The 57,671-nt window shown below is 44.1% G+C and carries 42 protein-coding genes (1 of these 42 running past the window's edge); 6 read left to right on the top strand and 36 right to left on the bottom strand.

Annotated elements, in window-relative coordinates:
- The 10 genes from cbiQ to OKX56_RS14330 form a co-directional block, all read right to left on the bottom strand.
- On the bottom strand, positions 1 to 711 hold the 5' portion of the coding sequence (gene cbiQ, locus OKX56_RS14375; RefSeq protein ID WP_025206195.1) for a cobalt ECF transporter T component CbiQ. It extends 99 nt beyond the left edge of the window; 711 of the gene's 810 nt are visible here — the first part of the coding sequence; its start codon is at positions 709 to 711; its stop codon lies off the left edge, out of view.
- A gap of 72 nt (positions 712 to 783) precedes the next feature.
- Positions 784 to 1,842: an energy-coupling factor ABC transporter permease gene (locus tag OKX56_RS14370; RefSeq protein ID WP_019224634.1), complete on the bottom strand. Its 1,059-nt coding sequence runs from the start codon at positions 1,840 to 1,842 to the stop codon at positions 784 to 786.
- 365 nt (positions 1,843 to 2,207) lie between these two features.
- Positions 2,208 to 3,248, bottom strand: coding sequence for a bifunctional glycosyltransferase family 2/GtrA family protein (locus tag OKX56_RS14365; RefSeq protein ID WP_019224633.1), 1,041 nt, complete (start codon positions 3,246 to 3,248; stop codon positions 2,208 to 2,210).
- Positions 3,249 to 3,410: 162 nt separating this feature from the next.
- Positions 3,411 to 4,913: an HD domain-containing phosphohydrolase gene (locus OKX56_RS14360; protein ID WP_025206196.1), complete on the bottom strand. Its 1,503-nt coding sequence runs from the start codon at positions 4,911 to 4,913 to the stop codon at positions 3,411 to 3,413.
- Positions 4,897 to 6,942 carry a sensor histidine kinase gene (locus tag OKX56_RS14355; protein WP_287896961.1) on the bottom strand — a complete coding sequence of 682 codons (2,046 nt, stop codon included), beginning with the start codon at positions 6,940 to 6,942 and terminating at the stop codon, positions 4,897 to 4,899. The genes OKX56_RS14360 and OKX56_RS14355 overlap by 17 nt, the downstream gene beginning before the upstream one ends.
- Complete coding sequence (locus OKX56_RS14350) at positions 6,936 to 11,246, bottom strand: non-ribosomal peptide synthetase family protein (protein ID WP_025206197.1); 4,311 nt, start codon at positions 11,244 to 11,246, stop codon at positions 6,936 to 6,938. Before OKX56_RS14350 ends, OKX56_RS14355 begins: the two co-directional genes overlap by 7 nt.
- Before the next feature lie 82 nt (positions 11,247 to 11,328).
- Positions 11,329 to 11,994, bottom strand: a complete 666-nt coding sequence (locus tag OKX56_RS14345; protein ID WP_025206198.1) for a 4'-phosphopantetheinyl transferase family protein — start codon at positions 11,992 to 11,994, stop codon at positions 11,329 to 11,331.
- Positions 11,995 to 12,794: 800 nt separating this feature from the next.
- Positions 12,795 to 14,189, bottom strand: coding sequence for a sensor histidine kinase (locus tag OKX56_RS14340; protein ID WP_242871537.1), 1,395 nt, complete (start codon positions 14,187 to 14,189; stop codon positions 12,795 to 12,797).
- 13 nt (positions 14,190 to 14,202) lie between these two features.
- Complete coding sequence (locus OKX56_RS14335; RefSeq protein ID WP_025206200.1) at positions 14,203 to 14,892, bottom strand: response regulator transcription factor; 690 nt, start codon at positions 14,890 to 14,892, stop codon at positions 14,203 to 14,205.
- Positions 14,893 to 15,020: 128 nt separating this feature from the next.
- Positions 15,021 to 15,587, bottom strand: a complete 567-nt coding sequence (locus OKX56_RS14330; RefSeq protein WP_242836973.1) for a DUF4342 domain-containing protein — start codon at positions 15,585 to 15,587, stop codon at positions 15,021 to 15,023.
- A 307-nt stretch (positions 15,588 to 15,894) separates the two neighbouring features.
- Here OKX56_RS14330 and OKX56_RS14325 point away from each other — a divergent pair, with 307 nt between their 5' ends.
- The 3 genes from OKX56_RS14325 to OKX56_RS14315 all read left to right on the top strand — a co-directional run bounded on the left by OKX56_RS14325 (position 15,895) and on the right by OKX56_RS14315 (position 20,531).
- Positions 15,895 to 16,326, top strand: a complete 432-nt coding sequence (locus OKX56_RS14325) for a MarR family winged helix-turn-helix transcriptional regulator (protein ID WP_025206202.1) — start codon at positions 15,895 to 15,897, stop codon at positions 16,324 to 16,326.
- 63 nt (positions 16,327 to 16,389) lie between these two features.
- Positions 16,390 to 18,117 carry an ABC transporter ATP-binding protein gene (locus tag OKX56_RS14320; RefSeq protein ID WP_025206203.1) on the top strand — a complete coding sequence of 576 codons (1,728 nt, stop codon included), beginning with the start codon at positions 16,390 to 16,392 and terminating at the stop codon, positions 18,115 to 18,117.
- On the top strand, positions 18,114 to 20,531 hold the full coding sequence (locus OKX56_RS14315) for an ABC transporter ATP-binding protein (protein ID WP_025206204.1): 2,418 nt from the start codon (positions 18,114 to 18,116) through the stop codon (positions 20,529 to 20,531). Before OKX56_RS14320 ends, OKX56_RS14315 begins: the two co-directional genes overlap by 4 nt.
- 6 nt (positions 20,532 to 20,537) lie before the next feature.
- Here OKX56_RS14315 and OKX56_RS14310 read toward each other — a convergent pair whose 3' ends face one another.
- The 11 genes from OKX56_RS14310 to queD form a co-directional block, all read right to left on the bottom strand.
- A complete protein-coding gene (locus tag OKX56_RS14310) occupies positions 20,538 to 20,813 on the bottom strand; it encodes a histidine kinase (protein ID WP_025206205.1) in 276 nt (91 codons plus the stop codon).
- Positions 20,814 to 20,930: 117 nt separating this feature from the next.
- Positions 20,931 to 22,124: an HDOD domain-containing protein gene (locus OKX56_RS14305; protein WP_025206206.1), complete on the bottom strand. Its 1,194-nt coding sequence runs from the start codon at positions 22,122 to 22,124 to the stop codon at positions 20,931 to 20,933.
- The gene (locus OKX56_RS14300; RefSeq protein ID WP_025206207.1) at positions 22,117 to 23,682 is read right to left on the bottom strand and encodes a sensor histidine kinase; all 1,566 of its coding nucleotides are present in this window, start codon (positions 23,680 to 23,682) and stop codon (positions 22,117 to 22,119) included. The genes OKX56_RS14305 and OKX56_RS14300 overlap by 8 nt, the downstream gene beginning before the upstream one ends.
- Before the next feature lie 23 nt (positions 23,683 to 23,705).
- Complete coding sequence (locus OKX56_RS14295) at positions 23,706 to 24,437, bottom strand: LytTR family transcriptional regulator DNA-binding domain-containing protein (protein WP_025206208.1); 732 nt, start codon at positions 24,435 to 24,437, stop codon at positions 23,706 to 23,708.
- A 212-nt stretch (positions 24,438 to 24,649) separates the two neighbouring features.
- Positions 24,650 to 25,543, bottom strand: a complete 894-nt coding sequence (locus OKX56_RS14290) for a GGDEF domain-containing protein (RefSeq protein ID WP_025206209.1) — start codon at positions 25,541 to 25,543, stop codon at positions 24,650 to 24,652.
- Between the two features lie 193 nt (positions 25,544 to 25,736).
- Positions 25,737 to 26,666, bottom strand: a complete 930-nt coding sequence (locus OKX56_RS14285) for a magnesium transporter CorA family protein (protein WP_019224628.1) — start codon at positions 26,664 to 26,666, stop codon at positions 25,737 to 25,739.
- Between the two features lie 94 nt (positions 26,667 to 26,760).
- Positions 26,761 to 28,509: a phospho-sugar mutase gene (locus tag OKX56_RS14280; RefSeq protein ID WP_019224627.1), complete on the bottom strand. Its 1,749-nt coding sequence runs from the start codon at positions 28,507 to 28,509 to the stop codon at positions 26,761 to 26,763.
- 13 nt (positions 28,510 to 28,522) lie between these two features.
- Complete coding sequence (locus tag OKX56_RS14275) at positions 28,523 to 30,127, bottom strand: glucose-6-phosphate isomerase (protein WP_019224626.1); 1,605 nt, start codon at positions 30,125 to 30,127, stop codon at positions 28,523 to 28,525.
- 143 nt (positions 30,128 to 30,270) lie between these two features.
- Positions 30,271 to 30,930, bottom strand: coding sequence for a 7-cyano-7-deazaguanine synthase QueC (gene queC / locus OKX56_RS14270; RefSeq protein ID WP_019224625.1), 660 nt, complete (start codon positions 30,928 to 30,930; stop codon positions 30,271 to 30,273).
- Positions 30,931 to 30,933: 3 nt separating this feature from the next.
- Complete coding sequence (gene queE / locus OKX56_RS14265; protein WP_019224624.1) at positions 30,934 to 31,602, bottom strand: putative 7-carboxy-7-deazaguanine synthase QueE; 669 nt, start codon at positions 31,600 to 31,602, stop codon at positions 30,934 to 30,936.
- Positions 31,603 to 31,608: 6 nt separating this feature from the next.
- Positions 31,609 to 32,034 (bottom strand): 6-carboxytetrahydropterin synthase QueD, encoded by a 426-nt coding sequence (gene queD / locus OKX56_RS14260; RefSeq protein ID WP_019224623.1) that lies wholly within the window; start codon positions 32,032 to 32,034, stop codon positions 31,609 to 31,611.
- Positions 32,035 to 32,337: 303 nt separating this feature from the next.
- Here queD and OKX56_RS14255 point away from each other — a divergent pair, with 303 nt between their 5' ends.
- A complete protein-coding gene (locus tag OKX56_RS14255) occupies positions 32,338 to 33,975 on the top strand; it encodes a putative manganese-dependent inorganic diphosphatase (RefSeq protein ID WP_019224622.1) in 1,638 nt (545 codons plus the stop codon).
- A 1-nt stretch (position 33,976) separates the two neighbouring features.
- On the opposite strand, the gene OKX56_RS14250 is transcribed toward OKX56_RS14255, so the two are convergent.
- Positions 33,977 to 34,876: a DUF445 domain-containing protein gene (locus tag OKX56_RS14250; RefSeq protein ID WP_019224621.1), complete on the bottom strand. Its 900-nt coding sequence runs from the start codon at positions 34,874 to 34,876 to the stop codon at positions 33,977 to 33,979.
- Between the two features lie 207 nt (positions 34,877 to 35,083).
- Here OKX56_RS14250 and OKX56_RS14245 point away from each other — a divergent pair, with 207 nt between their 5' ends.
- Positions 35,084 to 36,979 carry an ASKHA domain-containing protein gene (locus OKX56_RS14245; RefSeq protein ID WP_019224620.1) on the top strand — a complete coding sequence of 632 codons (1,896 nt, stop codon included), beginning with the start codon at positions 35,084 to 35,086 and terminating at the stop codon, positions 36,977 to 36,979.
- 123 nt (positions 36,980 to 37,102) lie between these two features.
- On the opposite strand, the gene phoU is transcribed toward OKX56_RS14245, so the two are convergent.
- The 13 genes from phoU to fba all read right to left on the bottom strand — a co-directional run bounded on the left by phoU (position 37,103) and on the right by fba (position 52,691).
- Positions 37,103 to 37,780, bottom strand: coding sequence for a phosphate signaling complex protein PhoU (gene phoU / locus OKX56_RS14240; RefSeq protein ID WP_019224619.1), 678 nt, complete (start codon positions 37,778 to 37,780; stop codon positions 37,103 to 37,105).
- 14 nt (positions 37,781 to 37,794) lie between these two features.
- Complete coding sequence (gene pstB / locus OKX56_RS14235) at positions 37,795 to 38,571, bottom strand: phosphate ABC transporter ATP-binding protein PstB (RefSeq protein WP_019224618.1); 777 nt, start codon at positions 38,569 to 38,571, stop codon at positions 37,795 to 37,797.
- A 19-nt stretch (positions 38,572 to 38,590) separates the two neighbouring features.
- Positions 38,591 to 39,436: a phosphate ABC transporter permease PstA gene (gene pstA, locus OKX56_RS14230; RefSeq protein WP_019224617.1), complete on the bottom strand. Its 846-nt coding sequence runs from the start codon at positions 39,434 to 39,436 to the stop codon at positions 38,591 to 38,593.
- Positions 39,436 to 40,302 (bottom strand): phosphate ABC transporter permease subunit PstC, encoded by an 867-nt coding sequence (pstC, locus tag OKX56_RS14225; RefSeq protein WP_019224616.1) that lies wholly within the window; start codon positions 40,300 to 40,302, stop codon positions 39,436 to 39,438. Before pstC ends, pstA begins: the two co-directional genes overlap by 1 nt.
- A 188-nt stretch (positions 40,303 to 40,490) precedes the next feature.
- Positions 40,491 to 42,260 carry a two-component system histidine kinase PnpS gene (gene pnpS / locus OKX56_RS14220; protein WP_019224615.1) on the bottom strand — a complete coding sequence of 590 codons (1,770 nt, stop codon included), beginning with the start codon at positions 42,258 to 42,260 and terminating at the stop codon, positions 40,491 to 40,493.
- Positions 42,260 to 42,955 (bottom strand): response regulator transcription factor, encoded by a 696-nt coding sequence (locus OKX56_RS14215; protein ID WP_019224614.1) that lies wholly within the window; start codon positions 42,953 to 42,955, stop codon positions 42,260 to 42,262. Before OKX56_RS14215 ends, pnpS begins: the two co-directional genes overlap by 1 nt.
- Positions 42,956 to 43,147: 192 nt before the next feature.
- Entirely contained in the window at positions 43,148 to 43,984 is an 837-nt protein-coding gene (locus OKX56_RS14210; protein WP_019224613.1) for a phosphate ABC transporter substrate-binding protein, read from the bottom strand.
- 219 nt (positions 43,985 to 44,203) lie between these two features.
- Positions 44,204 to 46,561: an ATP-dependent DNA helicase gene (locus OKX56_RS14205; protein WP_019224612.1), complete on the bottom strand. Its 2,358-nt coding sequence runs from the start codon at positions 46,559 to 46,561 to the stop codon at positions 44,204 to 44,206.
- A gap of 49 nt (positions 46,562 to 46,610) precedes the next feature.
- Entirely contained in the window at positions 46,611 to 47,246 is a 636-nt protein-coding gene (gene trmB, locus OKX56_RS14200) for a tRNA (guanosine(46)-N7)-methyltransferase TrmB (RefSeq protein WP_019224611.1), read from the bottom strand.
- Between the two features lie 44 nt (positions 47,247 to 47,290).
- Positions 47,291 to 48,655, bottom strand: coding sequence for a citrate/2-methylcitrate synthase (locus OKX56_RS14195; RefSeq protein ID WP_019224610.1), 1,365 nt, complete (start codon positions 48,653 to 48,655; stop codon positions 47,291 to 47,293).
- A 214-nt stretch (positions 48,656 to 48,869) separates the two neighbouring features.
- Entirely contained in the window at positions 48,870 to 49,235 is a 366-nt protein-coding gene (locus OKX56_RS14190) for a response regulator (protein ID WP_019224609.1), read from the bottom strand.
- A 243-nt stretch (positions 49,236 to 49,478) separates the two neighbouring features.
- Positions 49,479 to 51,590 carry an ATP-binding protein gene (locus OKX56_RS14185; protein WP_019224608.1) on the bottom strand — a complete coding sequence of 704 codons (2,112 nt, stop codon included), beginning with the start codon at positions 51,588 to 51,590 and terminating at the stop codon, positions 49,479 to 49,481.
- 174 nt (positions 51,591 to 51,764) lie between these two features.
- Complete coding sequence (gene fba / locus OKX56_RS14180) at positions 51,765 to 52,691, bottom strand: class II fructose-1,6-bisphosphate aldolase (RefSeq protein WP_019224607.1); 927 nt, start codon at positions 52,689 to 52,691, stop codon at positions 51,765 to 51,767.
- A gap of 332 nt (positions 52,692 to 53,023) precedes the next feature.
- Between fba and OKX56_RS14175 the strand changes: the two genes are divergently transcribed.
- Complete coding sequence (locus OKX56_RS14175) at positions 53,024 to 53,374, top strand: NusG domain II-containing protein (protein WP_019224606.1); 351 nt, start codon at positions 53,024 to 53,026, stop codon at positions 53,372 to 53,374.
- Between the two features lie 90 nt (positions 53,375 to 53,464).
- Here OKX56_RS14175 and OKX56_RS14170 read toward each other — a convergent pair whose 3' ends face one another.
- Entirely contained in the window at positions 53,465 to 57,253 is a 3,789-nt protein-coding gene (locus OKX56_RS14170; protein ID WP_019224605.1) for a phosphoribosylformylglycinamidine synthase, read from the bottom strand.
- Positions 57,254 to 57,671: the final 418 nt, after the last annotated feature.

Here is a 57,671-nt window from a genome sequence, read left to right as displayed (position 1 = left end):
GTCCCTTACAGTTATCCTGGTGTCGGCTCCTGCATAGTATTCTCCTGTAAAACCACGTACACACATTGCCTGATACACTCTCTCCGCCCTGTCAATGGTCCGCAGGAGCAGCTGACCAACGAGCGTTCCCCAAGCACTGGGGTGAATGCCTTTTTGTTGGGGGGCCCGAAGCTTATATGCCCTTATGCTTCTGGATACTTCTTCGATTAATACGGAAATATACCTGTATGTCAGCAGAAGCTGCAAAACAAAAAGCCGCGGAACTTTCAGCATACGCAAACCTGCAGCAAGTTTATCCATTCCTGTCGTACAAATAAGAATCAGGGCAGCTGTGATCGTTAAGAGACTCTTCAGCAGGATTGAAGCAAAAGTAATCCACCCTCTGGACAATGCAAGTCCGCCCACTGTAATGACTTGAGAATCAAAAAACGGGTTTAAAATACCGATTGCAATAATAAACGGTTCGATCAGGAGTAATCTTGCCAGCACCTGTTTGACCGGCAGCTCTGCAAGAAAAAATACTACCACCGGATAGAAAATCAAGGGCAGCAAACCGATAATTTCGTGCCTGTCATATGAGACCACGACGAATAAGTAGGCGATAGTCGTCAATATCTTAATCAGCGGATGAAGCTTATGGACAAACGTGTCCTTATAGGCCAGCTCATCCATAAGCCTCATGTTGTACAACGAACTTGTAAAGTCAGCCATTATTGCTTTTCAATCCTACTTCCGGAACAGAGTAATTCAAGGCAAGGATATCGTTCCCCGCCTCAAGATGGTTCATGCAGTAACTTTCTTCTTCCTTCTCTTCACGGAACGGATAAAGAACCCTATCATGACTGCCAATACGAGTGTCATCGCGCCGCCCACCAATCCGGATACGGTTGTTCCTGCATCTACAGCTGGCCATGCGACCTCAGCGCTTGTCTCTGAGACCTGTTCTTCGCTCACGCTGCTATCATTTTTAAAACTGTAATCCGGCAAAAATGCTGTTTTACTTTGAATATCGGCCAATATGCCATAAATTCCGCCAGACTCTGCCAGTTCCGTGATCCCGGCGGTCTTTTCCATAGACCATTCCAAGCCGTCCGGATTTGACGATGCAAACCAGGAAAGTCCTCCACCGATAATGACTGCTGCAATAGCAAGTCCGTATATAATCCTTTTTATGGAAGTATTGCCTGAGATTTTTCCCGATACCTGCTTCTCAATAAGTTCAGGCCTCGCTTTCCATACAAAAGTGAGCACTGCGGCGGTAACCAACCCTTCTACAATCCCGATTGCAAGATGAATAGGCTGCATCATAAGTACAAAAGTTGAAAACGGAAGCTCAGTCTTTCCAGAAAAAAACGTCTCCAAGACAACGCTGAAAGCTCCCAACTGAAGCCCGACAACCGCTGCAATCATCGAGCCAGCCATAATGCGTTTAGCCGAAATCCCTTTCTTAATAAACCACTTGGATATCAGCGGATAAGCAATAAAACAGGTATAGAATCCCAGGTTGAATACATTGCAGCCGTAGGCCAAAAGTCCGCCATCGCCAAAAAACAAGGCCTGTATCAACAATATTGATGCCATGGCCAGGAACCCGGCGTACGGCCCAAGCATAGCAGCTAGAATCAGCCCTCCTCCAAGATGTCCGCTGGAACCCGTTCCTGGAATCGAAAAATTAATCATCTGGGCTGCAAAAACAAAAGCTCCCATAACTCCCATCAAAGGAACCTTTTTTTCCTCCATATCGTCTTGAATTTTTTTTATCGAATAAGCCGCTACCCCTGCGGTAGCAACCCACATGGTTCCACCAATAACCGGCGAAATCAAAGCATCTGCCATATGCATTCCCCAACACCTCTATATTTCTGTATATTTTTCACAGACTTTTCAACAAGGCATCAATTTCTGCTTTGTAATCGCAAAGCAATCTTGCTTAGATCAATTATAAATCACTCTTCAATTTTTACAATCCTGGTAGGGGGGATACATCGCATATCTTCTTCACCATTTATTCTATTTGTGCGTTGAACTAAGAATAGACCCTATGTCCAGCTGTTCAATTAATTACGGCAGGAGGTCCTATGTTCAAACCAATGCCCATTAAGGTATCAAACCTTGCACAAAACAAAAAACCGGGCGTGGCCACGGACTTCAAAGCAAATCTTCTTTTTCCTTTTTATGAACATTCGTCAGTGGGTCAGTGTTATTTTTTATTTACCGTGATCAGGTTTTTTTCCCGAACTAAACACAAAGTTGCGCTGAGACCAGTAACTGAATAAGAAAAGTGTTAATTCGGTGATAATTTTGGCAAAGACTAACGGTGCGCCGATCAGAATGTGGAAGAGATACATCAGCCCGTAATTGCAGGCCATGATAAATACGACGAGTGAAAAATATTTCGGGGCGGATTTATGATGTTCCGTGCTTTTGTTTCGGGAAAAGACAAAGTAATGATTCATACTGTAATTGAAAATAGAACTGCAGACTCTTGCCCCGGCTACTGCGATCAGCAGATTTGATGTAGAGAATTGAAACAGCAGCAGCAGAGCAAAGTCAAGCGCTCCGGACATCAAAGAAGAGGTACAAAATTTAAGGATCGGGTAATATACTCTGGCTGAATCTGAAAAGGTCCGAAAATGGGAAGACCTGTTTTTTTCGTCATATACTGTATTGATCCATACTTCGTAGAACAAATAGCCTGCTGCCTTCGCTTCGAGCAGAATGTTCATTTCATATTCAAATCTTTTCCCCTGGATACTGCCTAACCAGTCCAGCATATCGGCTGAATACCCTCTTAGACCTGTTTGCGTATCCGTCAAATGCGAACCCGAAGAAACAGAAAATACTGCCCGGGTTACCGTATTTCCGAAACGGCTGCGCGGAGGAACTTTGCCGCAAAACTTCCGGGAGCCAAGAACGATAAATTCGCGGCGTTCTTTGGCAACCTGGGCAACTCTGATGATATCTTCAGGCAAATGCTGTCCGTCACTGTCGGCACAGATAACCCCTTCTTTTTCACCTTTTTCCTTGATATATCGAAATCCCGTCTTCAGGGCAGCCCCTTTGCCCTCATTGGCCGGATGTGTTAATACGGTGCAGCCCAATTTGCCTGCGGCCTGGAATATCCTGCTATAAGGCTTACCGCTGCCGTCGTCTACAATCACAATCTGAAAATCGCACTTTTCTTTTATATTCTCTATCAACCTGAGAAGCCGTTCATCCGGTTCATAGGCTGGTATAAGTATCGTCATCGAATTTCCTCCTTACATTACTGCACGATTATATCTATTATTGTAAGGATTCATTATGTCCGTTTCGTGAACTTTCAATTACGGTTTTATGAATTCAAACATCAATATCATTGGTAAAACAATAGTGAACGCCGTACCTTTTTCGAGTATGCTCGAATGATTTTATTCAAATGTTGAAGCAACTTCCTTAGCCATTTGTTCGAAATCAGACAGCTGGTGGATGAATTTTTCAACCACTTCCACATCGAATTGGGTCCCGGATCCCTGAATGAGCTGATTCCTAGCTTCCTCAAACTTCAGTCTGGAGCGGTAGCGGCGGTCGGAAATCATCGCATCAAAAGCATCGGCAACAGAAATAATTCTCGCCAGGAACGGGATTTCATCTTTTGTCAGCCCTTCCGGATATCCTTTGCCGTCGATGCGTTCATGGTGGCATTTGACAATCGGGACCACCTCTTTGAACATCGATACAGCCGACAGGATTCTCGCCCCTTTCAAGGGGTGTTTTTTAATTTCTTCATACTCTTTCTCGTTCAGCTTCTGGGACTTAAATAAAATATCATCTGAAGTACCGATTTTCCCAACATCATGGAAAATGCCGCTGATCCGCAGCAACTCAAGCTCCTCCTTGGAAAAATCAAAAGCCTCACCGATCTTAACGGCAAAATAGGCTACTCTGTCGGAATGACCACGGGTATAAATATCCTTCGCATCGACGACCATTCTCAGGGCTTCAATCGTATCCATGTAGGTTTCTCTGAGCTGATCATATGTTTTATTCAGCTCATCATTTTTAATATTCACCAGGGAATGCAGAAACGCATTATTGATGGATGAGGAGGCCTGGTTGGAATAGAGCTCAAGCAGTTTCAGTCCATCCTCAAGATCGTCCCCTTCTACAAAAATGATGCCAATGTCCTGAAGATATTCGTTGATCAGAGGAATAATTACTTTTTTATCAAGCTTAACGACCTTTTTATTGATCCTGGCGCTGCCGATAAACTCCATCAGTTCCGGATCAAGCATTTCCATGAAATCGGCCACTTTTTTCTTATATTTCCCGATCCCTTTAAATATGCTGTTATTGCCGGAACTGATCCTGGTGATATCATCGATCAGAATAAAAGCATTCTTGCTATTGACCAAAGGCAGGATTTCAGCCAGGATATCCTCCAGAATGTTATCTATCGGCTGAAGCTGATAGATTTTAGGAACAGACTGCAGAATTTTGTTCAGGCCTTCCTGGAACTTCTTGATCGTCCGCATTTGGGAAATCGATTTGATCCCGGATTCAACAAGCAGGAGCAGCTGGTCAAAGCGGTCACCTTTTTCACAGTAACCTTGGATTTCCAACGCTTTGATGGTTTCCAGCGGCGGAGCAAGATCCTTGTGTCCTGTCAGCAAAAGAATATACAGTTCGTTGTTGAATTCTCTGATTCTCTCTACGACCTTGTCTCCATGGATCGGATACATTAAATAGTCAAGAATCAACAAATCGTACTTCTCTTCACGGACTTTTTCGATAGCCTCCAGTGGATCGGTCAGTCCGACGAATTGGTAGCCGCTTCTTTTCAGGACGACGGACAGCGAATCAATGATTCCTGGTTCGTCATCAACAATTAAGATTTTGTAGTCCAGATTAACGCGATTAGTTGAACGTCTCATCGTTAGCCTCCTGTACGTGTGCGGATAGATAAGGAATCGTGATATAGAATGTAGTGCCAACGCCTTCCTGCGATTCAAACTTCATATTGCCCGAAAATCGTCCTTTAATTGTAGAATACGACATGTATAGTCCAAGACCTGTCCCATTTTTACCTTTGGTCGTAAACATTTCCTTGAACAGTCTTTTCTGCACTTCCTCAGGAATACCCTTACCATGATCGCTTAAAGCAAATTTGAGGTTATGTCTTTCTTTGTAAATGCTGAAACCGATTTCTCCGGTTTGCCCTTCATAAGCATGCATTGCGTTGATGATCAGATTGTCAAATACTTGTACCAGGCTGTTCAGTTCTCCTCGTATTTCTGTCTGCAGATCAATTTGAAAATCAGGTTTAAGCTTGCAGTGGTATTTTTTCAGCTCATGCTTCATCAAAACATCAATTCTTTTGACCAAATCTTCCACGGTAAACTTATCTGAGCCTGCGTAGTTCATCTGTACCGCCTGACCTTTAACTGCACTGATAATGTCTGTCATATAGGAACAGTATGGCTTCATCTTATCGAGCCATTCCTGCATCTCTTTCGCAATCTCATAATGATCGGCAGGTGATACAGCTTGATCTTCAATAGATTCCTTGTATTCATTCGTTAAATCCTTGAGTGCTTCGATACCTCCGGCAATCGACATGATCGGTGTTTTCAGGTTATGGGCGATTCCGCCGATCAGCTGGCCAAGCGAAGCCAGCCTCTCCTGTTCCAGAATGATAGCCTGATTTTCTTTCATCGATTCAATATTCGCTTTTTCTTTTTCCTGGATTTTATTGAAGGCAATAATCAGATCTCCGATTTCGTCATTGGAGGTGATCGCCAGCTTCTGATCGAGGTCAACGTTAACGCCATGCGAAATGTCGGAGAGGTTTTTGGCCACCCTTGAAACGTCTTCACCGAGGGACCTGGAGAAGTAGTTTAAGACGATAAAGTTTAAAATAAACAGTGCAATGAAACTAATAATAAAATAGAGTACAGTATTATTGGAAGATATATCATATTTGATCCCCAAAATATAGGATCCGTCTTGACCATTTACTTTAATAGAAGCCCCTTGGGAATCGAGTCCATAACCCTCAAATATTCTTCCGCCATACTTATCTGACACATCAATAGCATATTGAATAAAAAAGTCACTCGCGTCCATGTTGTCCAAGGAAATATATTTTCCACTCGGTGTAATCATAAATCTGGAATCCGTTTTCTCATTTAACAGCTTGATATGACTTAAAACCTCTCTCGCCTTTGCTTCATCATAAATGCTGCTTACTTCATACTGCTGAAGTTGATCCTTATAGACATCAAAGATTAAATCGCCTTTTTCGGTTATCAATCTTGAATACCCTACCAAAGAAGTAAATAAAATAGCCAGGATAATTGTTGGTAAAACATGAAGCAGAATTTTTCCGCGGACACTTAATTTTATTCCCTGGAGTTCATTGTACCGAGACGTGTTTAACAATATTTTTGTAAAAATTCTTTTAGCGAATATAAATGAAAAAAGTGCAGCGAGCGTAGCAAATGAAAAACTTAAGATCAGAATCTTATAAATCATAACGGCAGGATGACTGCCGATAAAAACTAAAATTAAGATAATAACCAGCATAGAAACCACAATTTGCCCCATATAGATGATATAGGGCAGATTTAAACACTTTTTACGAATCTTCAGCAATTTATTTTGTGAATCAGGAGAATCATCATTAAGCAAAATAGCCCACTCGTCAATATCTGACAATGTTTTTTTAAGAAAAACAAAACTAGGAACAAGGATTAAGATTGTTATTATCGAAAACTGTGCCATATAGGAGATGTAGGATACTTTTATATCAAAATCCGTATTAATTGAACCAGGCGCATAGTTAAAGATAAAGGGAATCAGAAAATAGATAACAATGACAGTACATAAAATAACAAGATTATAAATCAAGGTTATTTGAAGACTAATACTTTTATTAAAATATTCCCTGAGTTTATTTAACATACGATATCCCTTTTACCTTGCTTTTCTTTCAAGTAATCCATTCTAAACATGTATTGCAGAATTTGGGAAACGTATTCCTTACTGATTTCCGGCCAAGCAAAGTTTTCATTATTCAATACTTTTTGAGTCACTTCTGATTTAACATTGACCGTTTGTGAATAAGCAGAAAATTTTCCTTTAAGCAGTTCGTTGACAGCAGGACTGATATTATGCTCTTTCATATTCTTTTCAACAATTTGAACAAAAACATCATTCGGGACAACTTCAATATCAATGCCCAGGCTGTTTAAAATCTCAACTACTTTGACCAGACTGATTGTTTTATGATTAAACAAATGGAAAATACGTGTTCCGGCAGATAAATTGATTAACTTGGCTATCGCTTCACTGCAACAATCAACCGGAGTAAATTCCAATTGTTCATTCGCCCAGATTTCCGGAACAAAACCAAGCTCAATAATTGCTTTGATCCTCTCATAGAAACCATTTTCCTGAATGTTTTTCTGAAATTGCCCGTCATTGTAACGACCGGTCAAAACGCCGATGCGATAAACATCCGCCTTCAAACCATTTTTGACGTTCTGGTAAATGAAGCGTTCCGATTCAAACTTGCTTTTTACGTAAACATTCCCACCGTAATCCTGTCCGATATACAAGTCTGATTCTGTAAAATCTACCTTTTCCTCGTGAATATTATTTGTAAGATAATTTCCGGAGACTGTGATCGAAGATACATAGTTCAGACGAATATCCCCCTGCAGACAAAAGTCAGCTACTCTTTCTGTACCTTTAATGTTGACATCCAGATAGTCCTCATATAAACCGTAATGCTTTACGATTGCGGCTGAATGAATGACTAGATCGATCTTATCCAGAAGGTATTGATAAATATTACTATCCAGCCCCAGCTGAACCTGCGTGACGTCACCGGGAATAATGATAATCCGTTCATCTAATTCCTGACTGTATTTTCCGTTGAAATAGAAATCCAGTTGTTTGCGCAGTTTATCTTCTGCTTCACAAATCGTTTTCCCTCGCAGTAGACAGTAGATATTACAGTCTTTTTGCTTAAGAAGCTGTTCGAGCAAATGTATACCTAGAAAGCCGGTAGCTCCAGTAAGCAGGACATGTTGTGCCTTCTTTAGGCAGGGCTTAATATCATAATCAAGTGCAATATCTTTGACAGGATCATCCTTGATTTTCATGCTATCTATGATGTTTTTAGCTGATTCCATGCCGTCAAATATTTGTCTGATCGTCTGATATTCATAAAGCTCCTGAATTCCGATATCAATTCCTTTTTTCATTAACAGGACTTGAAGCTGAACAATCGTCAGTGAGTCTCCACCTAAATCAAAGAAATTATCATCAATACCGACGGATTTTCTGCCCAACAACGAACACCATACTTTAGCGATTTTACGTTCAGTTGGATTTCTTGGTGGAACAGGTTTGACTGCTTTTTCTTCATACTCTGGCAGCGCATTTCTGTCTATCTTATTATTCGGAGTTTTAGGTATGAAATCGACCGGGATAATATGGCCCGGAACCATATAGTCAGGCAGATACTGAGCTAAATAGGCTTTTACCTCGGTGCTGCCTATTTCGGTGTCTGCAACAATATAAGCACATATTACTTTGCTATTGTTTGAATTCTCTTTGACAACCGCAACTGCCTCTCTGATATGAGGATGTTTAAGGAGCCTGTCCTCAATCTCTCCAAGTTCAATTCTATATCCCCTGATTTTAATTTGATAATCAGTTCTTCCCAGAAATTCAATATCCCCTTCCGGATACCATCTGGCAAGATCGCCCGTTTTATATATTATACCGCCTTCATCAAATGGATTCTCAATAAATCGTTCAGCGGTTAATCCTTCCTTCTCAAAATACCCCTTGGAAACACCCATCCCACCAATATATAGGTCTCCGGGAATTCCGATAGGCAGTAAATTCAAATACCGGTCAAGGATATAAATTTTCGTATTGGCAATAGGTTTGCCAATATGGGGACGGCCTTCAGCAGTAAGATCAGCAACTGTTGACCATACTGTTGTCTCCGTTGGTCCGTACATATTATAAATTTTCGCTCTGCAAACACTCTTAAGATTATTTAATAGCGAAGGAGTAAAAACCTCACCACCGATCATAATTTCCGAAAGATTCATTAAACTAGCTAACTCTAGTTCGCTGTTTAAGAGTAACTGGATTCTTGAAGGAGTTACTTGAAACATCTTGACGTTGTTATTAAGTATTACATCATTCAATTCTTTCGGTATGATCTGCTGTTTTTCATTTGCGACGACTACAGTCAACCCTTTACTCAGCGGCAGCAGTGATTCAAGAACAAATATGTCAAACGAAATCGTTGTGACTGACAGCATGACCTTCTCGGGAGAAAAGTCAATCTTTGCCGTTATTCCCGAAATCAGATTCACGACGGCTGAATGCTGGACCATGACACCCTTGGGCTTTCCAGTCGAACCGGAGGTATAAATTAGATAGGCAATATCCTGTGGTGTATTGACTTTCTGCAGGTTAGCTAATCCGGTCAGTTGTTCATTGTTACTAAAAACGTCGATAATTTCCCCGTTGAAATGGATCTCTTTCATGAGTTTCTGACAGGTTAACAGAATAGCAGTATGGCTATCCTCGAGCATGTAATCGATTCGCTGGGACGGATAGTCCGGATCAATCGGCAGGTAAGCACCGCCTGCTTTCAGTACTGCCAGGATCGCTATCATCATCTCCAGAGAACGTGGAACAAAGATTCCTACAAATTTGTTAGGCCCAACACCTTTGTCCCTGAGCACTTTAGCAAGCCGGTTCGCTCTTTGATTCAACTCATAGTAGGAAATACTGCTCTCCTCAAAAATCAATGCTGTCTTGGCAGGCGTTTTTTCTGCTTGTTCTTCGAATAACTGGGCAACCGTTTTATTGTGAGGGAAGAATAATCCAGTGTCATTGAACTCACACAGGATTCTCTGCTTTTCCTTTTCTGAAATCATCTCTAGTCTGGAGATTTTTTTCACGGAATTGTCCAGCGCATGCCAAAGAATCCTCAGCACATGGTCATGAATAAATTCAATTTCCTTGCTATAGAAAAGATCCGTCAGATAGTCATAGTCAATAATGATATTGCCGTCGTCTTCGCGTTCGTTAATATGAATATAAAGTGATTCTGTCTGGTGACCGCAAAAATGCCATCTGCCCTCACAGCTATTGATATCACTATTCTTAATAAATTTGGCATTTTGGTAAGATACGGCAATTTCATATAATTTTTCGATACTTCTGTTGTGTTTTCTGACATGTTTTAAAATTTCATCATACGGATATTTTTGATGCCTCAGGATATCCATCCAGTTTCTGGTCAGCTTATGGCAGAAATCCTGAAAATTCGTATCATTATCGATATTAACCCTAAGCGGTATCGTGCTGATGAACATTCCGACTGTTTTCTTTTCCCGAGCATTGGCTCGGTTCAGTACTGGCACCCCAAGAACAATATCTTCTTTATTGGAGATTCTGTTGATATAAATACAGAGCGCGGAAATATAAAGGGTAAAAATCGATGTTTTATTTTCCAGGCAGTATTGAGAAATTTTTTTGGACAATTTATTTGGAATTTTAAACGTTTTTCTAACAGCTTCAGTATGGCTAATCTTGGCTGCTTTGCTTTTCAGCGTGGTCATTTCTGGTGTATCCGTAAAGACATTCTCCCAGTATTCCTTATCTTTGATATACCTGGGAGAATGCAGATATTCAAGCTCACTATTGACATATTCTAAATAAGAAGGGTCATTTTCCTGTTCATAGGAAACGCCTTCTTCCAGCATATTGTAATTCTCCATAATTTTATTGCCTATATAAACAACAGTCCACCCATCAGAAATCAGATGGTGGATTTTGCAGTATATCACATTCTCTTTTCCGCTGATTTTAATAATAGAAAAATAAACCAGTGGGCTGTCGTTAATGGTAAATGGTTTTTTGGTTTCCTCCTGATCCCAGGCATACAGCCGTTTGAGGCCGCCGCTTTCACTGAAATCGAATAAATCTATTTTCGTATATGCAAATTCGGCAACATATTGGAATACCTGTCCGTCCTTTTCCCTAAACCTGAGCCTGAGCGCTTCATTTTTCTCGATCACAAGGTTGATGGACTTTTCGAGAAGCCTGAGATCTATGCTGTCTTTAATTTTCAGGGTTGAAGCAATATTGCCGATACTGGTTCCTGGATGAAGTTTCTCTAAATACCAAATACTTCTTTGCGGGATTGATAACGGATAATACTCGACCATAAAACAGCGGCCCTCCATAGATCTGCAAATTTTCCCATACCCTGTCGACTTGATCAACCCAGGTACGTGTATTCAGAGAAGCTCAAAAGTCTGAATATTGGATGTTTACTACATGAACCTTGGGACTGAATTCTTTTTCGCAGCCGCATGCTGCCACAGCGTAACCCGGATCAAATGGATAAATATGAAAGTACAGCCCTTCATTCGGATAAGAAAAACTGGCTCCGGCCATGCTGGAAAAATCAGCTTCTTTAAGATTACCCGCAAGGCCTGTACCCTTTGCTTTAAAATAGCTTTCTTTAAGCGTCCAAAGTTTAAAAAAGTATTCTTTTTTCCTGTCCAGGCTAAGCCCCGTTAAGAAAATGTTCTCTTGTTCGGTAAAATGCTGCCTGGCGATCTCTGGGTCAACCGGTCTGATTCGTTCGAGATCAACACCTACTTCTTGACTGCTTGTCGCACAAAGAACCCATTCTCCGGAATGGGCAACACTGAAATGAAATGCATCCAGGTCTTTGACATAAGGCTTGCCATAATCGTTTACACCAAAAGAAATTTCATCATTTCCTCGAAAATAATTTTCCCTGACGATTTTGCGAATGAGCAGTTCTCCTAGTAAAGATCTTTTTACATCATCTATGTACTTCAACCTGGCCAAACTGCTTTTTCTTTTTCCCGAGATCAATTGCGTATAGGCATTAATCTCATTTTCGCAGATACATGCTAAATTACAACCAAATAGGTTAATCATGGAACATTAATTCTTTATTTTTCCGGAAATTCCTTTAACAAAATCCATATTAGGTGTAATTTTTAAGTCATATAATTAGGTAGTAAACTTTCTAAAAACCTGTAAATCAAAAAAATAGGACACCCTGAGTCATATTCTAACATTTGAAAATGTGATAAGCAATTTTTTTCGACAATATAAGGCATTTTTTACATCTTCCTTGAATTTGCTGCAGAAGGTCAGAAAGACAGCGTGGCGCTTATGGCCCATGCTGTCTTTCTGTCTATCGAAGAATCGTTGATTGCCCAACCATCTTAGATTGAATAAGAAAAATGTTATTCAGATCATTTAGAAAACGATCCCCATTGCAATTAAGAGGAGAATGATAACCACTACGATCGCGATGCCGCAGAGGCAACCGCCGCCGCCAAATGTTCCGCCGAAAGTACCTGCTCCAACTGCCATGTTTTTCACCTCCTGGTCAAAGAATACTATACCTGATAAATGCTGCATGCCAAAAATTGATTTAGAAGATAACGCCCAGAGCAATCAGGATCAGTACTGCAATAGCGATTATGCCAACACCGGCACCCATTCCGCAGCCGCGGCCATAACCATAAGAACCGTACATATTTTTTCCCCCTCCTCATATCTTAACTTCATAAGAACTGATTTCGAGATATCTTATTCAGAAGCCAGGCAAATTGCAACCTTAATTTTCCAATATTTCTATTAATTACTTTATGCATAACAAAAAAGGAAAGACATATGTCTCCCCCTATCTCCCGGGTTCGTGCTATTGTAAATCACGTATTGTTGTGCTAGGAGAGCAGAATAATAAATTCAGAACCTTCTCCGACTTTGCTTCGGACTGTGATTCTACCATTGTGGCCCAGGATAATGATCTTGGCAATCGCGAGTCCCAAGCCATAACCGCCCCGATCCTTCGTTCTGGACTGGTCGGAGCGGTAGAAACGGTCAAAGATGTGCTTCAACTCTTCATTTGTCATACCTGCACCGGTATCCTTAATACTTATCGCAATGGACTCCCCTTCTTTGCTAAGACGGACCGTAATCTGTCCGCCAGCCGGTGTATATTTCATCGCATTGTCCATAAAGATCCGACAGGCCTGTTTCATTAGGTTTCGATCGCCAAACATAGAGATTTCCTGATTGAGCTCATTATTGATTTGATGCCCGGAATCGATGATCTGGGTCTCTTTGATGACTTCCAGGAGCATTTCCGTGAGGCTGAATTCTTCCTTTTGATAGGCGAGCGTACTGTTGTCATGCCTGGCAAGAAACAGCAGTTTGTCAATCAGCTCCTGCATATTCCCGGCTTCATTTTTGATAGCCGTTATTGATTCCTGAAGAACTTCCTGATCGTTTTTTCCCCAGCGGTCCAGCATAACTGCATAGCCCTGTATCACGGCAATCGGTGTCCTTAGCTCATGCGAAGCATCGGATACAAACTGTTTCTGCCTATTATATTGGTCCTCTATTCTGTTCATCATTTCATTAAAGGTAAGCGCCAGTTCCTTCAGTTCATTTTTTGACCCGCCTACATTCAGCCTTAAATTCAGATTCTGTTCTGAAATTCCCTTTACCGTCTGGGTCATTTCGCGTATTGGTTCAAAAATTCCTCTCCCTGATAAGGCAATCGCAATCAGAGCCAGGAACAAGGCCGGTAAAGAGACAAAGAGCATAATCCTGGTGATGAACAGGATATCTGTAATTTCATCCTGAATGTTGGAAAAGATAATCATTCTTCCTGAAGTTCCGGCTGTTTCAAAATCCCTGTTAACGGATATGTAGATGTTTCCTTGATCCTTGGCCAATCCGAGCCAGTACTCAGAACCATATTCCCTCAAATTCTGGTCCGTAGCCATGAGCGTCTGCTGGCCCCGTTCAAAGATACGAAGCGGGGTCTGATGCTCCCGAGAGTAGGTTTCCAGTTCGAAATAAATCCTGCTTTCCGTGCTGAGAATCTTCTGGATTTCCAAATAATCCTGCTTAACCGTTTCCTGGATTCTAAATCCACCATAGACCAAAATGACGATAAGGCCCGCTCCCAACACTGTCCGCAAAAGTATGCCTGTATACCTCAAGGAAAGCTTTAAGCGAATTGAATAAGCGATCCTTTTCTGGATAAACGCATAAAGAAGCATAAAAAGATAAACCGGGAAAAAGATCACCTTTAAGATGTTTTTGAACATGCCCTTATCCGTTTTATTTTTGGTCATCATATTTTAAAAGATACCCGACCCCTCTTACGGTATGAATAAGTACCACATCATATCTTTGGTCAATTTTATTGCGCAGATACTTAATATAGACATCGGTGACATTGGTGTCTCCATAGTAGTCATATCCCCAGACATGGTCGAGGATTTTTTCGCGCGACAATACAATGCCTTTATTCTCCATCAAATATTTCAGAAGTTCAAATTCTTTCTTGGAGAGGGATATGTCTATCCCCTGATAGGTAACCCGATATTCATCCTTATACAAAATCAACGGCCCGGCTGCGATCACATTATTTTGATCTTCCTTTTTCCCTCTACGCTTCAGGATCACTCTGATCCTGGCAAGCAACTCTTCAATTGCAAATGACTTGGTCATATAGTCGTCGGCCCCGCTGTCAAGCCCCATTACTTTATCGGAAACATCATCTTTGGCAGTCAGCATGATGATCGGGATGTCCGATTCACGCCTTACTCTCCGGCAAATTTCAATACCACTGAGGCCGGGAAGCATAAGGTCCAGAATGATCAAATCTGCCTTTCCCGAGACTGCTTTTTCATAGCCTTCTCTTCCGTCGTGAGCAAGTTCTACCTCATAACCTTCATGGGCAAGCTCTAGTTCCAGGAACCTGGCTATTTTCACTTCATCTTCAATGACCAGAATTCTGGTTTTCATCCTTTCCTCCGCCCTCAATCAAAGTATTGCGACGACTCCATTATAATCGGAAATGAACCTGTAAACAACACAGGTTCATTTCTCATCAGCTCCTATCTCATCACTGGCACCCAGTCCATTCATCGGTACTAACCAATCGTGATCTCATTGTAGCCGTCTTCTTTTTTATCTTCATTCTTGGGGCCGGCTTCGGCCTGCGGACTGTTTTCTTGTTCCGCAGCCGGCTTTTCCCTCATTTTATCAGCCGCGGTTCTCACTTTGCTGCCAATACCGTCGACAAACTCGTTGATATTAACATCCTGCCCCTTTTCCTTTCTGATCCTAATCCGGTAGCCCATTACGTACAGCAGGATAAAAGCTGCAACATACAGCCCTATGATCGGCATTGTGATCAACACCGCCACAATCAGAATAATGATCGGTATATTTAGGATAATGTTCTGATCCTTTTCAATTATAAATCTTGTGACGCAGCCTTTTTGAATCAATGCCTTCACTTTTTTGCCAAAGCTCTGTTCTTTTGGACAGGTTTTCTGATTGAAACTTGAATTTGATTTATTCCCATGCATTTTTTCAAAGGCAATGATCGCATCAATCAAATCCCCGTCATACTTTTCTAATAGTTCTTTGGCTTCCTGATAACTGCAGTTGGTCCTTTTTCTCATCTCATCAATTTGTTCCATGCTGATACTCATAATTTTCATCTCCATTTCTAAACTATAGCTCTATTGTAATAACGTCAGATGAGACTGCGCTTAATTCAGGATTAAAACTTGATTAGAGTTTTGCATACACAGTATTATGGTTATGGTATAAACAAGGCACTTCGCTCATGAATGATCTTCGTTCGGCATTCGTTCAACCATGGACATCAAAATAAGACAAAATAGTCTTCGAAATATAGTTGACAACGTTTTCCCGGATCAATATAATAATTTCCATGCGAAACATTTGCATGAGAAATATCAGTATTTTTATACGGGTTTAAGGAGGCCTGTTTCTATGCAAAATAACCCCAGCGAAGTGGAAATTGTACAACTTTTTTCCGAAATTGGCAGATCTCTGAAGAAGACAATGCGTAAAAGTTTTGAATGCAACGGTTTAACGATGCCGCAAAGCATGGTGATGAGCACCCTGATAAAACGCGGTGAAATGAAGATATCCGAAATAAGCAGCGAACTGCATCTTTCCAACAGCACGATCTCAGGTATTATTGACCGTCTGGAAAAGCATGATTTGGTCATTCGGACCAGAAGCGAACAGGACAGACGCATTGTCTATGTTAAAGTGAGTCCAAAGTATGTTGACTTTCACCGGGAATTTCATCACCAAGCCGAAAAAGACTTGCAGAAAATACTGAGCAGAGCTACCCCTGAAGATATGAGAAAAATATTAGAGGGTTTGACTGCTTTAAAGAAGATCCTGGGTCAATGATGTACCTGACCTTCTTAAACAAAAGACACTCTAAACATTATAAGTGAGAAAGGATTTTGGGTTATGCTGAAATTATACCGTTATTTAAAACCTTTTAGACATCTGGTTTACGGCGTATTCATCCTCATTTTTCTCCAAACGCTCGGTGATCTGTATCTGCCTACGCTGATGTCAGATATCATCAATGACGGCGTCATGAATGGTGATACGCAGAAGATTTTGCATATAGGAGGAGTCATGCTTCTGGTCGCCGGAGTAGCCGCTGTATTTTCCATCCTGGCCAGTTTTTTATCCGCCAAGGCTGCCGTAGGGTTAGGAACTGTTTTGCGGAGCAAACTTTTTGGGAGAATCGAAAGTTTTTCTTTACATGAATTTGATAAAATCGGCACCGCGACGCTCATTACCCGGACGACAAATGACATCAACCAGGTCCAGACGGTTACCATCATGATTATGCGCATGATGATCAGCGCCCCGATCATGGCAATCGGCGGAATCATCCTGGCTTACCGGGAAGATAAGGCCCTTACTTGGGTATTTGCTGTCGCCATACCGGTTTTAGCAATTGTCATTGTGATGATTGCTTCCAAAATGATACCGCTGTTTCGATTGGTCCAGGGAAAAATTGACAGGATCAACCTGGTACTCAGGGAAAAACTTACCGGCGTCCGGGTCATCCGCGCCTTTAATACGATTGAACATGAAAAAAAGCGTTTTGATGCCGCCAACGTCGATCTCACAGACAACTACATTAAAGTAAATAAAATCATGGCATTTATGATGCCGACGATTATGCTGATTATGAACTTAACTTCACTGGCAATTCTTTGGTTTGGAGGCATCCGCATCAGTATCGGCGATATGGACCTGGGAGCCCTTTCCGCATTTACGCAGTATGCGATGCAGATCATGATGTCCATGTTGATGCTAGCCATGATGTTCATTATGGTTCCCCGGTCTCAGGCTGCAGCTGTCAGAATCAATGAAGTCCTGGAAACCGTACCTGAAATTGAAGATGCCAAGGACCTGAAGGATACTTTCACCGGTAAAGGCTATGTGGAATTCAAAGATGTCACCTTTAGTTACCACGGCGCAGAAGAACCCGCTATCCGAGATATATCTTTCGCCGCACGGCCTGGTGAATTCACAGCGATCATTGGCAGCACCGGTTCAGGGAAATCAACGCTTATCAACCTAATACCAAGGTTTTATGATGTCGACAGCGGCTCCGTCCTGATCGACGGTGTGGATGTCCGGGATATATCCCAGGAAAACCTTCGTCAAAAAATTGGTTTTGTGCCGCAAAAAGCGGTCCTCTTTTCGGGAACGATTGCCGAGAATATCCAGTTTGGCGGCAAACAGGCCACTGAAGAAGAAATTCAGCATGCTGCAGAAGTTGCCCAAGCCGCTGAATTCATCACCAAAATGGACGGTGGGTATGACCATGTCATCGCCCAAGGCGGCACCAATGTTTCCGGTGGTCAGAAACAGCGGTTGGCTATTGCGCGGGCCTTGGTCCGCAAGCCGGAAATCTATATTTTTGACGATAGTTTTTCTGCCCTGGATTTTAAAACGGATGCGCGTCTGCGAGCAGCGCTGAAACAGGAGATTGCCGAGGCAACCGTCCTTATTATCGCCCAAAGAGTAGGCACCGTCATGGACGCGGATCGAATCATTGTCCTGGACAATGGTCAAATCGCAGGCATTGGGACGCATAAGGAACTGTTGAATAGCTGCGAAGTCTATCGTGAAATTGTCTCATCCCAGCTGTCAGAGGAGGAAATCGCATGAGCGGCGAAAATAAAAACCAAAACACGATGCGCAATCGGCAGGGCCAAAGAGGACCGGGAGGACCGGGGGGACCGGGCAGCCACTTTGGTGCTCCCGTAGAAAAAGCTAAGAATTTCCGCGGAAGTCTGGCAAGGCTCCTTCAGTATTTAAAACCGCATAAAGTCCATTTAATTGTTGTATTGATCTTTGCAATCGCCAGTACATCTTTTACAATTGCAGCTCCTAAGGTAAGCAGTAAAGCAATCAACAAACTGCAGGATGCTTATATGGCGAGAATGATGCTGCAAAAAATGTCTGAGGCGCAGGAAAAGGGCGTTGACAGCATTTATACCCAGATGGCCGATGCCCAGCTGAAGGCCGTCGACCAGATCAGCCAGCAGATGGCGGACGCCGGAACCAGTAAACCAACCAACCCTGAATCTTTGAATACAGTCAAAGCACTGATTGCGCTGCCTGCAATTAATACGCTCCAAGATCCGCAGGAAAAAGCCAATACCGTCATTAAAATGTTGGATCTCCTCAATGCACTGCCAAATATGGGGGGGAACAGCACCGACAACAACACTCAGAACGGAACGGTGAAAAAGATCGATGCGGAAAGTATGAGTACAATCAAAACCTTCCTGCAATTACCGATGCTGAGTTCGGTGACGAATGCCGAAGAAAAAGCGGTTGTTTGCCAAAAGATTATTGATTTAGGGGAAAAGATGTCCGCAACCAGCGCGACAGGCTTGGATATGCCGAATACCCAGCAAAATGTCGAGTTTACCGATGATCAAATCAATGGCGCCATTACAGCGATCAGAGAAACGAACGGTGAATACGATTTCCATTATATCGGCATGATCGCCTTGATCCTGATTGGCATGTATCTCATCAGCGCCTTGTTCAGCCTGATCATGGGTCTTGTGATGTCAGGCGTTTCCCAGCGTACAGTCCGGGATCTACGCCGGGTAGTAGATAACAAGCTGGCCAAATTGCCCTTAAAATATTACGATATGCACCCTTATGGTGATATCTTAAGCCGCGTGACCAACGATATCGACACCATTGCCACTACCCTACAGCAAAGCTTAACCCAAATCATTACCTCCGTGATAACAATCATAGGTTATATTATCATGATGCTCACAATCAGTCCGGTTCTCACCCTGATTATTATCGCCTCATTGCCGCTGTACATGCTGTCCACCACAATGATCGCCAAGAAATCCCAAAAATACTTTGCCGTCCAGCAAAAAGAGCTGGGGGACCTCAGCAGCCATGTCGAAGAGATGTACACCGGGCATAAGATCGTTAAGGCTTTTGGCCATGAAAAGGATGCCATCGAAAAATTTGAATCCATCAATAACCGGCTTTATGGTGCAGGTTGGAAAGCCCAGTTCGTTTCCGGGATTATGTTCCCGCTGATGAACTTTATTAGTAATCTCAGTTATGTCGGCATCAGCATTGTCGGGGGCATCTGGATCACGCGCAATCTGTTAGGATTAGGTGATATCCTGGCCTTTATCCAATATTCACGTTCATTTACTATGCCGATCATCCAAACTGCCAATATCGCCAACGTTATCCAGTCTACTATTGCCTGCGCTGAACGCGTCTTTGAAGTTCTAGACGAACAGGAAGAAATTCCTGACAGTCCTGAAGCTGTGATTCTGGATATGCCCAAAGGAAATATCCGCATCGACCATGTCAGCTTCCGCTATACAGAAGATGTCCCGCTAATTGAAGATATGAACCTTGAAGTGAGGCAGGGAGATACCATCGCCATCGTCGGACCGACCGGTGCAGGTAAAACTACTCTGGTCAACCTCCTGATGCGGTTTTACGAGATCAGCTCAGGCAAAATCAGTATTGACGGTGTGGACATCAAGGATATGCCGCGCAGCGAGCTGCGTAAACTCTTTGGGATGGTCCTTCAGGATACTTGGCTGTTTAACGGCAGCATTAAAGATAATATCACCTACTCCAAAGAAGGCGCGACGATGGAACAAATCGTCCGCGCGGCCAAAGCAGCCCATGCCGACCATTTTATCCGGACACTTCCTGATGGCTATGATACGATTCTGAATGAGGAAGCGACCAATATCTCGCAGGGACAGAAGCAGCTGCTCACTATCGCCCGGGCTATTTTGGCCGATCCGGCAATATTGATTCTCGATGAAGCAACCAGCAGCGTGGACACCCGGACTGAAGTATTGATCCAGAAAGCAATGAAGAACCTGATGAAAGGCCGAACGAATTTTGTAATTGCGCACAGGCTTTCCACCATACGCGATGCTGAACTTATTCTGGTCATGAATAACGGCAGTATCATTGAAACAGGCAATCACAAAGAACTGCTGGCTAAAGGCGGATTCTACGCCGAATTATATAACAGCCAGTTCTCAGAAGACACGGATATTGCGGGATAACGCATCCTAGTGGTCTGAAGTCCCCAATTCGAAATCTTTCAGGGAGATGGTTTCAAAGAAGAATTTTTGGATTTTTTCGAGATTGCATTCCGTAGAAAACCTGATTCTTAACCCTTCTTCCTTGATGATTCCTGCACTCTGATGATTGCTGCCGATATCTTTCGGATAAAACTCAATGATGTTTGCGATCTTTTTCAAGCTGAAAATCACGGCTAGAGCTTTATAATCTTGTGTTCCGCTTCCCTCTTCAAAATAGATGACGACATCATGAACGCAGCTCATTTAGAACTTCTCCCGCCTTTCCTTGTAACTCGCTTCTGTCAATAGCATACCATGGCATTTTGTTCTGATGGACAATTTGCCGCAAAATGTAAAAAAACAACCTGAATGGTTGTTTTTTTACGATGGATGGCGAATCCCAGCCTCGTCCAAAAAACGATCAGGATCGTCTTTGTTAATACCCAGGAAACCAAGCACCTGCGGATCGACTTGTGCAGACTCCGCCTTGTGGATGCTTTTCCAGGAATAAATATCGGCAATATGCACTAAGGCAACCATTTCCTTGTCGATAACCTTTTCATCAAGCGGACAGTGGTGAAATAGAGCGGACTCCACAATTGAATACGGAAGCTCCCACCAATCCAACAAATGGCCGCCAATCTCCCCATGGGATACATCCGTAAATTCGATTTGCTCATAATAGTGGAATAAATCCCGGTTACCCATGTTCTTCTCAACTGCCCGCATATATTCGTCCCAAAAATTATTCAGCAGAACCACTTTGCCGACATCATGCAGTAATCCGGCCATTGAACTCGATTCTGGCATTTTCTTGTGATGGATCTTCTGGTAAAAAACATTCAGAATGGTATTGGTCGTTACGGCATGAAGCCAAAGCATCGCGATATCTCTTTGGTAACGCGCATTCTTTTCTCCTTTGGTTTCCTGATGCAGACAGGCACTCAAAACAATATTTTTGACATCCGTCAGTCCCAAATAATTGATAGCCTGGATGACCGAACCTGTTTTTACCCCTAAGTGGGCAGAGTTTGCTACCTGTAATACTTTCGCGGTTATGGAAGGATCACTTTCGATTGTTTTTGCAATTTCCTTCATGCCCGCATCCTGTTCGATCAGAGAATTAAATTTATTGAAGACATTCTGTGGGGATGGCAGAAATTCGATTTTGTTGATCATTTCAAGAAGATTTCGGTTTTTCAAAATCTTTTCCACTTCCAAAACCTGTTCAATGGTCCTGAGCAGGTCCTTGTTTTGCCACGGCTTAAACAGATAATGTTTTGCCAAACAATTCTGCTGTATTTTCAAAAGCATGCTTTTATCGACATGCCCGCTTAAAACGAGTCTGATCGTCGACGGATATTTTTCTTTGACCCGTGTCAAAAGCTCAAAGCCGTCCATCCCCTGCATATTGACATCCGTTACAATCAGATCAATTTTTTTTCTTCGAAGAATTTCCAGAGCCGCTTCACCGCTTTCTGCAGTAAGGATTTCATAGCTGCTGCCCAAAAAGGCCCTGTTCAGCGCCCGTAATATTGCTTTTTCATCATCAACAAATAAAATGGCTTCATTCATTTTCTTCACCTGTTCCAGCTTCCAGCTGCTGCTTGATGGGCAGCTGGATCATAAACCTCGTACTTACACCCGGCGTACTTTGAACTGAAATCTGCCCTCCGTGCGTATTAACAACAATATCGTAGGCAATACTGAGCCCAAGCCCCGTACCCTGCCCCACAGGTTTTGTCGTAAAAAACGGATTGAATATTTCTTTCAAGTTTTCCTTATGGATCCCTGTCCCATTGTCTTCGATCTGACACTGTACAAAATCACCGGCGACTTCTGTACTAACCATGATAGAGCCAAGCGTCTCCGGTTTTTTTGCTTTGATGGCGTAAACTGCATTTAGGACAATGTTCAAGAGCACTTGATTGACCTGATTACCCTTCGCCTGGATCAAAGGAAGCTCCCCAAACAGTTCGATCACCCTGGCATGGTGTTTAATCTCATTTCTAGCCACCAAAAGTGTATTCCTCAAACCGTTATTCAGATCATAATCTTCAAACTCATTGCCTTGATCCGCTCTGGAAAACGTTTTGAGTCCGGCTACAATTTCACTGATCCGTTTAAGACCATCCTCAATATCATAAAATAAATCTTCCAGGTCTGTTGAGATATGTTTCAGGTTGCTGGTTTCTTCAAGCTTTCTCAAATTCTCTATCTGCGGGGCAAGCCTATCCCTCTCACTTGGCGGCAGCTTCTCCAAGAAGCTGTGATAGGCACTGATCATATTGGTATACTGATCAAAATAAAGACGGGAGGTCTCAAAATTACTGGAAATATAACCAAGCGGATTATTGATTTCATGGGCAACCCCGGCAGCAAGCTGTCCAATCGCAGCAAGCTTCTCTTGTTGGACCAGCTGTTCCTGTGTCCGGTTCAGGCGGCTGATTGTGTTTTTCAATTCTTCATCTGAGGCAATATTTTGCTGATACAATCCGGTAATTTTCTCATTCTGGCAGACTGCTTCCTGAAGCTGTATTCCCAGTTTGCGGTAACGGCCGATATTGACACTATATACAGCCGCCATAACGATCGTCAAGACTACAAATAAAAACAGCTGGATCACATAAGACAACATCGTCATCTGATAATATCCAGCAAGATAAGAATGAAAAATGATATAGACCATGGATAGTAATACTGTAACGGTAGTCGTAGCCATCATGATGCGGGTAACCCTCATCATAGCCAGCATGAGCAGAATATAAGCAAATGTTAATAAAGCCTGTCCAATAATATCATATAGTCTGACAGTTAAGAACAGAAGTGTCACAGAGGACAGCCCCGAGATCATCCAGGTTACCCGCTCCATATCCAAGTCCATTTTCGGGACAACGTGAAATCCCAGCGCTAAAACCAGCAAGACCAGACTATCTATGGAACATGCCTGCCAGTCGGTGGCAAGATAGAAATAACGGAAAACAAAATTAACAAGTGCTGCCAATAAGAGCAGCACAGAAGTATACATACTGACTATGATATTTTCATAATAGCTCATCAGATTTGCATCTTGCGTTTCGCGAAGCGAGGACAGAACATCAGGTATCGTTCTCATTTTAGAGTATCGGTTCATAGTCGCTCCCGTTTCTGGCTATTTTATAACCCAAATAAATTTTTCAGTTTTTTTGTGGAATTTCTGCTCACAGGAATATATTCTTTGGTATCTTTTAACTTTAAATTATACGCACTGTTGAACCAGGGACTGATTTTTTCAATTTTATCGATATTGACAATATAGCTTCGATGACACCGAAAAAAGCTGCCGGATCCAAGCTTCTTCTCCCACGAATTTAAAGAGTCAGGACTTTGATATTTTCCTTTTTCGGTGATAACAACAATATCCCCTTCAACTGCCGTTAAATAAATAACCTCCGACAGGTCAATCAGAATAATGGTTTCATCTTCCCATACAGGGATTTTTTTGATCTCCTGTTCCATTTTGCGTTCCGGATAGAAGTGTTCAGGTTTATCGGCAAGGGCTTTTTCTACCACTGAAATAACTTCTTCGTTTTCCCAAGGCTTGGTGAGGTAATAATAAATACTGCCTTCATTAATCGCTGAAATTGCAACATTAATGTCTGACGAACCAGTGATCAAAATTCTGACGGCATCCGGGTACTCTTCTCTTGAACGTTTTAACAGATCAATACCCAGCATTCCCGGCATATTTTGGTCACAAATGATCACGTCTATCGCGCTTTTTTGCAGAAAATCCAGCGCTTCTTCCGAGTTCGTTGCGGCAAACAGCTCGTATCCCCGGGAATGTAGGATACGCTTTAAAGCGTTGAGCACCATCGGTTCATCATCAACCAAAAGTATTCTTGCCATATCTTCCTTTCTATTTTATCTGTCCGGACCAGAAAATGAATAATTTTCCTTTTTATTCTCGGGTATATTCGACATTTTCTTTTTTATTCCTTTTTTGAGTTCTTTTTTTAGCTTTATTTATTTCCCTTTTCATCTTAAACGACCAATGGCAAATATTCATTCTAGTACTGCGTATTTTAAATAAATGGGCAACATATACAGTATGCTTTATATTAATTTTTATAAAGCTGGATTGTGTTTCTGCCCTGATATTTGGCCTGGTAAAGGGCAGCATCAGCCTGGGTAATCAGTTGATCTTTATTTTCCGCCAGATCAGGAAAAATTGAGAAACCGACCGAAAGCGTTAAAGTTCTTGTAACGTGACAATCCGGGAAAGAAAATCGCAGACTGTAAAATGCTTCTTTAAGTCTTTCCATGACAAAATGGACTTCTTCGACGCCGGAATCAGGCAAAATTACTGCAAATTCGTCCCCGCCGTAGCGGCAGGCAATATCTGACTTTCTCGTTGTGTTTTGGATCAGCCTGGCTGTTTTTCTTAGTATTTCATCACCGAAATAATGGCCATAGGAATCATTGTACATCTTAAAGTTATCAATATCGATCATACACAAGACAAGCGTACGATTGGCTCTGGTCGCCCTCGCAATCTCTTCGTCAAGCCTTTGCTGAAAATACCTGTGATTGTAGATCTCTGTCAGACCGTCTGTTACAGAAAGGGTCTCAAGTACTTTCTGGGTCTTTTTGTTGCGTTCAACTTCAATGGCAATAATCGCAGATCCCAAAAAGTTAGCCAGGATGAACACGGCAATAGCAAAATAATATGGGTCACCTTGTATTATTCCGAATCTGAATGGAGCAGTGATCCCTATGATGCTGTATATCAGCGTAACCACAAGGCCGGTATACCCAAAGATCAGCGGCATCAGCAACGTGACGACAGCCATTATACTCCCTATAATAATTCCCGGAGCTGTATTTAAATTACCAAAAAACAGCACCAAAACCAGGATCCCAATAAATAACAAGCAGATGATAAATTTGTTTTTCTGACTCAGTCTATGTTTGTCTAAAAAATCATGATCATCTTTTCGATTAACTAAATTCATTATATGACCCCCTATATAAACCTTACTTTTCAGCAAAAGCCGTTGTATGATTCTTTCAATTACATTGCGATAACATAAGATTATCTCATTAAGTCTTCTGTTGGGAGAATCTTCTACAGAATGTAAAAAAAACAACCTCAATGGTTGTTTTTTCTCAATGAATGGATTTGGTTTTCCATGCGTGCATCGGATTTTATCTCAGCCAGTGTTTACGCCAAAACAGGATAAGTACTGCTGTCACAATTAACACGGATACACCGAAAAAGAGCGGCATCCCCAAAGGCGAGTGGATCAGCGGCATTGCTTCAAAATTCATTCCAAAGAAGGAGGTAACCAGATTAATCGGCAGCAGGATCGTGGCCAGAAGCGTCAGAACTTTCATGATATCATTGGCCCGGTTGTCAATGGCCTGCTGGTAGGCTTCCATTAGGATTTCAATCAGCTCATGAGTCTGCCGTGCATTCTCAAGTTTCTGCTGGGTATCGGCAACCAGGTCTTTCCATGATGGCTTCCCCTGATCATGATTATCCATGGCTGCCAGTCTGCTGAAAATCGTCTGATGCGCATTCAGTGACTTCTTTAATCCGAGTATTTTTTTGTGAAGGTTAATTATTTCACTTCTTTGCCATCTTTCAGGAGTTTCCAGGATATTTTCTTCAATCCGGTCCACATCATCTTCCAGTAATTCCAGCTGGCGCTGATGATGTTCCAGTATTTCCATGCCGAGGAGCTGCGCCAGATCGGAAGGTGTCGTAAGCAGCCCTCTCCGGGCCCAGTCATTGATCTGCGACAGCTCAAGCCGGTCATTGCGCAGTATCGTCATATCATTCGCCGACAGAAAAAAGTAGATCGCAAATTCTTTGGTGTCATCAGCAAAATCGCTGTAACCAATAAAAAACAGAGAAGGGTGCAGACGTTCAAATCTTTGATTAAAGCTATTCCCCTGCGGATTCAGATTTCCCAGAACACGGTCGATCTCTGCAGATCCGGCAAATGCCAAGTGCCCGTTCAGGAGCTTCCATTCCTCAGCATTGAAGAGGGTTATGCTAAACTTTCCCTCTGCCGGAATCTGTTGTGATTCTATTTCTTTCAGGCCCTCCGGAGAGACAAGATAGTGTTGCAAGCCCTTTACCTCCCTTCACTTGACAATTCTCTGTAAACAGATCATCGGATAACCACGGTTATATCATTCTTACAATTTATGTATTCTAGCACAATCAAACCATCAGGTCATTAATCAGGGTGAAGACTTCCGCTTTGACACGTGCCAAGGTAGCATCCGCTTCAGCTCTGGTAGAACCTTTGATACAGAAATAAAAACGTATTTTTGGTTCCGTACCGGAAGGTCTTGCCATGACATATCCTCCCCCTTCAAAGGAAAAGCGAAGCGCATTCTCCCGAGGAAGATTGGTTTCTTCCGTCTTATTCTCCAGCGCATCCCACCGGACATTTTGCTGATAGTCATCAATAAACCGTACGCTGAGCCCCGCAACAGAAAGCGGCTTTGCCATCCGCAGTCTGTCCATTACAGCGGCAATCCGTTCCCGGCCTTCTTTGCCGCTCAGCGCAAAAGCGACCTGTTCATCGAGGAAAGTGCCGTAACGCGCAAAAAGTTCCGCCAGTATATCCGGTAAGGTTTTGTTCTCTATCTGCTTGTAATACAATGCCGCCTCAGCCAGCAGCGCAGAAGCCTGGACTGCATCCTTATCTCTGGCATACGTACCGGCCAGGTAACCATGGCTTTCTTCAAAGCCAAACAAAAATGTCCCCCAGCCCTGTACGTCCATCTCTTTGATCTTTTCTCCGATATATTTAAAGCCGACCAGCACATTCACTGTTTTGACGCCAAAATCAGCCGCAACTGCTTCGGCCAGGTCCGTAGAGGCTATCGTCTTGACGATCACGCCATTGTCCGGCAGTCTGTGGTTTCGTCTTCTTTGATCCAGGATATAATACGCCAGGATTACGCCAATCTGATTACCGGTAAAACGGCAATACTGACCATTTCTGTCCAGGGCATATGCTCCGAGGCGGTCTGCATCCGGATCGGTGGCCAGTACCAGGTCCGCCTGTGTCTTTTTTGCCAGTGTTAAAGCAAGCTCAAACGACTCCGGATCTTCCGGATTCGGGGATTTCACCGTCGGGAATTCCGGATCAGGTTGTTCCTGTTCTGCAACCATCCGGAAAGCCGTAAAGCCCATTTTGTTAAGGATGCTTTGAACAGGGATGCCGCCGGTTCCATGAAGCGGCGTGCAGACAATGTTCAGCTTTGTACCGTAAGTTTGTGTTAGTTCTGTATTCAGCAGACTATGAAGTATCTCAGCCTGATAGGCAGCATCCACCTGATCTCCTACCATCTGAACCATCCCTTCCTCCAGGGCTTTGATTCGGTCTGCCGGCACAATTCTCCAGTCTTCTCTTTCAGCCATCTTGGTAATGATCTGCTTAGCAGGAGCAGGCGGCAGCTGCCCGCCATCCTCCCAGTAGACCTTATAGCCGTTGTATTCCTTTGGATTATGGCTGGCCGTGATATTTACGCCGGCAATTGTCTGAAGATACCTGACAGCAAATGAAAGCTCAGGCGTCGGCCGCAGACCTTCAAACAGATAGACTTTAATCTGATTCACTGCCAGTACCAACGCTGCTTCCAGTGCAAAATCTTCGGAAAAATAGCGGCTGTCATACGCAATGACAACCCCTCGCTGACACGCCTCTGGTCCATGCTCCAAGATCGTGTCGGCCAATCCCTGTGTAACTTTGCGAATAACATAACGATTCAGGCGATTGGTTCCTGCGCCGAGAACCCCTCTGATGCCGCCGGTTCCAAACTCCAGAGTCGTATAGAATCGGTCCTCCAGCTCCTTCAGGTCGGTTATTTCCGCCAGTTCCCTTCTGCTGAGTTCGTCAAAGTAATCATTCTCCATCCAAAATTTCAAGGTGCTGTCATACTTTTGCTCTGAATACATGTTACTTTTCTCCTCACTGTTGATCAGACGCAACCTGGTATAAAGCCTCAAATTCACTGCCGCTCTTTTGACTTATAATCCTGTTTCCCCGATTCGCTTCAAGATGCTTAAGAATTTTATAGAGCATTTCGCGGTCTACTACAGACCCGTCTGCTTCAATTTCCAATGCAATTTCTTCAACCGTTAACCCTCCGGTTTTACATGCCCTTAGAACACGCAGGGCCAGGTTCTTTAATTGAATCATTTCCTGCGCACCTTTTTTAGCCATTTCTACAGCCGGTTGGTGATAAGCATTAACATGCACAAGCTGGGCATACATACTCACCGTACGTTCGTATAGGGCAATTAATACTCCGATCGTTACGGGGCTGAGGTCTCTCACTGTCAGCGTAATTGATTTTCGGCCCTTGTTTGACAGGGCATTCCTCGTGCCGAGCAGAAAAGCCTGTAAATAATCACCGCTGGTGCTTTCCTCGGCAATCAGGATTGAGTCTCCATCCCTGTCCTTCAGTACTTCGATGAAGGTCACAAAAAAGTTACTGGGCCCATCCAGCAGCTGCTGGATATAGGAATGCTGATCACTTGTTCCTTTATTTCCAAGTACTGTAATTCCCTGATGGACAATATTTCCGTCCAAGTCCTTTTCTTTTCCCAGAGACTCCATGATCAATTGCTGAAGATATTTCGGGAAAAGCTCCAAACGGTCTTTATAAGGAAGGATAACCATCTGCTGCCCGCCTTTGCCGCCTGTCAGAACGTACCACGCCAAGGCAGTCAGGGCTGCAGGGTTGCTTTTCGTATCCGTGTTCCTGGTTAGGGAGTTGCATTTCTTGGCCCCGTCCAAAAGGCCACAAATATCAATTCCCTGTAAAGCCAGCGGCAGCAGCCCCACAGCGGACAAGACAGAAGTCCGCCCGCCAACCCATTCCCAAACCGGGAAAGCGTCCAGCCAATCCTCTTTAATCCGTATCTGATCCAGTCTGCTTCCTGGTTGGGTGATACTGACCGCATGACGGCTGAAGTCCAACCCCCGGCTTACGTAAAAATGACGAACTTCTTCCATTCCGTTGCGGGTTTCAACCGTGCCGCCGCTTTTGGAGATTACGATCGTTAATGTTGCATCCGCCTTAGCATCCAGCTCAGCAAAAATACGATCCATACCGTCAGGATCTGTGTTATCGATAAAGTACAGCGAACAGGGATCACCTTTGTTTCCGAGCGCCTCGGAAACAAAACGCGGTCCTAAGGAAGATCCGCCAATGCCAACAATAATGACGTTCCGGAAAGGGCGTCCTTTTTGACCACATATAGTACCCGCATGAACATCCTGCGCAAAGTATAGAATACGGCGCAGGGTATCTTTGATTGCCGCGCCTATTTCCGGCTGCGGAGCTAATTCCGGATCACTCAGCCAATAATGCCCAACCATCCGCTGCTCGTCCGGGTTGGCAACCGCTCCCTGTTCCAAGGCCTGAATCTGGCAATACATGTCCTGCAGGCGTATTTCCATGTCATCCAGATACGTATCCGGAAATCCTGAACGGCTAACATCCACCTGGATTCCCAGTTCATTATCGAAATAAAAGTATTCCCGGAATTTCTGCCATTGTGACGTCACAATACAATCACCTCACCCGCTGGTAATGATACTCTACCCTGGACATTCCGATTCTATACCTCGCACGATGTGAGGCATAATATTTTAATTATAGCTGAAATGAATGAAAAAGTATTGCGCAATTTGTCGTGTCAAAAGCTCATTTATTTCATTCCGCTGCAATATCTTTGATATCCCTTTTTCCGCAGTAGACACGCAGGACATTCCCCACACCCATCACCTTTGATACCGTTATAACAGGTCAATGTCTCTTCTTGAATCATTGCAAGCACACCGAGATCGTCAGCCAGTTTCCAGGTTTCCGCCTTGTCGATCCACATCAGAGGGGTATGAATCACAAATTCGTAATCCATGGCGAGATTAAGGGTTACATTCAGGGACTTAACAAAAATATCCCGACAGTCCGGATAACCGCTGTAATCACTCTGAGAAACGCCGGTGATCAAATGTCTTACTCCCCTCTGTTTGGCAAAAACAGCTGCAAACGACAGAAAGAGCATATTCCTGCCGTCCACAAATGTGTTCGGTAACCGGTCGGGCGGCGAATTTTTCTCAACTTCAATCTCCGGCCTGGTCAACGAATTCGGTGCAAGCTGATTTAATAAACTGAGATCCAGCAGATGATGCTCAATCTGGTGCTTAGCACATATTTCTCTGGCACAATCCAATTCCAGCCGGTGTTTTTGCCCATAATCAAAGGACAGGGCAATGACTTCTGCAAATAACTGTCTGGCCCAAAAAAGACAGGTCGTACTGTCCTGGCCACCGCTAAAAATGACCAAAGCTTTTTCATTTTTTTGCATGGCTTATACTCCTCTCTTTTCCGGATCCCAGATCACTTTATGTAGCTGAAGCTGCAAGCACACCCCCTCCATTTGATGCACAATCATAAATTTAACGATCTCAGACGGCGCAATGTGTGCAAAAACAGGACTGATAAATACCGCAGTTTTCTTGATCAGGCCGTAGGCACTTATGATTTCGCACGCCCTTGCCAGATCGTTTTGATCGCCAACCACGAATTTCACGGCATCCCGGCATGTCAGGACCTCAAAATTTGCTAAAACCATCTTGTCCTCCATACCGCTCGAAGCAAGTTTGTAGTCCATCGTAAATCCCGGACGGCGGTCAGCCTCTGTGCAAAAGGGCTTCAGACTGACGCTGCCATTCGTTTCAATCTCGACGGAAAGTGCCGGATCCTGGCACAGCAAGTCGGTCAGCGCTGCAATACCAGGTTGTATCAACGGCTCCCCGCCTGTCAGCGTGACGTTCTTTATACCTGTGGCCAGGACCTGTTTATAGAGCTCCGCTCCCGTCATTTCCCGGTAAGAAACACCCCCTTCATTAGCCCAGCGGGTGTCACAGTAAGTACATTGCAGATTACACCCGGCAAATCTGACAAAAACAGCCAGTTCTCCTGCCCGCGGTCCCTCTCCGTTAATGCTTGAAAAAATTTCTGCAACCCTGTATTTCATCTTAAATCACCATCTGCCTTCGTAGACTGCGCAATTCGCGGGCGTTTCAAACACACTGACCCTGGTCATTTGATATCCTTTACCCGTCAAAGCCTCGTAAAAGCACCTGGCAAAATTTTCGGCTGTTGTCCTGAAAGGCACCTCAATGACCCGGAAGCCGTCCTGAATAAGATGTTCCAGCGTACTTTTTCGCAGCGTTCCGTCTTCCACAAGCAAGGCATGATCATAGTCATCCGTCAGCTGTTTGAGATCCGCTTTCAGCTGGCTGAAATCAACAATCATCCCCCTGGCTTCTCCTTCATCTGCGAGTGTTTCAGATTCAATTTCCACAACCACTCGCCAGCTGTGGCCATGAATGTTCCGGCACTTGCCTGGATGGCCTGCCAGAAAGTGCGCGCTGTCAAAACTGTTTTCCACCTTCAACATGTACATATCATGCAACCTCCCCAAGAAACAAAAAAAGAGCTGCTGCTCTCCAAACAAAAAACTACCCAAGACGGTAGTGGTCCTAGTTTTGTTTAGAGACAGGATGGATTTCGAACTGTCTTTATTTTATTCATAAATTAAGCATATCATGCTAACGTTGATCTGTAAATGAGCTTTGTTGGTATTTGGGGAAGACGGCTTTTGAAGATTGCTTTGAAGATTGCTTCTTTTGAATTTATACTTTTTATTATACAATGATAGGATAGAATTTAGGGAAATAGATTCGGATAAAGAATAGGAGAATAAAGGATGGATAAATTAGTATTTGTCACCGGGCATAAGAATCCGGATACAGATTCCATATGTTCTGCAATCGCCTACGCGGAACTTAAAAAAAAGCTCGGTGTGAATGCTGTGCCCAAAAGGCTCGGTGATATTAACCGGGAAACTGAATTTGTTCTGAAGCATTTCGGCGTTGAAATTCCGGAACATCTTTTTACAGTCAAAACCCAGGTGGCAGATTTAAACGTTGATCAGGCTTTTCCCGTATCACCGGATATTTCGATTAAAACAGCCTGGCACCTTATGAAAAAAAACAATATCAAAACGATTCCCGTTATTGATGATCATGAGCGACTTTTAGGAATTGTAACCCTATCCGATATTACCAATAATTATATGGATGCCTTGGACAACAACACCATCGCTTCAACGAGAACGACCCTGCGCAATATCGCCGAAACGCTGAATGCGACATTGATCTGCGGTTCCCAGGAAGATTTCGAGACGACCGGCAAGGTTGTGGTTGCTGCTGTTGAACCCGATGATTTGCATTCGTTTGTTGAGCCGGGTGATATTGTGATCACGGGAAACCGGCTGGATATCCAGTTGAAAGCTCTGGAATACGGTACCACCTGCCTGATCCTCACCTGCGGCGGGGATCCGTCACAAGAGTTGATCGAAGAAGCCCGCAGCAGGAATATTGTTTTGTTGACGACTCCGATTGACACCTATACGACCGTAAGGCTGGTGAATCAGAGCATACCGGTAGGTGCCGTCATGACCAGCCAGAACCTTATATCGTTTAACATTGATGACTTTATTGATGATATTCAGGATAAAATGTTAAAAACCAGATACCGGAGCTATCCAATTGTTGATGACAACAACCGGATCCAAGGATTCATCTCCAGATATCATTTGATTTCACAGAGAAAGAAAAACGTTATTCTGGTGGATCACAATGAAAAATCCCAGACTGTCAATGGCATTGAAGAGGCAGAAATCCTTGAGATTATCGATCACCATCGACTCGGTGATATTCAGACGGCCAGTCCGATTTTCCTTCGCAACGAACCGGTAGGCAGTACCTCGACCATTGTTGCCAATATGTTTTTTGAGATGGGAATTCGTCCTTCGAAGAGCATCGCCGGGATTCTTTGCTCCGCCATCCTGTCCGATACGCTGAAATTCAAATCTCCGACCAGTACCTACGTCGACAGGATGACGGCCGAAAAGCTGGCCGAAATAGCCGGGATTGACGATATGGACAAGTACGCCAATCAAATGTTCAAAGAAGGCTCTTCTCTGCAGGGAAAAACACTCAAGGAGATATTCTATCAGGATTTCAAAGATTATACCTTTGGCAAATACAGGATTGGAATCGGGCAGGTCTTCACCATGGACAAGGAAAAGATCTCGGAGATGGAAGATTCACTGATTGCGTTCATGAAACAGCTTTGTGCCGAAAGAGGCTATCATTTGCTGATGCTTTTTGTGACCGATATTCTTGACCAGACCTCAGAAGTCTTATTTTCCGGAGAAGAAAAAGAATTAATCTCGCTTGCTTTTAACGTTGATCTGGGTGAAAACAGCGTTTGCCTGCCCGGCATCGTTTCCAGAAAGAAACAGGTTGTTCCTTTAATTTCAGTGGCTGTCGACAAATAATTTATTTTAATAATAAGTTCAACAGCCCAATCACGAAACCAATCAAGGCTCCCAGATTAACAACAGCGTTCAACTCGTTTTTCATTACCGAAAGCACAAGTCTCTCAATCTCCAGAACATCCATATCATTTACCTTTTTTTCGACAACACCGGCTATATCAAACTGTTGGATATAGCCTCCAAGCTTTTTCTGCACGAATACCGAATAGATTCTGTCAACCATACCGGTAAGATGTCTTTCCTCAATCTCAATTTTTTGCATGAATGCCGCTAAGGGTTGATTCTCAAGAACCGCCAGTTCTTCTCTCACGATGGACTGGATCATATCCTGGCCGTTTTCCTGGATGTATGCGTCAACCTTTGCTCCGATCGGAGCAGCCACAGACATAATTAATTGGTCATTGACCATCAGCGCGAGCATTGTGCCATGAACCTTTTCCTTAATCGCGCGTCTGCCCTCCCGCACAATGACTGTGCCGATATCCATCTTAGAGACTCCGGACATGATCTTGCTGCAAATGATGTTTTCGGCTTGTTCTCTCAGAACCTGATAGGCATCCTGTGAAACAAACCCAGCGAAGATATTTTTTAGGGTATGATGCTCATCCATTTCATAAAGTGAGCTGCCAATTTCCTGAACGATTGCGTTTTTTATGTTTTCTGACAAGAACATATTCTCTACATCTTTACTGGTTAAAAGGTTGTTCCCGACCGCATTGCCCAATGCTTTGGCAAGCTGCCCCTTTCTCTTTGGAAAAATGCCGGGAGTAAACGGCAATGCCCAATTCCCAATTTTAATTGGGTTGATGGGCCGAAAGAGCATCTTAACCGCAATGTAGTTTGTGACATAACCGATGATAGCGCCGATAACCGGGCCTGCTGCAATTTGAATTAGATTCATTGATGATTCTCCTCTTAAATAAATCGGAATAAATAAGTACGGATTCGCAATACCAATGTATATTTTAGCGATTATTCAATTATTTGTATAGCTATAATTGTACATCCTGTAATTGTTGACAAACAAAGGGAATTTAACGTGTACTTCTTATATACCCCCTTGGGGTATATAAGAAGTACACTCAATAACTGGGGAGGGTTTCAGCAAATGAGTCAGGATAAGCATCGTTCCAAGATGGTGAAAATGGTCAATGTCACTTTTCAAAAATCCGCCTGCCAAGCGGACGAATGCGTCGTGAAAGTTCCATCCGGCAGTACCATACTTCAAGCGGCAATCACTGCCGGCGTAGATCTTCATAGTGCCTGCGGCGGCAAAGGAACCTGCGGCAAATGCCGCGTCATCCTGCCCCCGGAAGACCGTACTGAACCGCTGCCGGAAGAAAAAAAATTCTTAAGTGCTGAACAAATTGACGCTGGTGTTGTCCTGGCCTGCAAACGAACTGTCGAATCCGACAGGCAGATCATCCTGATCGAACAAAAAGATGTGTTTGACCGCAAAACACGACTTGAAGATGACAACCGTGTCTTTGAACTTGTACCGCTGGTACACAAACATGCTGTACACGTGAGTGTTCCAAGCACTTCAGATCAGCGTTCCGATTGGGAACGTTTGGCCGCAGGGCTTCCCGCATCGGCTGCTTCGCTGCGTTTTAACCGCGGGATTGCCGCCAAATTGCCCAGAATTCTGCGTGATGCTTCTTTCCAGGTTACGGCTGTTACTGCCGGAAATGACCTGCTGGCTGTCGAATCCGGAAATACGCTGGACCGAACCTTCGGCTTGGCCATTGACATTGGAACTACGACCGTGGTGGCTTATTTGATGAATCTAAACAACGGAAAAATTATTGCGCGTGAGGCAATAACCAATCCTCAGCAGGGCGCGGGAGCTGATGTCATTTCCAGAATCAACTATGCCTCAGATCACCCCGACGGCTTGGTTCAACTGCAGATACAGGTTGTCGAAGGTTTAAATCAGATCATCGCCAATATGTGCAGGCAGAAAGGCATTGCCCCCGAGGAGATTTACCAAGCTGTTGTCGTCGGCAATACCACAATGAGCCATTTATTCCTCGGTATTGACCCAACCTATCTGGGTCCTGCACCTTTTATCCCGGGTTTCCGCCAGGCGGTTACCGTCAAGGCTTCCGAGCTGGGACTCCGGATTCTAAGCGATTCACCAGTCACCGTCCTGCCGATTGTCGCGGGCTATGTCGGTTCCGATACGGTCGGTGTCATGCTTTCGGGGAAGATTGACCAATTGAAAGGCATTCATCTCTTTATCGATATCGGAACGAATGGGGAAATGGTTTTAGCTGGAAAGGGAAGAATTCTGACCTGTTCTACTGCAGCCGGTCCGGCCTTTGAAGGTGCCGGAATCAAATTTGGCATGCGAGCTGCCGACGGAGCAATCGAACGTGTTAAGATTACGGACGACGTGGAACTTGGGGTCATCGGCAAAGAAAATGAATCTGTACGTGGCATCTGCGGCTCCGGTTTGATTGATGCTATTTCCGAAATGCACAAAGCCGGGATTATCAATTCGCGGGGACGCATCATCGACCACGCAAGCGCCTCTGAACTACCACCGGCACTTCGGGACAGAATCCTGAATGACAATGGGATCCGAGAGTTTGTCCTGGCCTGGAAAGAATCGGCCACTGGGGAAAATATCACGATCACCCAAATGGATATCCGCGCACTTCAGCTGGCCAAAGGTGCCGTGCTCGCAGGGGTCCGGATCCTGATGATCCATCTCGGTGTCAAACCGGACGATCTTGAAATGATTCATTTGGCAGGCGCGTTTGGCAACTATATCGCCAAAGAAAGCGCCCTTGGCATTGGCCTCCTGCCGCAGGTCCCCGTCGAAAAAATCCAATCTATCGGCAACGCTGCAGGCAACGGTGCCCAGATGGCCCTGCTTTCGACCATTGAAATGAGCAGAGCAAATCGTCTCGCCCGGGATGCCGAACATATCGAGCTGTCCACCGAAGAGCTTTTCCAGGATGAATACATGGAATCTCTCGCTTTAGGACAGCGTTATTGATGTAAAACTATATACCTGTATATACACTTATTCACAATTGTGTGTAGGCTGTGGATAACTTTGTGGAAAAATATCCCTCTATGCGAATTGATTTATCATTCAACATCAATCATTGCAGATTGATCATTCCATATCAACAAGATTATCATCATTCAGGTCTTTTCTTTTGCCGCTAGCCAGATAGATGGTCCATTCACCCAGGTTTGTCACATGGTCGGCTACCCTTTCTAAGGAAAGCGCAACGAGCAGCAGATTGATACCCTGTGAAATATTTTTTTGGTCTTTTTGCATTAAATGCAATAGATCTTCATAGACCAACCTGTATAGTTGGTCTACCTCTTTTTCTTTCACTGCCAGGCTTTGCGCCATTTTTAAATCTTTATTCGTATACGCAATGATACTGTCTCTGAGCATCTCCCGCGCCAGTTTTGCCATCTTAGGAATATCGACCAGCGGCTTCACCAAAGGCTCATCGCTTAATTTAATCGTTACTTCCGCGATATCGACAGCGTGGTCGGCGATGCGTTCGAGGTCGGTAACAATCTTCAGCGCGGTCCCGATGGTTCTCAAATCACCGGCCATAGGCTGCTGCAGGGCTAGCATGGTTAAACATTTGTCTTCGATCTCAAGCTGAAAATTATCCACAATATCATCGTCCGCCAGAACCTTCTCTGCCAGTTTCAAGTCTCTTTCCTCAAGTGATTTCATTGCGGAGCTGATGACGTTTTCCACGAGATTACCCATCATGAGGACATCATGGCTCAGTTCTTCCAACGATGTTGCAAATGAATTTCGGGTCATAATACATTTCCTCCTTATCCGAATCTTCCAGTGACATAGTCCTCAGTCCTTTTGTCCAGAGGCTTGGTAAACAGTTCTTTCGTAACGCCGTATTCTATGACTTCCCCGTTCAGGAAAAATGCCGTGTAGTCTGAAATCCTGGCGGCCTGCTGCATGTTATGGGTAACAATAACGATGGTGTATTGTTCTTTAAGATCAAGGATCAGGTCTTCCAGCTTTGCCGTGGAAATCGGATCCAAAGCCGATGCCGGTTCATCCATCAGCAGTACTTCAGGCTGCACAGCCAGTAAACGCGCAATGACAAGCCGCTGCTGCTGCCCGCCGGATAATTGCAGCCCTGAACGGTTCAGCCGGTCCTTGACTTCATCCCAGAGAGCTGCTTCCTTAAGGCTCTTCTCAACAATTTCACTCAGTTTCTGCTTATCTTTCAGGCCATGGGCCCTCGGTCCATAGGCAACATTATCAAAGATCGACATCGGGAACGGATTCGGCTTTTGAAAAACCATTCCAATTCGTTTGCGGAGTGTTACCGGATCAATATCCGAGGTATAAATATCTTTATTGTCGAGATATACATTTCCTTTGACGGTTGCTCCTTCGACCAGGTCATTCATACGGTTTAGCGTTTTCAGGAAGCTGGACTTGCCGCACCCTGAGGGTCCAATCAGCGCAGTAACCTGATTCGCAAGGATTGGTAAGCTTATTGCGTGTAAAGCGTGAAAGCTTCCATAATACAATTCCAGGTCTTTGGTTACCATTTTATTATTTGTTTCTGTTAAGTTAGCTAACATTGATTACCACCTCTCTCTGTCAGTGACTCTGGCCGTTTCGTCCTGCAAGCCTTCCCATAAGACTATTGGCCAAAAAATTTATGATAACGATCACGATAATGAGCACGGTAGCACTTGCATAGGCATTCTTGGCCGATATTCCTTCCGACGCTAAAATATAGAGATGAACGGAAAGCGTCCGGGTTGGTTCAAGTATTGAAGTCGGCAATCCTAAGGAACTGCCTGCGGTCAGGATGACTGCCGCTGTTTCTCCGATTGCCCTCCCAATCCCCAAGATAACACCGGTTGCAATTCCGGGAAGCGCCGAAGGCAAAACAACTTTTCGTATGGTATACCATTTAGTTGCACCAAGCGCAAGACTGCCTTCACGGTATGAGTCCGGCACTGTTTTAATGCCTTCTTCAGCAGCTCTGATAATGGTCGGCAGGACCATAAATGCCAGTGTCAGCGCACCTGATAGAATGGACCATCCCATCTTCAGGGTAATGACGAACAGGACAAATCCAAATAAACCGAAAATAATTGAAGGTACAGCAGCCAGTGCTTCTGTGGCAAAACGGATGATTTGTACCAGCCGGCCCTTTTTTACGTACTCCGTCAGGTAGATGGCTGCACCAACCCCTATAGGTGTTGCCAGAACAATGCCTGCTACTGTCAGGTAGATGGTGCCGATAATGATGGAAAAAATCCCGCCTTCCTTGCCCATCCGCTTCGGTTCCTGGGTGATAAAATCCCAGCTTAGCCCGCTGATTCCGTTGATCAGAATATGCGCGATAATACTGAACAAAACCAGAAGCGTACAGATCGCAAACAACCAGAGCAATAATTTTGCTATTTTTTCTTCCAGCCGGGCTGATGCTTTCATTATTGCCACCTGCCTTTTGCACCAAACTGTACGATCAGGTTTAAGATCATGATAAAGATAAATAGGATGATACCGGTGGCAAATAGCGCTTGTTGATGTTCCCCTGAGGCATATCCCATTTCCATCACGATATTTCCTGTGAGCGTACGGATCGGGTCAAATAAAGTTCCGGGTATACGCGTCACGTTGCCTGTGACCATGATGACAGCCATGGTCTCCCCGATTGCTCTTGACATGCCAAGGACGACCCCTGTGATGATGCCCGAACGGGCTACAGGCAGTGATATCCATTTGATAGTCTGCCAGTAATTGGCCCCCAGCGCATAGGATCCGTCTTTATATTCGCTGGGAACCGCGCGCAGCGCAGTCTCGGAGAGATTCAGGATGGTAGGCAGGATCATGATGGCCAGAATCAGGGATCCTGCCAAAATGCTAAAACCTGTTCCGCCAAAATGGTTCCGGATTAAAGGAACAATGACTGCCAGGCCATAAAAACCGTAGACAACGGATGGAATCCCAGCCAGCAGTTCGATTGCAGGTCTTATCAGCTTAGCAGCTTTAGGCGGGGCAATCTCAGCCATAAAGATGGCTCCTGCGACCCCGAAAGGAATTCCCAGGACAAGCGCTCCCAAAGTTACAAGTATGGACCCGACCACCATCGGCAGGATCCCGTAGATGCCATGGGTTGGATCCCATGTTGTTCCGAGGACAAAATCAAAAAATCCTGTTTTCTGCAAAACAGGCCAACCCGAAATGATGACAAATACGGCGATCAGCGCAATGATAAAAATAGCAGCGACAGCGCTGAGAAGGAGTATTTTTTCAACGATGATTTCACTTTTTTTAAGGTGAATGCTTTTCTGCATGGATTGGTCTCCTCCGACGATTTTCCTAGTTATACAATAGCAATTATTTGTTGAGAAGACTTTGCGGAATTGTAACGATTTTGTAAATGTATGCTATCGAAATATCCGCATTAAATAACAAGAGATGCCTTAATAATCAAGACATCTCTAATATTTTCGATATATTTGATTTTATTAAAACTTAATAGTCATAGCTTGTTCCTCAGCATAAAATAGAATCGTGAGCCCCGCCCCAGCGTACTCTCCACTTGTATCCTCGTGCCATGGGTCTCCAGAATATGTTTGACAATCGCCAATCCGAGTCCCGTCCCCCCTTGTTTACGATTCCTGCCTTTATCAACCCGGTAAAACCTTTCAAAAACCCGGGGTAAATCATGCTCCGGAATTCCAGGCCCGGAATCAATCACCTCAAACAGTATTCCGTCAGACTTTTCGGAAGCGACGATTTTGACCTTTTCCCCTATTGCGGAATATTTTATAGCATTGTCCGTCAAATTTGTCAGCACCTGCTCGATCATGCTGTAATCTCCCCAGGCATATGGCAACTTCTCTGGACAAACGACAGTAAGTTCGATTTGCCTGGCTTCAAGCTGAGGCCTTAACTTTACCTCCAGTGAGTGCAGTAAAGCACTCACATCAATTTTCTGCCATTCCACCGAATCTTTCCCGGATTCAATTCTGGATAATTCCAGCAGGTCATCAACGAGCATCCGCAGCCGTTCTGATTCTGTCAAGATGATTCTGACAAATTCTCTGGCCGTCTCAGGGTCATCAAGCGCACCATCGAGCAGCGTTTCCGCATATCCTTTGAGTGAAGTGACAGGCGTTCTTAATTCATGGGATACATTGGCAACAAAATCCCTGCGCATTGTTTCCAGTTTCCGGAGATCCGTAATATCATGAAGCACCATGACGGCCCCGATGTTGGTATTCCCCTTTCCGAGAATCGGCGTAATATTAACTTCAATATTTTTCTCGTGCGGGGATAATATTAATAAATCATCCTTGGCGGCCTTATGCGTTTTTAGTGCCGTGTCAATCAGTGTACTTAATTGGTAATTGTTGATAATCTCAATTTGATGCCGATTGACATTTTTCGGTTCGATCTCCAGAATCTTCAGGGCTGCCGGATTAATCAAATCGATCTTACCATCTTCTCTGAGAAAAATAACGCCACTGACCATATTCGCTAAGACTGTTTCAAGCTTGCTTTTTCCGGTTGAGACTTCGTCAATCATTTCTTTCAGTTGCTGGGCCATTTGATTTAAAGCCTGCCCAAGTTTCCCGATCTCATCCTGACTGGTCGTGTAGGTACGCAGGCTGAAATCACCCCCAGCAATATTTTGAGCTGCGGCTGTCATTTCCTGAATCGGCCTTGTCAGACGCTGCGATAGCTTAAACCCTAAGATGCCGGCGATTACTGTAGCCATTAAGAGAGCTATGAACAGCATGCTCCACAGTTTGGATAGGGCCGTCGTAATTTCGGGCATCGGAAGCGCCAGGCGAACAAAGCCCTTAATTTCCCCGTCTTTCTCAACAGGCAGCGCCAGATACATCATTTGCGTATTAAGCGTTGTACTTTCTCTCTCCGCTATCCCGACACCTTCGCTGATCGCCTGGTGGATTTCGGGACGCCCGAGATGGTTCTCCATAAGCGTCGGCAGCTGCTCAGAATCACCCAGAACAACGCCATTTGCATCGATCACCGTAACCCTGGTGCTAGTAACGTTTGCAAGATCACCGGTAATTTTTTCAATATCCGAGACCATATTCAGCGAACCAAATTCATCAATAACCATTTCTCTGACCAATTTCGCCTCAACCAAAAGTTTAGCCTGCAGATTTTCAATAAAATAGTTATCGAGCACCTTGATAAGATAAACGCCTGATACAAGCATTGAAAGCAGTGCTAGTGCAATAAAGCCAACTGTGAATTTCATTTTCAGACTTTTCAACATCAGCCCCGCTCCTTAAACCTGTATCCGATCCCTCGAACCGTCTGGATATAAGACGGATTTTTAGGGTCGGGCTCAATTTTTTCTCGAAGCCTGCTGATATGAACATCAACAATCCTGGTATCACCCGCGAAATCATAGTTCCATACTCTGTCTAACAGCTGATCTCGACTTACCACTTTTCCTCGATGGCGGATTAAATACTCCAGTAGTTCAAACTCCTTTGGCGTAAGCGGTACAATCTGATCATTCACGCTAATTTCACGTCCGGAAAAATCAACAGCCAGCCTGTCGATCAAAAAAGTCTCGTGGTCAGGTGCTGCCTGAGTCGTTTGGGCCCGCCGCAATAAAGCGCGTACCCGGGCAATAAGCTCTCTCGGACTGAATGGTTTTGTCAGATAGTCATCCCCGCCAAGTTCCAGACCAAGAATTTTATCCAGCTCATCATCTCTCGCCGACAACATAATAACAGGGAGAGAACTGTCTTCTTTCCTGACTGCTTGGCAAATTTCATAGCCATCCATTCCAGGAAGCATAATATCAAGGATAAGCAAATCGGGTTTTTCAGAGCGAATTTTCCGCAGTGCGTCAAGTCCATCTCCTGAAACCTGAACTTCATATCCTTCTTTTTGAAGATTATAACTGATCAAGCGGGCAATCGCTTCCTCATCTTCCACAACCATAATTCTTTTGCTCATATCGTCCTCCCTTAGGAAAACCTTTTTTATTCAAAAATTAATGTCACTCCAATAAGTACAAGCTGTGTTTATTTCATATTATATAACAGAGTAATAGGTATTTCATCTTTCTGGCAAAACCAATTAAACAGGGTGGTAAGCCAACCCTGTTTAATCAAAATGAACTATCTTCATATTTTTTTGCCAAATTACTTATTTGACCAATACAAGACCTTCTTTTTGAATGACGCTTTGTCCTTCATCCGACATGACAAAGTCAATATAGGTCTTCACTGCACCCGCAGGCGCCGCTTTGGTCAGATAGAGGAACGGACGCTGGATTTTGTACGAGCCATTCAGGACATTCTCCGCATTGGCCTCAATACCTTCTACGGTTACTGCTTTCACCGTGTCATCAATGTTTGCCATAGAAATATAGGCAATCGCATTCACATCACCGGCTACAGAAGTTCTCGCAGCACCAGTGGAGTTCTGGACAATCGCTTTGTCACTGATCGGATTATCTTTGCCCATGACCAGTTCTTCAAATGCTCCGCGTGTTCCGGAACCCGCTTCTCTGGTAATCACATTGATTGTCTGGTTAGCTCCGCCAACTTCTTTCCAGTTGGTGATTTTGCCGCTATAAATCTTTTTAATCTGCTCGATGCTCAGATCTTTGACTACGTTTTTAGAATTGACTACGATAGCAACGCCATCCTTACAGATAACGGTTTCCGTCAGACCGGTCTCTTCAGGTTTCAGCTCACGGGAAGAAGATCCGATATCCGCGGTGCCTTCCTGGGCAGCTTTGATTCCTGCTCCGGAACCGCCTCCCTGGACGTTAACTTTTATGTTCGGGTTTTTCGCCATGAATGCTTCTGTGAGTGCTTCAGAAATTGGCTGAACCGAGGTGGACCCTGCGATGGTAATTTCTGCGGACTCAGTCTGTGCCTGCTGTTGGTCGGATTGGGAAGTGCTGTCTTTGCTTCCGCAGCCGGTGAAAGCTAAAGCCAGAATACCTACCAATATAAGCGTAAACAATTTTTTCATTTTTTAGTTCTTCCTCTCATTATTAAAGTTTTCAGTATAAACTGATCTCCTTCAATGTTTTTGCTATATATACAATAACAATTTATTATTGCGTAGACTTTGCGTAATTGTAACAATTCTGTAAATATTGCATAAAAAAAATGCCTCCGGTTTATTCTGAGGCATCTTTATTATGTCCTATATTTATGTCTTATTACTTCTCTCATTCTTTCCTGCTTTTTAGGGATTACCTTTACTGCCTGTCTGCCAGAACAATCCGAGGTTTTTCTCAAGAGACTTGCTGTCTTTGATGTTTCTGCGCCGCATCCAGTGTTTTGGAAACAGCTTTATATATTTCTTGTTGCTGTACCGCTCGTCAATAAGCAAAACGGCACCGATATCGTTTTCGCTGCGAATCACCCTGCCGGCAGCCTGCATCACCTTGTTCATTCCGGGATACATATACGCATATTCATAGCCGAGACCGTTTTTGCTGTTAAAGTAATCCCGAATGATATTCTGCTGAACACTTAGCTGGGGCAGTCCCACGCTTACAATCGCCGTACCAATCAGCCTGCTTCCCTTCAGATCAATGCCTTCGGAGAATATTCCGCCGAGCACGCAGAAAGCTACATAGGTTTTCTCAGGATTCTCTTTGAAACTTAGCAGGAAACGTTCCCGTTCTTCTTCAGCCATTGAAGCTTCCTGGGCCACAGCGGTGATATCGGGACAGGCCGAAGCAAACTCGGCAAAAACATCGTTCATATATTTATACGATGGAAAATAAACAATGTAATTCCCCATTTTCTGGGCGACAAAGGAACCAATCATCCGGGTAATCTGGTGAGCGCTTTGTTCTCTTTCTTTATACTTGGTCGAAACAGAGTCAGCCGTCAGCACGCAAAGCTTCCGATGATCAAATGGGGAATCGAGAGAGAGAATATGGTCTGCTTCACCTCCGCCAAGTACCTCCCGGAAATATTCCAGCGGAGACAGCGTCGCTGAAAACATCACCGCCGAACTGCCCCTTTTAAGAGCCTCTCCCAGCAAAAACGATGGATCAAGGCAGAAAAGCTTCACGGTTACCTCATCCCGCTTGGTTTCCACAAAAGTAACGTATCTTTCATCGTAAAATTCAGTGATTGCTGTAAAACCCAGCACATCAAAATAGAGCTGAAGAAAAGCACTATCCTCGCTTAAGCTTCTGTTTTCCTTAAGCATCAATTCACAAGTTCCTGTGTATTGCTGAAGAAGGCTCAGAAAATCCGCGGGCATTTCCGTCGTAATCAGATAGCCCTGCTCCCCGCATTGATGACGCAGGTCAATCATCTTTTTATTGATGCGGTTCAGGATTTTATCCAACGCTTTATTTCTACCCTTATACGCTTTTTTCACCTGGTAAAAAGCAGTTTTGTCAAGCTTTGCTGAGAACATTTCCCGCGCTCTGTCCACAAGGTTGTGGGCTTCATCGATCAGAAACACATAATCGCCGCTGTTGTCTGCAAAAAAGCGTCTGAGATGTGCTCTCGGATCAAAAACATAGTTGTAGTCACAAATGACGCAGTCCGCCAAAAGCGAAAGATCCAGGGAAAGTTCAAACGGACAGACTGTATGCTTCTGGGCGTATTTCTCGATTACACTTCTGGACAAATCATCAGACTCTTTGATCGCATCTAAAATGGCTGCATTAATTCGGTCGTAATGTCCTTTGGCATATTTACAATACTCGGGATGGCAGACCGGCTTTTCACAAAAGCAGATTTTTTCTTTAGCAGTCAGCGTCAAGGTCTTCATTTTCAGACCGCCTTGGCGCATTCTTTCGAATGCCTCTTCCGCAACCTGACGCGTTATCGTTTTAGCCGTCAAATAGAATAGTTTAGAGGTTTTTGCCTCTCCCATCGCTTTGATGGCTGGAAACAGCACCGAGATGGTTTTTCCGGTTCCTGTTGGGGCCTGCACAAACAGCTTCTTTCGTCCGGCTATGGCCCGGTAGGCCTGTACAGCCAACTCCCGCTGCCCCTGCCGGTAGACCGGGAAAGGAAATTGAAGCGCCTTGATCGAGGGGTCCCGAATCTCTGCCCATTCGGCAGAAAAGCTTGCCCATACCGAATACTTTTGAATAAGACTGCCGATAAATTCCGTCAGTTCACTGATTGCAAAAAAATTAAGCCATTGTTTGGTTTCATTGGTCTCCAGATTGAAATACGTCAGTTGAACGACGGCTTCTGTCAGAGCGTTCTGGACAGCGTAAATATACGCATAGCACTTAGCCTGCGCCCAATGAGCGCCGCTGAAATCCTTGTCAATAGAATCCAATGGCAGTACCGTGGTTTTTATTTCTTCAATAACGGTCCGGCCTTCACAGCTGAAAATGCCGTCAGCACGTCCCTCCAACGTATAATCAATGCCATTGTAACAATATGCTTCAGAAAGTGAAACTTCGCTTCGATAGTCCTCATAGGTTTCACGGTTCCTCTTCTGCAGGATCCGGTGCGCTTTAGCCCCTTCCGCCATCCTGTCCTTGGAAGCATACCTGCTGTCAATGTCCCCGCAGCGCATTATTAATTCAACCAGCTGTCTGATCGGAAGCTTAATCATGGTTTCAGTCCATTCTCCCAAAAATAGGTGCAAATTGTGCGAATCCTATTTATTCATACTTAAAAACGGCAAACTTAATCTTGATCCCCTGACCTGTAAATTTTGTTTCGTATTCGGTCATGATATTTTCTTCAAAACCACTTTGATGCAAATCGTATGTCCGGTATAATTCCTGAAAACCGGTCTCCTGAAAATACTGCAGACTATCCTCAAAAAGTAGTTCATCGTCCGTTTTGAACCAAACCTCCGATCCTTTCTTTACAAAGGTCTGGTACTTCCTCAGAAAGTTAGGATGCGTCAACCTGCGTTTATGGTGCCGTTTGCTGGGCCATGGATTGCAGAAATTAATATAGATTTTATCAATTTCATCCTGTCCGAAAATACTGTCGGTATCTTCAATACGCATGGAAACCAATCTGACGTTAGGCAGCTTGCTTTGATTAAGTTTCCTTAACACACAAACCAGCACTTCCGGGTAGGAATCAATTGCAATATAATTGATATTTTTAGTTTTGCCTGCAAGAGATGCGATAAAATCCCCCCGGCCGCAGCCCAGTTCCAAATGAACCGGATCATTATTGTCGAATACTTCATTCCACTTCCCTTTGCATTCCGCAGGGGCTAAAATGGTCTTGGTGTCTTTCTCTAGTTCGGGCTTTGCGCTCCGTTTTCTCCTAAGCCGCAATTATACACTGTCTCCTTCCAATGCTTATCAATCGAATAGAGGTCTTACCGTTCCTGCATTACCCTATAATCCTTATCAATAAGGGGACTTTCATAGGCCGGTCTGATGATTTTATCTGCATTGACCAGTTCTTCCAAACGGTGAGCACTCCACCCGACAATTCTGGCCATCGCAAACAACGGCGTATACAGTTCCAGCGGAATATCCAGCATACTGTAAACAAAGCCGCTGTAAAAATCCACATTGGCACTGACACCTTTATAAATTTTCCGTTCCTTAGCGATGACCTGAGGAGCCAGTCTCTCAATCATTGCATATAATTCAAAATCACTTCTTCGGTCTCTGTCATCCGCCAGCTTCTCGACAAAGCCTTTGAAGATTTGGGCCCTTGGGTCGGAAATGGAATAAACAGCATGTCCCATCCCATAGATAAGACCTCTTCGGTCAAACACTTCCTTGTTCAAAATCTTCGTTAAATAGCTTTTGACCTCTTCTTCATCCCTAGGGTTGGCAACGTGGGATTTGATATCAGCCACCATCTCGACAACTTTGATATTTGCTCCGCCATGTTTTGGCCCTTTCAGAGAGGATAAGGCCGCCGCAATGACGGAATACGTATCCGAGCCGGAAGAAGAAACAACTCTGGTCGTAAACGTAGAATTATTTCCCCCGCCATGTTCCATATGCAGCACAAGCGCGATATCAAGCACCTTGGCCTCAAGTTCTGTAAATTGTTTATCCGGTCTTAACATTTTCAGGATATTTTGAGCTGTGGAGAGCTGGTCATCAGGTCTGTGGATATAAAAGCTTTCGTTGCATTCATAATGATTATAGGCATGATACCCATACACGCACAGCATCGGAAAAATGCTGATCAGCATCAGACATTGCCGCAAAACATTATCTAAAGACACATCGTCTATGGTCTCATCATAGGATGCCAGGGTAAGAACACTCTTTGTCAGAGAATTCATGATGTCCCTGCTCGGTGCTTTCATAATCACATCACGCACAAAATTTTTAGGAAGATTTCTGCTTTCCACTAAAATGTCTTTAAAGTGGGCTAATTGTTCTTCATTAGGCAGTGATCCAAACAGAAGCAGATAAGTTATTTCTTCAAAGCCATATTGCTGATTATGTGCAAATCCTTTGACCAAATCGGTGATATTGTATCCCCGGTAAAGAAGTTTTCCGTCACAGGGAATCCGTTTTCCATCAACTTCGTCATGAGACTTGATTAAAGAGATATTGGTTAACCCGGCAAGTACACCTTCCCCGTTCTTATCTCTTAAGCCGCGTTTTACGCCATACTCATTATAGAGGCTTGGATCAATCCAGCTGTTTTCCTGACAGATCTTGCTGTACTTATGTGTAAAAGAATCAATTGTTTCCTTTTTATTGCTGGTCATTTTCTCCTCCGATTCTTAGTTAATCCTGTCTCATTTACCTTATTTGATTGATTATCCTTAAAATAGGATATGGCCGTTCTTTCAAACAACTTTATTATACTATCAGGGTTGTTTGTTGTAAATATCATTTATTTACCCTAACAAGAAGGCCAACAAAGAAAGAACCGCCTCTCTTCGTCGGCCTTACATCATCTTTGATTCACATGGATAACTATTATTTTAAACCCAGGACCTGGTTTATAATATTGATTACCTTGTCTTCCTCAAAAGGTTTAATAATGTAATTCTTGGCGCCCAATTTAATTGCCTCGAAGACCCTGTCTTTTTGGTTAATTGCGCTTATCATAACCACCCTGGCATCAGGGTACCTGCCGAGCAATTTACCAAGCGCCTCGATGCCGTCTGACAGAGGCATCGTAATATCCATTGTCACAATATCCGGATGCAAATTTCCATATTCAGCCAGGGCCTGCATGCCATTGAGCGCTTCGCCTATGACTTCATGCCCGCCTCTCCCCATGATAGCAGCTAAATTTCTCCTCATAATTGCAGAGTCATCAACGATTAATACCTTAGCCATTTTTCCTCCTCAGTTGTAACTAGTACAACGTTCCTGAAATAAATTCTCAAATAGAGGATTGCGTTAAACTCCCGGGTTGGCCTGTGCGCCACAATTCCGCTTTCGGCTGTTGCGCCATCCGTGGCGCAAACAGCCGCGCTCCGCCTCCATGCTTCGCTTAACGCTGGAATTGTGACCCCCAGACCTCATTGTGGGTAATCAAGCTTTATGAATGATTTGAGCAGGGAATTTGAGAACCTTGTACTAGATAGCGCCACCTTCCATTGGCAGCAGAAAATTGAATTCTGTTCCGGTATCAGGGTTTGTCACAATGTCCAAATGACCGCCTATTTTTTCAAGTTCTTGTTTAACGATCGCCATGCCGATGCCGCGTCCCGAAATCATCGATGCACTGTCTTTGCTGGAAAGCCCGTCTTCAAAAATAAGTGGGATAATATCTTTATCGTCCAGCTCTGCCAGTTGTTCTGCGGTAAATACCCCAAGCTCAAGCGCTTTTTGTTTGATTCCTTCCAAGTCTAAGCCTTTGCCGTCATCAGCGATCTTTAATAATATTTGATCTTGAACTAATTTCATTTCGCAGACAACGCGGCCCTTTTCTTCTTTTCCGGCTTTGATTCTGTCTTCCCTGTTTTCAATGCCATGATCTACGCAGTTCGCAAAAATATGAATCAGTGATTTGGTAAAGGCCTGATACCTTTTTGTATCTACAGGAAACTCTCCGCCTTCTAGTTCAAGAGGATACAACGATTTCTCCAAGCCCTGAGCTAAGCCTTCTATAGTATTAGGGTAAGCAGCTAAAAGCTCTTTGAACGAGCGGTAACGCAATTGCCTGACTTTGGTAATCAAAATATTGGCCTCCTGCGATGGAATAAGCGTCGCTATTTGATCTTCCAATTCAAGCAGTTTTGCTTCCGGAATCTCGATGATTTTATCTCTGACAATAAAATTCTCCCCTAGTGTTGACTGCAGAATACGCAAACCTTCATTCAGAGCATGTTCAAGATTCAAATTTTGCAGGAGCATACCTAAACCAGTACTGGTTGCTGAATCCCTTTGTTCAAAAGATTTGATCTCTTCTTCAAGATGGTGAAGAGAACGAACCATATGCATCATCTCAAACTGGCCAAATTCCCCTTTAAAGGTATGAATCCTTCGTTTGACATCGACAATTACCCGCTGAAGCGGTTCTTTGCAAATAACCAGCTGCGGTACGGTCATCTGGCAAAAACGCTGGTAATCTGAAATAAGTTCCAAAAGGTCATTACGGCTGATAACAGCCTTAACAATCATTTTAAGTGTTTTGCGTTCATTTTCCATTTGTTCCTGCAAAGCGCGTTTTTCCGTAGCATCCGTTAAGATAACCATCAAAGCTTGTGCTTCTTCCTGACACTTATCCACGATAAACTTGTATTCGATTTTTATATAGTAGTTATTCAGGAAAATGACATCCGGCAGAAAAGAAAGGAATACCTCCCTGCGTACCGGGTCATTCTCCTGAAAACATTCCAGAAGAACTTTGTTCACAAAGTCTCTTTGTTCCTGGTCCTCCGGATAAATTAAGTCCGAAAAGTTACGTTTATCTAAGTCAGGACCCAATAATCTCTGGCATTCAATGCTGTATTCAGGTTCAATACACAGGTCTGATCCAAAAGACAGGAAGCCCTGCCCGGCATTATTGAGTAAATTTTTCACAGACTGCATACTTTGTTTAAGATTTTTTTCGACGACGCGCCGTCTTCGTATTTCTTCACTGAGCGTGAAATAAATAAGCAAGCCGAAGAGAACGACCATGGCTGCTGTATAAAGAATGATCTGCCCGACGCGTTTGGCCAATTCCTGATAAATATATTGGATATCTACATCTGTTCCGACTGCGCCTATGACCTGACCCTCGGCATTGACCAATGGTGCATAGCCGGTAATCAAAGTACCCCAAAGCGTTGAAGTCTGCGCTCTCGTGTGAAAAGCTTTGGTATGCGTATGTGCTGCCGGTGTAGACAGTTCATCGGTCTCTCCTAAAGACACCTTCTCCGAATCGAAAATGTATTCAATTTGGCTGGGTGATATTCGATGCTCGACATATACATACTTTACTCCGGTTTCAGCTTGAATACGCTGAAAATATGCCTGCATCTCTCTAAAATAATCATTAGGCTCTTTCTCCGCAAGTAACTTTTCATATTCAGCAATATTAACACTGTCAGCAACAACCCGAGAGATGGTCATCGCGTTGATGCCGATATCATCAAGGGTCTTATTATACCAGGACCTGATCAAGAGAATTTGAATTAATACCAGCAAAGCAAGAATAAGAACGTTAACCGTTCTTGCCAGTCTTCTCCGATTATTTTCCAATTAATATCCCTACTTATAAAAATTGTTTCTGGGAAAATTCTACATAAATCTACAAAATACCTTTTTCCATTATATCAAATAAAAAAGCAGACTTAAACTGTCTACTTTTTTCGCAATATTTCGTATTTCCACTAAGTATACTCTTTTATTTGTCGTTCGCTCACTATACTATTCTTAGAGCTGATTACTGCAGTTTAAGACATTAGCAATCTTATGCTTAACCATATTTTTGATGGCTTCTCTAGCCGGTTTTAGATACTGACGGGGATCAAAATCAGCAGGACTATTCGCCAAATACTCGCGGATTGAAGCCGTCATGGCAAGGCGCAGATCGGTATCAATATTTATTTTGCAGACTCCCATGGTCCCAGCCTTATGAAGCATGTCTTCGGGGACACCCTGCGCTCCCTTGATATCTCCTCCGTATTCGTTGCATTTTGCCACAAATTCCGGCAGTACCGTAGACGCGCCGTGTAAAACTAATGGGAAGCCAGGAAGCAGAGAGGCTATCTTTTCAAGACGCTCGAAATCAAGCATCGCTTCTCCCTTGAACTTATACGCTCCGTGACTGGTGCCAATCGCAACAGCCAGGGAATCACAGCCAGTTTTATGGACAAATTCGGCAGCCTGCTCCGGATCCGTATAGCTGCTGTCCTTAGCACTGACATTTACTGCATCTTCAATGCCGGCAAGTCTGCCTAATTCGGCTTCCACGACGACGCCTTTCGCATGGGCGTACTCTACAACCTTTTTGGTAACCGCAATATTTTCGGCAAAAGACAGCTTAGAACCATCGATCATCACCGATGTGAAACCGCCGTCAACACAAGCCTTACAAATCTCAAAGTCTTCCCCGTGATCCAAATGCAGGCAGATCGGCAAACCCGTATCCTCCACTGCAGCCTCTACCAGCTTCATTAAGTAAATATGTTTGGCATATTTCCGGGCACCCGCAGAAACCTGTAAAATTAAAGGTGCTTTTTCTTCCTTCGCAGCATCAACAATTCCCTGAATAATTTCCATATTGTTAACGTTAAATGCTCCGACAGCACATTTTCCATAGACTTTTTTAAACATTTCAGCAGAAGTTACCAGTGGCATATTAATTCCCTCCAGATATTTTTTATATGTATGCTTTTGTATAGTATTACCCAGTTGAAAAATTATTTTTACCGTTTTAGTGACGGCTTTAGTTTATATTAATTGCCTGAAAACTTCAATAGTCCTTATAAACTTACTTATTCATTCGACATCATTTGCCTACATTTTCATTATATCGATATGTCATATCATGCTTTCCCTTTTGACATCTTGACACTGTTTTGCTTGATCAATTATAGTATGTTTGAATGAAGAAAGTTATGTTCTGTTTTTCTTGTGCTGTTCAGTCAGACATCCATAAGGAGAATGCTCAAGGAGGACCTACAAATACCATGAAGAAACATGATATTATCCTAGTTGGCATCATTATCTTAATCGTGCTCATCGGTTTAGGTAGAATAAAATTCTATCAATCCCAAAATGAAAAAGACCTCAGGTTTGCCGAAATCACACAGAATAACGTGCTTATCGAACGTATTGATTTAAATGCGGTTCAGGAACCGCGGGAAATTACCCTTCCAGGCAAATACCATGAGATTGTTCTGGTGGAAAAAGGCCGCATCAGATTTAAAGAAACCAACTGTCCCGACCAGATTTGTGTCCGGACAGGCTGGCTGGAAAACCCAGGGGATTATGCTGTTTGTCTGCCCAATAAGGCAATTATCAATATTACTGAGAACTAAACTTGCGTTCATCTACCGGAATAAATGCAATAACACGACAATAACACCCCCAGCCAAAGGACTGGGGGTGTATGATTTGAATAGGAACTTTTACTTGAAATAATGGATGCCGCCCTCAAAAATGGGCTGGTATTTGTTGCCGGGGACGTTTACAGCAACACCGGTTCCGGTCCGTTCGGAATGCGCCATTTTGCCCAATACCCGTCCGTCAGGGCTGGTGATCCCTTCAATGGCGTCAAAGGAACCATTCGAATTATCCTTGCTATCGTTGCTTGGTGTTCCATTCAGATCGACATATTGGGTAGCGATCTGCCCGTTCTGGATCAGCTTGCTGATGACTTCAGGACTCGCGACAAATCTTCCTTCGCCATGCGAAACCGGAATGGTATGTGTCTCGCCCAATTCAATACCGCTAAACCAGGGGGAAAGTGTGGAAACAACCTTGGTCCGAGCCATGCAGGAAACGTGGCGTCCGATCTTGTTATAGGTCAACGTAGGATCTTCTGCGTTTATTTCTTTGATTTCCCCGTAGGGGACCAGTCCCAGCTTAATCAAAGCCTGAAAGCCGTTGCATATTCCGAGCATCAGGCCGTCCCGCTGTTTCAGAAGGTTCATGACGGCATCTTTGATGCGCGGGTTATTAAACAAGGTGGCAATAAATTTTCCCGATCCGTCCGGTTCATCTCCGGCGCTAAAACCGCCCGGAAGCATGATGATCTGGGAGTTATTGATTATTTTGACCATTTCTTTGATCGAACCTTCAATATCTGCGGCGCTGAGATTTCGAATAACCATGGTTTCGACCAGACCACCGGCTTTCGTGAAAGCTTTGGCAGAATCATATTCACAGTTTGTGCCCGGAAAAACAGGGATAAATACCCGTGGTTTTGCTGCTTTAATCGCCGGTCTGAAAGTACTGCGCTTGTCAAAGCTGACTGCCCGGGGTTTTTCGGTATTTTCGGCATTCTCAACCTTGCTTGGAAAGATTTTTTCCAGCGGCATTTCCCATTGGCTCAGCATATCCGTCAGCAGCAACTCGACTCCGTTGACAGCGATTGCTGGTTTCTCCTGCGTGCAGCCGAGTAATTCGTATTCGACATCGCCAAACAAAGCAGGCAGGTCAGCTTTCTCATCCAATTCCAACAGAATCGAACCATAATCTGTCTGGAACAGGTCTGAAGACTCTATTTGTCTGCTGAAATGGAAACCAATCATATTGCCGAAAGCCATCTCGCTGACAGCGCCGGCAATCCCGCCCATTCTGATCGAACGTGAAGAGCGCACCCAGCCTAACTGAATCAAGTCCAAGACCTTTACAAAGTTTTTTGCCGCCATAGTAAAGTCAGGGATTTCCTGTTCGTCCCGGGTCAGTTTCAGCAGGACCACGTTGCTTCCGGCCTGTTTAAATTCCTGGGATACGACTTTGCGGGCATCTGCAGTACAAACGGCAAATGCGACCAGGGTGGGCGGGACATTCAGCTCCATAAAGCTGCCCGACATACTGTCTTTTCCGCCTATAGCGGGAATGCCCAGCTGCTTTTGAGCATAATATGCGCCCAATAAAGCACTGAAAGGTTGCCCCCATTTGCCGGCGTCGTTGAGTTTGCCAAAATACTCCTGCAAGGTAAGGCGTATCTTGCGGTAATCTCCGCCTATGGCCACTGCTTTCGCAACGGCATCCAGCACCGCATATAAAGCCCCGTGAAACGGGCTCCATTTGGCCAGTTGCGGGTTATAGCCATACGTCATGATCGTAGCTGTCGTCGTATCACCTTCAAGTACCGGCAGTTTGGCAACCATGCCTTCAGCCGGGGTCAGCTGGTATTTCCCGCCTAACGGCATGAGTACCGATGCCGCGCCGATCGTACTGTCAAATCTCTCGATCAGTCCCTTTTTACTGCAGACATTCAAATCGCCTAAATTAGCATTCCAGGCTTTACGTAAATCCGGCAGTTCCCGGGTCACTGGGCTGGGGATAGCGTTAAAGTAATTTTGTGTTTCCAGCGGTGCTGCCACTTCAACCTTCGTCTTTTGTTTGACCCCATTGGTATTCAGAAAGTCACGGCTGAGATCTAAGATCGTCTTGCTCCGCCAGGACATTTTAAGCCGATGATCGCCGGTTACCCGGGCAATAATGGTTGCTTCAAGATTTTCTTCGGTTGCCAGGCATTTAAATTTATCCCAATCCTCAGCTGCCAGGACGACAGCCATGCGTTCCTGGGATTCGGAAATCGCCAGTTCTGTCCCATCCAGACTTTCGTATTTTTTTGGCACGGCATCCAGACAGATATCAAGGCCGTCAGTCAGTTCCCCCACGGCAACAGAGACACCACCGGCGCCAAAATCGTTGCATTTTTTAATAAGCGTACTGACTTCCGGGTTGCGGAACAGCCGCTGAATCTTTCTTTCATTCGGCGGATTGCCCTTCTGAACTTCGGCGCCGCAGCTGGTCAGCGATTCCAGCGTATGTTCTTTGGAAGAGCCCGTCGCTCCGCCGCAGCCGTCCCGGCCTGTCCTGCCGCCAACCAGCACGATCACATCACCTTCTTCAGGAGGTTTGCGGATGACGTTTTTTCTGGGGGCAGCACCGATAACCGCACCGATCTCCATTCTTTTAGCGATAAAGCCTTCGTCATAGACTTCGGCGACCTGACCTGTCGCCAGTCCGATTTGATTGCCGTAAGAACTATATCCGGCTGCAGCAACGGTGGTAATCTTTCTTTGAGGCAGTTTACCGGATAAAGTATCTTCGACCTTTGCCCGTGGATCGCCGCTGCCGGTGACCCGCATCGCCTGATAGACATAGGTCCGGCCTGACAACGGGTCTCGGATCGCACCGCCCAGACAGGTGGCAGCACCGCCAAACGGTTCGATTTCTGTCGGATGATTATGCGTTTCGTTTTTAAACATTACCAGCCATTCTTCTTCCCGGCCGTTCACCTCGGCAGTCACAACAATACTGCAGGCATTGATTTCATCGGATTCATCCAGATCATCAAGGAGGCCTGCCATTTTAAGCTCTTTCATCCCTATTGTAGCGATATCCATCAGACAAATGTCCTTAGTGGGCAGCTTGTCCTGATATACCTTAGCTCTGGAAGCCTTATAGCAATCGAAAGCCGTTTTGATAGGCCCGGAAAAAATTCCATCCTTAATATCGACTTCTTCAATTTCAGTCTGGAATGTCGTGTGCCGGCAGTGATCGGACCAGTAAGTGTCAATCGTTTTAATTTCAGTCATGGTCGGGTTTCTTTTTTCCGTATCCCGGAAATAGGACTGACAGAACAGCAAGTCTTCGACGCTCATGGCAAGATTCATGTGCTGCTGCATCGCAGTAATTTCTTCCGGTGTTTTGGTGATAAATCCTTCCATCGTTTCAACGTCGGCCGGTTCTGCTGCTTCAAATTCTAGACTCTGCGGTTTTGCCAGCGAAGCTTCCCGCGATTCGACCGGGTTAATGCAGTATTGTTTGATTCTTGCAAAGTCCTGATCCGATAGTTTTCCTTCCAGGATAATCACTTTGGCTGAAGCAATCAGCGGACGCTCTTTCTGGGTCAGCATCTGGATACATTGGGCTGCCGAATCCGCCCGTTGATCGTACTGACCTGGCAGATACTCCATCGCAAAGACCCTGTCCCCTGACGAGATGTCCAGCGTTTCCTCGTAAAGGATATCCAAGGGAGGCTCGGCAAAAATAATCGTACGGGATTTCTCATATTCTTCATCGGTAATCCCGGAAATATCATAGCGGTTGATCGTTCTGACCCCCTGCAGTCCTGCAATGCTTAAATTATCCCGAAGATCTGCAAAAAGTCCCTGAGCTTCGATATTGAACCCCTGTTTTTTCTCCACATACAATCTTTTTACAGCTTGTAACAAAATATAGTACCTCCATTTCTGGTGTGCAACATAATTCTAACTTCTGTCTTGTACATTTTACGCTCATGCAGTCCATATCACAATACCTGTTTTATTGGTAGACCCACTGCGTCGATTTTGTGATCCGCAGCATAAATACCGAATGGCTGTGCATATTGAGTCGAATATATTCGTTTAGTATTAGTATAATTCGAAAAGACTGGCCGTCAAGGGAAAACAGAATGTTCTGCAATTATAAAGTTGCCTATTCGAAATAGTTCCTTTACATGTATTTTATAGTAGAATTAACTAAGGGAAACACTGATTAAATCGCCCCCCGGACAAAAAAATGGTAAAATTAAAGAAAACAGTAACAGGTGGTAAAAATGGGGCAACAAACCTTTTCGGATATAGAATACTCAAACCGACGGAAGAAAAC

It is taken from the genome of Dehalobacter sp. (assembly GCF_030063005.1).
Taxonomy (GTDB): domain Bacteria; phylum Bacillota; class Desulfitobacteriia; order Desulfitobacteriales; family Syntrophobotulaceae; genus Dehalobacter; species Dehalobacter restrictus.
This window is presented reverse-complemented; position numbering and strand designations above follow the sequence as displayed.

Coding starts and splice junctions, on each gene's coding strand:
- OKX56_RS14370 (WP_019224634.1), bottom strand. CDS start 1,842: ATGCATATGGCAGATGCTTTGATTTCGCCGGTTATTGGTGGAACCATG.
- OKX56_RS14365 (WP_019224633.1), bottom strand. CDS start 3,248: ATGACGATACTTATACCAGCCTATGAACCGGATGAACGGCTTCTCAGG.
- OKX56_RS14360 (WP_025206196.1), bottom strand. CDS start 4,913: ATGAGACGTTCAACTAATCGCGTTAATCTGGACTACAAAATCTTAATT.
- OKX56_RS14355 (WP_287896961.1), bottom strand. CDS start 6,942: ATGTTAAATAAACTCAGGGAATATTTTAATAAAAGTATTAGTCTTCAA.
- OKX56_RS14350 (WP_025206197.1), bottom strand. CDS start 11,246: ATGGTCGAGTATTATCCGTTATCAATCCCGCAAAGAAGTATTTGGTAT.
- OKX56_RS14345 (WP_025206198.1), bottom strand. CDS start 11,994: ATGATTAACCTATTTGGTTGTAATTTAGCATGTATCTGCGAAAATGAG.
- OKX56_RS14340 (WP_242871537.1), bottom strand. CDS start 14,189: ATGTTCAAAAACATCTTAAAGGTGATCTTTTTCCCGGTTTATCTTTTT.
- OKX56_RS14335 (WP_025206200.1), bottom strand. CDS start 14,892: ATGAAAACCAGAATTCTGGTCATTGAAGATGAAGTGAAAATAGCCAGG.
- OKX56_RS14330 (WP_242836973.1), bottom strand. CDS start 15,587: ATGAGTATCAGCATGGAACAAATTGATGAGATGAGAAAAAGGACCAAC.
- OKX56_RS14325 (WP_025206202.1), top strand. CDS start 15,895: ATGCAAAATAACCCCAGCGAAGTGGAAATTGTACAACTTTTTTCCGAA.
- OKX56_RS14320 (WP_025206203.1), top strand. CDS start 16,390: ATGCTGAAATTATACCGTTATTTAAAACCTTTTAGACATCTGGTTTAC.
- OKX56_RS14315 (WP_025206204.1), top strand. CDS start 18,114: ATGAGCGGCGAAAATAAAAACCAAAACACGATGCGCAATCGGCAGGGC.
- OKX56_RS14310 (WP_025206205.1), bottom strand. CDS start 20,813: ATGAGCTGCGTTCATGATGTCGTCATCTATTTTGAAGAGGGAAGCGGA.
- OKX56_RS14305 (WP_025206206.1), bottom strand. CDS start 22,124: ATGAATGAAGCCATTTTATTTGTTGATGATGAAAAAGCAATATTACGG.
- OKX56_RS14300 (WP_025206207.1), bottom strand. CDS start 23,682: ATGAACCGATACTCTAAAATGAGAACGATACCTGATGTTCTGTCCTCG.
- OKX56_RS14295 (WP_025206208.1), bottom strand. CDS start 24,437: ATGGCAAGAATACTTTTGGTTGATGATGAACCGATGGTGCTCAACGCT.
- OKX56_RS14290 (WP_025206209.1), bottom strand. CDS start 25,543: ATGAATTTAGTTAATCGAAAAGATGATCATGATTTTTTAGACAAACAT.
- OKX56_RS14280 (WP_019224627.1), bottom strand. CDS start 28,509: ATGTATTCAGAGCAAAAGTATGACAGCACCTTGAAATTTTGGATGGAG.
- queC (WP_019224625.1), bottom strand. CDS start 30,930: ATGCAAAAAAATGAAAAAGCTTTGGTCATTTTTAGCGGTGGCCAGGAC.
- queE (WP_019224624.1), bottom strand. CDS start 31,602: ATGAAATACAGGGTTGCAGAAATTTTTTCAAGCATTAACGGAGAGGGA.
- queD (WP_019224623.1), bottom strand. CDS start 32,034: ATGTACATGTTGAAGGTGGAAAACAGTTTTGACAGCGCGCACTTTCTG.
- OKX56_RS14255 (WP_019224622.1), top strand. CDS start 32,338: ATGGATAAATTAGTATTTGTCACCGGGCATAAGAATCCGGATACAGAT.
- OKX56_RS14250 (WP_019224621.1), bottom strand. CDS start 34,876: ATGAATCTAATTCAAATTGCAGCAGGCCCGGTTATCGGCGCTATCATC.
- OKX56_RS14245 (WP_019224620.1), top strand. CDS start 35,084: ATGAGTCAGGATAAGCATCGTTCCAAGATGGTGAAAATGGTCAATGTC.
- phoU (WP_019224619.1), bottom strand. CDS start 37,780: ATGACCCGAAATTCATTTGCAACATCGTTGGAAGAACTGAGCCATGAT.
- pstB (WP_019224618.1), bottom strand. CDS start 38,571: ATGTTAGCTAACTTAACAGAAACAAATAATAAAATGGTAACCAAAGAC.
- pstA (WP_019224617.1), bottom strand. CDS start 39,436: ATGAAAGCATCAGCCCGGCTGGAAGAAAAAATAGCAAAATTATTGCTC.
- pstC (WP_019224616.1), bottom strand. CDS start 40,302: ATGCAGAAAAGCATTCACCTTAAAAAAAGTGAAATCATCGTTGAAAAA.
- pnpS (WP_019224615.1), bottom strand. CDS start 42,260: ATGTTGAAAAGTCTGAAAATGAAATTCACAGTTGGCTTTATTGCACTA.
- OKX56_RS14215 (WP_019224614.1), bottom strand. CDS start 42,955: ATGAGCAAAAGAATTATGGTTGTGGAAGATGAGGAAGCGATTGCCCGC.
- OKX56_RS14210 (WP_019224613.1), bottom strand. CDS start 43,984: ATGAAAAAATTGTTTACGCTTATATTGGTAGGTATTCTGGCTTTAGCT.
- OKX56_RS14205 (WP_019224612.1), bottom strand. CDS start 46,561: ATGATTAAGCTTCCGATCAGACAGCTGGTTGAATTAATAATGCGCTGC.
- OKX56_RS14195 (WP_019224610.1), bottom strand. CDS start 48,655: ATGACCAGCAATAAAAAGGAAACAATTGATTCTTTTACACATAAGTAC.
- OKX56_RS14190 (WP_019224609.1), bottom strand. CDS start 49,235: ATGGCTAAGGTATTAATCGTTGATGACTCTGCAATTATGAGGAGAAAT.
- fba (WP_019224607.1), bottom strand. CDS start 52,691: ATGCCACTGGTAACTTCTGCTGAAATGTTTAAAAAAGTCTATGGAAAA.
- OKX56_RS14175 (WP_019224606.1), top strand. CDS start 53,024: ATGAAGAAACATGATATTATCCTAGTTGGCATCATTATCTTAATCGTG.